This is a genomic window from Perlucidibaca aquatica (assembly GCF_001676655.1).
GTDB lineage: Bacteria > Pseudomonadota > Gammaproteobacteria > Pseudomonadales > Moraxellaceae > Perlucidibaca > Perlucidibaca aquatica.
The window spans coordinates 338,221-395,891 of sequence record NZ_LZDB01000001.1 but is presented as its reverse complement, the minus strand read 5'-3'; the positions used below and the strand labels follow the sequence as shown (position 1 = coordinate 395,891).

At 54.3% G+C, this 57,671-nt stretch carries 54 protein-coding genes (2 of these 54 only partly in view); 12 read left to right on the top strand and 42 right to left on the bottom strand.

Annotated features, from left to right (window positions below; translation table 11 throughout):
* Positions 1-2: a 2-nt sliver of a DNA helicase II gene (gene uvrD / locus A8710_RS01950; protein WP_068857741.1), read on the bottom strand. 2,200 nt of this gene lie to the left of the window's left edge; only 2 of the gene's 2,202 nt are visible here; only part of the start codon is in view: it crosses the left edge, with 2 bases visible at positions 1-2; its stop codon lies off the left edge, out of view.
* A 118-nt stretch (positions 3-120) separates the two neighbouring features.
* Here uvrD and A8710_RS01945 point away from each other — a divergent pair, with 118 nt between their 5' ends.
* Positions 121-2,703, top strand: a complete 2,583-nt coding sequence (locus tag A8710_RS01945) for a putative bifunctional diguanylate cyclase/phosphodiesterase (RefSeq protein WP_068857740.1) — start codon at positions 121-123, stop codon at positions 2,701-2,703.
* Here A8710_RS01945 and A8710_RS01940 read toward each other — a convergent pair.
* The 38 genes from A8710_RS01940 to rpmH form a co-directional block, all read right to left on the bottom strand.
* Positions 2,700-3,464 (bottom strand): pseudouridine synthase, encoded by a 765-nt coding sequence (locus tag A8710_RS01940; RefSeq protein ID WP_068857739.1) that lies wholly within the window; start codon positions 3,462-3,464, stop codon positions 2,700-2,702. The genes A8710_RS01945 and A8710_RS01940 overlap by 4 nt on opposite strands.
* Complete coding sequence (locus A8710_RS01935; protein ID WP_068857738.1) at positions 3,461-3,835, bottom strand: phosphopantetheine adenylyltransferase; 375 nt, start codon at positions 3,833-3,835, stop codon at positions 3,461-3,463. Before A8710_RS01935 ends, A8710_RS01940 begins: the two co-directional genes overlap by 4 nt.
* Before the next feature lie 68 nt (positions 3,836-3,903).
* Positions 3,904-4,914, bottom strand: coding sequence for a virulence RhuM family protein (rhuM, locus tag A8710_RS01930; protein WP_068858132.1), 1,011 nt, complete (start codon positions 4,912-4,914; stop codon positions 3,904-3,906).
* A 356-nt stretch (positions 4,915-5,270) separates the two neighbouring features.
* Complete coding sequence (locus A8710_RS01920) at positions 5,271-5,618, bottom strand: MmcQ/YjbR family DNA-binding protein (RefSeq protein WP_068857736.1); 348 nt, start codon at positions 5,616-5,618, stop codon at positions 5,271-5,273.
* Between the two features lie 115 nt (positions 5,619-5,733).
* Positions 5,734-6,264, bottom strand: a complete 531-nt coding sequence (locus A8710_RS01915) for a hypothetical protein (protein WP_082968594.1) — start codon at positions 6,262-6,264, stop codon at positions 5,734-5,736.
* 126 nt (positions 6,265-6,390) lie between these two features.
* Entirely contained in the window at positions 6,391-6,636 is a 246-nt protein-coding gene (locus A8710_RS01910) for a hypothetical protein (RefSeq protein ID WP_068857735.1), read from the bottom strand.
* Positions 6,637-6,741: 105 nt separating this feature from the next.
* Entirely contained in the window at positions 6,742-7,593 is an 852-nt protein-coding gene (locus A8710_RS12165; protein WP_157686239.1) for a hypothetical protein, read from the bottom strand.
* Positions 7,594-7,904: 311 nt separating this feature from the next.
* Complete coding sequence (locus A8710_RS11985) at positions 7,905-8,135, bottom strand: YbdD/YjiX family protein (RefSeq protein ID WP_068857734.1); 231 nt, start codon at positions 8,133-8,135, stop codon at positions 7,905-7,907.
* The gene (locus A8710_RS01900; RefSeq protein WP_068857733.1) at positions 8,132-10,192 is read right to left on the bottom strand and encodes a carbon starvation CstA family protein; all 2,061 of its coding nucleotides are present in this window, start codon (positions 10,190-10,192) and stop codon (positions 8,132-8,134) included. The genes A8710_RS11985 and A8710_RS01900 overlap by 4 nt, the downstream gene beginning before the upstream one ends.
* 4 nt (positions 10,193-10,196) lie before the next feature.
* Positions 10,197-12,023: a glutamine--fructose-6-phosphate transaminase (isomerizing) gene (gene glmS / locus A8710_RS01895; RefSeq protein WP_068857732.1), complete on the bottom strand. Its 1,827-nt coding sequence runs from the start codon at positions 12,021-12,023 to the stop codon at positions 10,197-10,199.
* Between the two features lie 30 nt (positions 12,024-12,053).
* Positions 12,054-13,424, bottom strand: coding sequence for a bifunctional UDP-N-acetylglucosamine diphosphorylase/glucosamine-1-phosphate N-acetyltransferase GlmU (gene glmU, locus A8710_RS01890; RefSeq protein WP_068857731.1), 1,371 nt, complete (start codon positions 13,422-13,424; stop codon positions 12,054-12,056).
* 92 nt (positions 13,425-13,516) lie between these two features.
* Positions 13,517-13,951 carry a CBS domain-containing protein gene (locus A8710_RS01885; protein WP_068857730.1) on the bottom strand — a complete coding sequence of 145 codons (435 nt, stop codon included), beginning with the start codon at positions 13,949-13,951 and terminating at the stop codon, positions 13,517-13,519.
* 105 nt (positions 13,952-14,056) lie between these two features.
* Positions 14,057-14,485: a F0F1 ATP synthase subunit epsilon gene (locus A8710_RS01880; RefSeq protein WP_068857729.1), complete on the bottom strand. Its 429-nt coding sequence runs from the start codon at positions 14,483-14,485 to the stop codon at positions 14,057-14,059.
* A gap of 31 nt (positions 14,486-14,516) precedes the next feature.
* Complete coding sequence (gene atpD / locus A8710_RS01875; protein WP_068857728.1) at positions 14,517-15,911, bottom strand: F0F1 ATP synthase subunit beta; 1,395 nt, start codon at positions 15,909-15,911, stop codon at positions 14,517-14,519.
* Between the two features lie 46 nt (positions 15,912-15,957).
* Entirely contained in the window at positions 15,958-16,827 is an 870-nt protein-coding gene (gene atpG / locus A8710_RS01870) for a F0F1 ATP synthase subunit gamma (protein WP_068857727.1), read from the bottom strand.
* A gap of 60 nt (positions 16,828-16,887) precedes the next feature.
* On the bottom strand, positions 16,888-18,432 hold the full coding sequence (gene atpA, locus A8710_RS01865) for a F0F1 ATP synthase subunit alpha (RefSeq protein ID WP_068857726.1): 1,545 nt from the start codon (positions 18,430-18,432) through the stop codon (positions 16,888-16,890).
* Between the two features lie 25 nt (positions 18,433-18,457).
* A complete protein-coding gene (locus A8710_RS01860) occupies positions 18,458-18,994 on the bottom strand; it encodes a F0F1 ATP synthase subunit delta (RefSeq protein WP_068857725.1) in 537 nt (178 codons plus the stop codon).
* Between the two features lie 18 nt (positions 18,995-19,012).
* A complete protein-coding gene (locus A8710_RS01855; protein WP_068857724.1) occupies positions 19,013-19,486 on the bottom strand; it encodes a F0F1 ATP synthase subunit B in 474 nt (157 codons plus the stop codon).
* Positions 19,487-19,559: 73 nt separating this feature from the next.
* Positions 19,560-19,808: a F0F1 ATP synthase subunit C gene (gene atpE, locus A8710_RS01850; RefSeq protein ID WP_068857723.1), complete on the bottom strand. Its 249-nt coding sequence runs from the start codon at positions 19,806-19,808 to the stop codon at positions 19,560-19,562.
* A 43-nt stretch (positions 19,809-19,851) separates the two neighbouring features.
* A complete protein-coding gene (atpB, locus tag A8710_RS01845) occupies positions 19,852-20,700 on the bottom strand; it encodes a F0F1 ATP synthase subunit A (protein ID WP_094078661.1) in 849 nt (282 codons plus the stop codon).
* A gap of 14 nt (positions 20,701-20,714) precedes the next feature.
* Positions 20,715-21,113 carry an ATP synthase subunit I gene (locus A8710_RS01840; RefSeq protein ID WP_068857721.1) on the bottom strand — a complete coding sequence of 133 codons (399 nt, stop codon included), beginning with the start codon at positions 21,111-21,113 and terminating at the stop codon, positions 20,715-20,717.
* A 155-nt stretch (positions 21,114-21,268) separates the two neighbouring features.
* Complete coding sequence (locus A8710_RS01835) at positions 21,269-21,970, bottom strand: START domain-containing protein (RefSeq protein ID WP_068857720.1); 702 nt, start codon at positions 21,968-21,970, stop codon at positions 21,269-21,271.
* Positions 21,945-22,832 (bottom strand): ParB/RepB/Spo0J family partition protein, encoded by an 888-nt coding sequence (locus tag A8710_RS01830; protein ID WP_068857719.1) that lies wholly within the window; start codon positions 22,830-22,832, stop codon positions 21,945-21,947. The genes A8710_RS01835 and A8710_RS01830 overlap by 26 nt, the downstream gene beginning before the upstream one ends.
* 36 nt (positions 22,833-22,868) lie before the next feature.
* Positions 22,869-23,636 carry a ParA family protein gene (locus tag A8710_RS01825; protein ID WP_068857718.1) on the bottom strand — a complete coding sequence of 256 codons (768 nt, stop codon included), beginning with the start codon at positions 23,634-23,636 and terminating at the stop codon, positions 22,869-22,871.
* A 36-nt stretch (positions 23,637-23,672) separates the two neighbouring features.
* Positions 23,673-24,326, bottom strand: a complete 654-nt coding sequence (gene rsmG / locus A8710_RS01820; protein ID WP_068857717.1) for a 16S rRNA (guanine(527)-N(7))-methyltransferase RsmG — start codon at positions 24,324-24,326, stop codon at positions 23,673-23,675.
* A gap of 9 nt (positions 24,327-24,335) precedes the next feature.
* A complete protein-coding gene (mnmG, locus tag A8710_RS01815; RefSeq protein WP_068857716.1) occupies positions 24,336-26,267 on the bottom strand; it encodes a tRNA uridine-5-carboxymethylaminomethyl(34) synthesis enzyme MnmG in 1,932 nt (643 codons plus the stop codon).
* 124 nt (positions 26,268-26,391) lie between these two features.
* Positions 26,392-27,051: a YceI family protein gene (locus tag A8710_RS01810; protein ID WP_068857715.1), complete on the bottom strand. Its 660-nt coding sequence runs from the start codon at positions 27,049-27,051 to the stop codon at positions 26,392-26,394.
* Entirely contained in the window at positions 27,011-27,547 is a 537-nt protein-coding gene (locus A8710_RS01805; RefSeq protein WP_068857714.1) for a YaeQ family protein, read from the bottom strand. Before A8710_RS01805 ends, A8710_RS01810 begins: the two co-directional genes overlap by 41 nt.
* Positions 27,548-27,558: 11 nt before the next feature.
* On the bottom strand, positions 27,559-28,944 hold the full coding sequence (gene dbpA / locus A8710_RS01800; RefSeq protein ID WP_068857713.1) for an ATP-dependent RNA helicase DbpA: 1,386 nt from the start codon (positions 28,942-28,944) through the stop codon (positions 27,559-27,561).
* A gap of 48 nt (positions 28,945-28,992) precedes the next feature.
* Positions 28,993-29,646, bottom strand: coding sequence for a hypothetical protein (locus tag A8710_RS01795; protein ID WP_068857712.1), 654 nt, complete (start codon positions 29,644-29,646; stop codon positions 28,993-28,995).
* 2 nt (positions 29,647-29,648) lie between these two features.
* The gene (locus A8710_RS01790) at positions 29,649-30,395 is read right to left on the bottom strand and encodes a thrombospondin type 3 repeat-containing protein (RefSeq protein WP_157686237.1); all 747 of its coding nucleotides are present in this window, start codon (positions 30,393-30,395) and stop codon (positions 29,649-29,651) included.
* A 51-nt stretch (positions 30,396-30,446) separates the two neighbouring features.
* Positions 30,447-32,156 carry a hypothetical protein gene (locus A8710_RS01785; RefSeq protein WP_068857710.1) on the bottom strand — a complete coding sequence of 570 codons (1,710 nt, stop codon included), beginning with the start codon at positions 32,154-32,156 and terminating at the stop codon, positions 30,447-30,449.
* A gap of 54 nt (positions 32,157-32,210) precedes the next feature.
* A complete protein-coding gene (locus A8710_RS01780) occupies positions 32,211-34,661 on the bottom strand; it encodes a hypothetical protein (protein WP_068857709.1) in 2,451 nt (816 codons plus the stop codon).
* Between the two features lie 138 nt (positions 34,662-34,799).
* Complete coding sequence (gene mnmE, locus A8710_RS01775) at positions 34,800-36,164, bottom strand: tRNA uridine-5-carboxymethylaminomethyl(34) synthesis GTPase MnmE (protein ID WP_068857708.1); 1,365 nt, start codon at positions 36,162-36,164, stop codon at positions 34,800-34,802.
* Between the two features lie 15 nt (positions 36,165-36,179).
* Positions 36,180-37,904, bottom strand: a complete 1,725-nt coding sequence (gene yidC, locus A8710_RS01770; protein ID WP_068857707.1) for a membrane protein insertase YidC — start codon at positions 37,902-37,904, stop codon at positions 36,180-36,182.
* Between the two features lie 2 nt (positions 37,905-37,906).
* Positions 37,907-38,146 carry a membrane protein insertion efficiency factor YidD gene (gene yidD, locus A8710_RS11980; protein ID WP_227512979.1) on the bottom strand — a complete coding sequence of 80 codons (240 nt, stop codon included), beginning with the start codon at positions 38,144-38,146 and terminating at the stop codon, positions 37,907-37,909.
* Positions 38,143-38,520, bottom strand: coding sequence for a ribonuclease P protein component (gene rnpA / locus A8710_RS11975; protein ID WP_082968591.1), 378 nt, complete (start codon positions 38,518-38,520; stop codon positions 38,143-38,145). The genes yidD and rnpA overlap by 4 nt, the downstream gene beginning before the upstream one ends.
* 19 nt (positions 38,521-38,539) lie before the next feature.
* The gene (rpmH, locus tag A8710_RS01765) at positions 38,540-38,674 is read right to left on the bottom strand and encodes a 50S ribosomal protein L34 (RefSeq protein WP_068857706.1); all 135 of its coding nucleotides are present in this window, start codon (positions 38,672-38,674) and stop codon (positions 38,540-38,542) included.
* Between the two features lie 465 nt (positions 38,675-39,139).
* Between rpmH and dnaA the strand changes: the two genes are divergently transcribed.
* The 11 genes from dnaA to A8710_RS01710 all read left to right on the top strand — a co-directional run bounded on the left by dnaA (position 39,140) and on the right by A8710_RS01710 (position 52,509).
* The gene (dnaA, locus tag A8710_RS01760) at positions 39,140-40,507 is read left to right on the top strand and encodes a chromosomal replication initiator protein DnaA (RefSeq protein ID WP_068857705.1); all 1,368 of its coding nucleotides are present in this window, start codon (positions 39,140-39,142) and stop codon (positions 40,505-40,507) included.
* 15 nt (positions 40,508-40,522) lie between these two features.
* Complete coding sequence (dnaN, locus tag A8710_RS01755; protein ID WP_068857704.1) at positions 40,523-41,635, top strand: DNA polymerase III subunit beta; 1,113 nt, start codon at positions 40,523-40,525, stop codon at positions 41,633-41,635.
* 16 nt (positions 41,636-41,651) lie between these two features.
* The gene (gene recF / locus A8710_RS01750) at positions 41,652-42,731 is read left to right on the top strand and encodes a DNA replication/repair protein RecF (RefSeq protein WP_068857703.1); all 1,080 of its coding nucleotides are present in this window, start codon (positions 41,652-41,654) and stop codon (positions 42,729-42,731) included.
* 18 nt (positions 42,732-42,749) lie between these two features.
* Entirely contained in the window at positions 42,750-45,176 is a 2,427-nt protein-coding gene (gene gyrB, locus A8710_RS01745; RefSeq protein ID WP_068857702.1) for a DNA topoisomerase (ATP-hydrolyzing) subunit B, read from the top strand.
* Positions 45,177-45,259: 83 nt separating this feature from the next.
* Positions 45,260-46,195: a tRNA dihydrouridine synthase gene (locus A8710_RS01740; RefSeq protein ID WP_264753518.1), complete on the top strand. Its 936-nt coding sequence runs from the start codon at positions 45,260-45,262 to the stop codon at positions 46,193-46,195.
* Between the two features lie 67 nt (positions 46,196-46,262).
* Positions 46,263-47,231: an arsenosugar biosynthesis radical SAM (seleno)protein ArsS gene (arsS, locus tag A8710_RS01735; protein WP_068857701.1), complete on the top strand. Its 969-nt coding sequence runs from the start codon at positions 46,263-46,265 to the stop codon at positions 47,229-47,231.
* Between the two features lie 28 nt (positions 47,232-47,259).
* On the top strand, positions 47,260-49,398 hold the full coding sequence (locus A8710_RS01730) for an FAD-dependent oxidoreductase (RefSeq protein ID WP_082968590.1): 2,139 nt from the start codon (positions 47,260-47,262) through the stop codon (positions 49,396-49,398).
* Position 49,399: 1 nt separating this feature from the next.
* Positions 49,400-50,092 (top strand): TIGR04283 family arsenosugar biosynthesis glycosyltransferase, encoded by a 693-nt coding sequence (locus tag A8710_RS01725; RefSeq protein WP_068857699.1) that lies wholly within the window; start codon positions 49,400-49,402, stop codon positions 50,090-50,092.
* Positions 50,089-50,718, top strand: a complete 630-nt coding sequence (locus A8710_RS01720; protein WP_068857698.1) for a TIGR04282 family arsenosugar biosynthesis glycosyltransferase — start codon at positions 50,089-50,091, stop codon at positions 50,716-50,718. The genes A8710_RS01725 and A8710_RS01720 overlap by 4 nt, the downstream gene beginning before the upstream one ends.
* Positions 50,715-51,440 carry a DUF3047 domain-containing protein gene (locus A8710_RS01715; RefSeq protein ID WP_068857697.1) on the top strand — a complete coding sequence of 242 codons (726 nt, stop codon included), beginning with the start codon at positions 50,715-50,717 and terminating at the stop codon, positions 51,438-51,440. Before A8710_RS01720 ends, A8710_RS01715 begins: the two co-directional genes overlap by 4 nt.
* Positions 51,441-51,465: 25 nt before the next feature.
* Positions 51,466-52,509, top strand: coding sequence for a methyltransferase domain-containing protein (locus tag A8710_RS01710; RefSeq protein WP_068857696.1), 1,044 nt, complete (start codon positions 51,466-51,468; stop codon positions 52,507-52,509).
* A gap of 17 nt (positions 52,510-52,526) precedes the next feature.
* Here A8710_RS01710 and A8710_RS01705 read toward each other — a convergent pair whose 3' ends face one another.
* The 3 genes from A8710_RS01705 to glyS all read right to left on the bottom strand — a co-directional run.
* A complete protein-coding gene (locus A8710_RS01705; protein ID WP_082968589.1) occupies positions 52,527-53,606 on the bottom strand; it encodes an AI-2E family transporter in 1,080 nt (359 codons plus the stop codon).
* 108 nt (positions 53,607-53,714) lie between these two features.
* Positions 53,715-55,532, bottom strand: a complete 1,818-nt coding sequence (locus A8710_RS01700; RefSeq protein WP_068857695.1) for an acyl-CoA dehydrogenase C-terminal domain-containing protein — start codon at positions 55,530-55,532, stop codon at positions 53,715-53,717.
* A 204-nt stretch (positions 55,533-55,736) separates the two neighbouring features.
* Positions 55,737-57,671 carry the 3' portion of a glycine--tRNA ligase subunit beta gene (glyS, locus tag A8710_RS01695; protein WP_068857694.1) on the bottom strand. The gene runs 117 nt beyond the window's last position, so the window shows 1,935 of its 2,052 coding nt (coding positions 118-2,052); its start codon lies beyond the right edge, outside the window; it ends in the stop codon at positions 55,737-55,739.

Genomic DNA, 57,671 nt, shown 5'->3' with positions numbered 1-57,671 from the left:
ATGCGCGCTATTGTAGACCACGGACACTCAGGCGTTTTCGCTTAGCCCGTCAAATGTTATGGTAAGCGCCTAGTTACAGACAGCGGGGAGGACACCCGCTGCTGTTTGAGGGAAAGCGGCATGACAGAACCGGCCAACACCGCGTCGTCGTCAACACAACACACCAACGCTAGCCTTGCCGCCGAACTCATGAGCGTGCAGGAACGCGAGCGCGTGGCCGCTCGTGAAGCCCAGCAACTGCGTGAGTTAAAAAACATTCAGCTGCGTCAGGTGCAACAGCAGCTACCGCGCTTTCTGGTCATTACCGCGCTGTCTGTGTTGGCTGCCACTTGGCTTTTTTGGGATTGGCCCTACGCCAGCAACACCAAGATCCTGATCTGGGCGTCTAGTTTTCTCATCTTTCTGATGTTCCGAGGCGGCTTGGTTTGGTGGTACGGCCGGCGCGTTTCTCAAAATCTCAACACCCTCGGCATCATTATTACGGCCACCGCCGTCTTCACCGCAGCCTTTTGGGTCTTCGCGATCATTGATTTCAATCCGCGTATTTTTCCCAGCAGCGACTTTCTTTCGGATGTAGCCAATCGTCAGGTGTTATTGGCGGCTCTCTTGGCCGCTCAGGGCATTGCTGCCCTCACCGCCTATGCGGGTTACTTGCGGGCGTTTATTGCCTTCACATTCATTACCTTTACGCCGTCTTTGCTGCATTTAATCATGCACCCCAGCTCCACCAATCTCACCGTGGCCACCATCGGTGCCATTTGGTGGGGCTTTCTCATTCTCAGCGCGCGTTACCTGAACCGCATGGTGCTGGGCAGCCTGCGCCTGCGTATCGACAATGAAAAACTGATTCAGCATCTGCGCGACACGCAGTACGACACCCTGACCTCAAACCAGCAGCTGGCCATCGAGGTGAAAACGCGAACCTTGGCCGAGCAGCAATTGCATCAGCTCAATAACCAACTGGAAGTCCGCGTACTGCAACGTACCGAAGCCTTAAAAGAAAGTCAGGAAGGCCTCACGCTGGCCATTGAAGCGTCCGGTATTGCGCTGTGGGACTGGTCTATTCCAGACGGCACGCTCAAACACACCAACCTTGAGCCCTTGCTGGGTTGTACCGACGGCGGCTGCGACGATCTGCTCACACAAGTTCAAGAGCGCGTGCATCCCGAAGACCTGCGACTGGTGAAGCGCAATATTGTTCGTCACTTGCGCCGCCGCTCGCCGCGCTACGAAGCCAAATACCGGCTCAAGCATCAGCGCGGGCATTGGGTCTGGGTGGAAGACAAAGGCCGTGTGGTGCTTTGGGATGCCCAAGGCAAACCGCTGCGTATGCTCGGCATTCGTCGCGACATCACCCGCGAACGTGAAGCCGAAGAGACGCAGAAAAAACTCGACTACTTGGCCAACCACGACCGCCTCACGCAGCTGGCCAATCGCCGCCAGCTGCGTAATCGCCTGCATGCGGCGATGACCCGCGCCCGCGAAAACGACCAACGCTTGGCGCTGATCTACCTGAACCTGGATCGCTTCCGGCAGGTCAATGAAAGCCTAGGCTTTGAAGTGGGCGACGCCATTTTGCGCGAAACCGGTCGGCGCTTGCTGGAAATGGGCACACGTTTAGATACCTTGGCGCGCTTAGGCGGCGACGAATTTGCGCTCATCTTCACCGAGCTTAAAAACAACGACGAACTCGACAAACTCTGCGAAGACATCATCGCGCAGCTGCGCCTGCCCTTCCGCGTGGCGGACCACGAGCTGCTCTTGGGCGCGTCGCTGGGCATCAGCCTGTTCCCTGAACATGGCCGCGAACTCGCCATTTTGGTCAATCACGCCGACCTCGCCATGCAGCAAGCCAAGCGCTTGGGCGGCAACCAGTGGCGCACCTATTCTCCCGATTTACGCAGCGCCACCATCGAGCAATTGAACCTCGAGAACAGCCTACGCAAAGCCATTTTCCGCGATGAATTTTTGGTTCACTACCAGCCCAAAGTGTCGCTCATGAGCAAGCGCATTGTGGGCATGGAAGCGCTGGTACGCTGGCAGCACCCCACCCTGGGCCTGCTCTATCCCGGCGACTTTATTCCACTGGCGGAAGACACCGGGCTGATTTCCGTGATTACCGAGCGTGTGTTGCAACAAGCGTGCGAGCAGGTCTTGGCCTGGTCACGCGCCGGTCTTGGCGAGCTCACGGTCGCCGTGAATATTCCGCCGCAACAGCTGCACAAAGGCGATTTAATGCTAACGCTCAATAACGCCCTGGCAGAAAGCGGGCTACCCGCTGAGCAACTGGAAATTGAGCTGACCGAAACCTCGCTGATGGACGATCCCGATATGGCTGCCAGCATCTTGGCGAAAGTCCGTGAGCGCGGCATTGCCATTGCGCTGGATGATTTTGGCACCGGCTATTCGTCCCTCAGCCAACTGCGAAAATTTCCCCTGAATACCCTGAAAGTCGATCAATCGTTTATTCGTGAAGTTGGGCAAAGCACCGAAGATGGCGCCATCGTGCGCGCCATCATTACCATGGCGCATGAGCTGGGCATGACCGTGGTCGCGGAAGGGGTGGAAACGCCCTGCCACCTCGATTTCTTAATCCGCGAACGCTGCGACTATGTGCAAGGCTATTACATCAGCCGACCCGTATCCGCCGAGGCCATGGAAGCGTTGCTGGTTACTCAACAGGAAAGGCAGCGCGCAATCTAAACACCCGCGCCCGGCTCGAAAATCTCTAGTACCTGCTGAAAGCTAGGCTCTAGCGGCGCGGTCAGTGTCATCGCCTGACCCGTGGCCGGATGCCGAAAGCTCAGTGCCGTGGCCGCCAACATGAGCCGACTGGCACCAAATCGCTGCGCAAAATAGTGGTTATGCCGCGTGCGGCCATAATTGGTATCGCCAATGATGGGATGGCTAATGTGCTGCAGGTGCCGGCGCAGCTGATGCTGACGGCCCGTCTCCGGTTTCAACTCCACGACGCTGTAACGACTGCTGGCATAGCCCTCAATCGCCACCGCAATCTCGGTGATGGCCATGCGCCGAAAATGCGTCACGGCCTCGCGCATTAGCTGCTCTCGGGTATCGCGCTTATCCATCGATTTGTCGCGCAAGGGCGCATCAATCACACCGCCCTCAGGCGTCCAGCCCCGCACCACGGCCACATAGGTCTTGGCCATGTCACCCGCCATTAGCGCCTGCCCTAAAGCGCTGGCCGTCTCGGGGTCACGAGCAAATAGCAGCAGACCTGAAGTGGGTCGATCCAAGCGATGCACCGGATAGACATGCTCGCCGTCATTGAGCTCGCGCGCATATTGCAAGGCAAACTCGGTTTCGTGACGGTCTATGGGGCTGCGATGCACGAGCAAGCCAGCGGGTTTGTGTACCGCCAGCAGGTGGTCATCGCGGTGAATGAGTTGCAGCGGGTTGGGGCTTAGCGATACCGGGTTGAAATGCTGAGTTTGATCACTCATAACAACAGCTTATGCCGAGCAACTGCGCCCATGACCAAACAGACCAAAGCCACAATATCTGCCGTGAACACCCGCGCCAGTTGCGCGTTATAACCCCCCACCGACCACGCCAGTAGCAAGTAGGAAGCCACACTGACAAAGCCCGCGATAAAGGCGGCTGTTTGCAAGCTGGGTAAAAATGCCGCCGCGATTAACAGAACGCCGAGCAGACCAAACAACACCGCACGATGGCGCATGAGAATGGCGAGGTTCGGCTCACTGAAGGAGATGCCATACAACGCCGCCAGCCGGTCGCTGCCGAGTACGCCGGACAACGGCAGCAGGTGAATCACACCCACCACAATCAACATGGCCGAAACGAAATAGGACATGGCTGCGCGCTCCTTAAAGCCTATTCATGGATTTGGCTAGATATTTGCGTGGAAGCGGATCAGCTCAATCATTGCTTTGTACGTCTCTTGAGTTTGGTTTCCAGCGCCTTGAGTTCAGCCTCGTCTTGCTGGTCGGCTTGAATGGCTTCCTGCGCTTTGCGGCCTTGGTCGAACTTGAAATATAGCTCACCCGTGCGCGCTTCCATCTGCTCATGGCTAACGGCTCCGGCATGGCTGAGCAGCGGGAAGCCGTTGGAGGTGATGATCTGATCCACATTCTGTTTCCAGAAAGCCATACGCGTCTCTTGCTTACTCTTGGCCCGCAACTCGGCGGTTTCCAGAAAGATGACCACCAGCCGGTTCAACGTATCGATCTCGTCCTCGGTCAGGTAGTTCTTAGCCACCAGAATATCCGCCTTGCGCACCTGATCGCCCTTCCAGACCCGCAGGCCAAAGTGTGGATCGGCGGGATTTGCTCGGGCAGTAACAAGCTCTGCGGCGGTCTTCTGCGTAACAGCAAAGATCAACAGGTTCTGCACCGTGGCGAAGAAAATCTGCGTGGCCTTGTCCGTCTTGTCGTAATCGCTGGAAAGGACAAAAAGATCGCGTACCTTCTGGTAGAAGCGCTTTTCCGAGGCTCGGATGCCTCGGATGCGATCCAACATCTCGTCGAAGTAATCCGGGCGACCATCCGGGTGCTTAAGCCGCTCGTCATCCATCACGAAGCCTTTGAGCAGGTACTCCTTCAAGATGGTTGAGGCCCAGCGACGAAACTGCACCCCGCGTGGCGAGCGCACGCGGTAGCCCACGGCTAGGATGGCGTCGAGGTTGTAGAGCGTGACAGGACGCTGCACCTCGCGGCTGCCCTCGACTTGAACTACCGAGGATTCCTCGGTAGTTGCCTCCCGGCTCAGCTCTCCGTCCTCGAATAGATTCTTCAGGTGCAGCCCGACATTATCCGTGCTCACATCAAAGAGCTCCGCCATCTCCCGCTGCGTAAGCCAGACGGTCTGCTCCTGCGCCCGCAGCTTGATCTGGCTGCGCCCGTCTTCGGTGGTGTAGAGGATAACTGCGGTCATGCGTCGCTCTTCCTTGATGTGTGCCATAGACAACCTTGCATCGTTAGACGGTGTTTTTGCAAGCGGCTTCCCGGCTTAAGCGCGCCATTTGCATTGAAGCCGATGTAGATAAAACAGGCCTTAAGCGGCACTGGGAGCAATGGGTGGGTAACCGGTTATGCAGCAATGCAAGCATCAGTGCGCTTATTGGTAAGTTCTACCGCCGGCTTTTAGCCAGCCAGCCTCATGCCAGCCATTTGGGTCACGATGGGTTTTATTGACCCACCACAATCAACATGGCCGAAACGAAATAGGACATGGCTGCGCGCTCCTTAAAGCCTATTCAGGACACGGGGATTATTAGCATGATTGATCCACTAATTACGACGCGTAGCTCTTTTGGGACGAGTGACCGCCTTTGCGTAAGACCAACTGATGAGCTCTTGAAGGTACTCGAATGGCACTGTGCTTACATCCACGATGGTGACCCAGTGAAATCTGCCCATGTACCGCGCCGGCTTGATGCCGGGCACGTCGGTCAATTCCAAAAAGCGTTCTGGCGTTGTGCGAATACTAAAGCGCCATTGCTCCGGCTCGCTGGTCTTGAAGTACGCGAACTTTTTACCGCCTGCGTAGTAAACCAGCACATTACTTGGCGGCCCGTACATTTTTGAGGTGGCTCCAGGGTAGTTGCTGCAAAGTTCTTTTATCGTGGCAACGTCCATTGGGGCTCTCTTGAGGGTTTAACTCCCCGAGTAAGGCACAAGCACCCTAAAAAAACAAAAAAACTCAGTAATCGCTGAATTCAGAAATAGCCGCTCGAAGACGGCTTTTTCTATGTTACTGAAGTGGGACTTTCGCCAATCGCTCGATCAGAGCCTCAATGTTTTTTCTGATAGCCCCCTCATTAGCAAGACGCAATCGCTTGATGGCCGCAAAAGCATCATTGAATGTGGCCGTGTAGGAGCTATTAATAGTTTCATTAAAAAGCTCCTTCTCCGATGCACTATCTTTCAACACATAGCGAACATTTGCTTTAACCGTCAAATCAAGTCCGAATATTGGTTGATCTAGCTTTAGCAAGGTTGGTTTTAAAATATAAGCTCCTGAACCAGCCGCCAGTAAGCCATTTGATTGCAGAGAAGCCGTTAATGCTTCCTCAAAGGATTTGGAGTCAACTTGCGATGTCCAAAGAGGATTCGTGGATTTTCCACCTTCGACTGGTGCAACCATAATTTTTGCCGGCATATGATTTTTTGCTGCACTAAACGTTTTTACGCTAGTCATACCCGCGACAGTTGCACCACTCGCGCAGCCTTGGAGGTATGACGCAATCAACGCAATCCCGATGAGTGATAACAGTTTTTTCATTTTTTACTCCGTGTATGTATAAAAAGTCTAGCGCTCAAGCTCAGCCGCGTATTTGCCGCTGCGAAGCGGCGGCAAATACGCGGCTGAGCGCCTGGTTGGGCCACATTGCAATTGCCGTCTGCGCGCTCACTGACTTGAAGCTATGAAGTTGCTAACAAGTTGGAGGATGGTTCCAGCGATGACTACATAAACACTCATCTTCAACCGGACGTTTCTAGTACTAGTTTGCCGTTTGATCGCTTTGAAATCGGTGGATGCATTTCCGCCGTCAATACCGGACATGTTTAACGGAGAGTTGTGGTAAACCGAATACACACCAACAATTGTCATGATAAGCCCTACGGAGTTGATAGCTGTTTTTAGATCACCCATGCATTACCGCTCCCTGACATTTTTTGTGGCCCAACGTTTGAGCTACGGGGCGGATTTGGCGAAGCCAAAGACGTCCCACTTGAGCGAGTTGTTAGGGGTAGGACGCTACGAAACATGAGGGTGCTTCGCGCGCACGAGTGAAGAGCATATTTTTTCGATGACATTGGCTCGCCAGCATAATCCGAGCGCAGCCCCCTCCTCAGTCTTTCCTATTCGACCGCTATAGCATCCAACAAACTCCATGGCAACATACCCCATCGCGATGTCATCTCGACTCCAGAAATCTGGTGATTCTGGGTTAATGTCGGTGTACGGATCTGATGTATCCCAAGTGCCAGAATATGCGGCAAATACCGGGGCGCCAGACATGCCCTCTCTGGTTTGGGTATCCAAAAAAAATGCAGGAAGCTTAGTTCCACCGATGAGCCCTCCAACATTAGATATTTCTCCACCAATGCTTACATCGTAAAACGGCTCAGACGCGATATATCCGGATTTCCAAAGAGGAAGACCAAATCCAATACTTATGGAACGAGGAAACCCAATAACAAAAGAAGTGCAGCCAGGCTTTACCGGAATTCTTGTATCGCTAATTAGATTGGCCGCATTATGCATAAACTCGGGGCAATGCGCCGGCCGCTCAAGAGGAAGAGCTATTACATCGCATGAGGAGCCAAGATCAGGGTGCTCGTACCATATTGGTTCATAGTCTTTGTATATATCCATACGTTGGGAAATAGTAGTGAATGCTCCTTGCGGAAGTACTATAGACATATCACCATATGATGAAAGATTAGCTTCAATGTAGGTTGGAAATCTACCTGATGCGGATAGCGGCTCTTTGGTAAGAAAATGTTTTCCAGAGAAATTATGCCAATTGGTGATTAGAAAAAGGCTGTCGGAGCGTTTATAGAAAAAAGCCGTGCCAGTGGAAATCAATCCAGCATCATCATACATGCGTATTTGAAACGGACACTGCGAGTATGTGCTTCTAATTCCATTCTCTGGCATTTAAAGATAATCCTATTTTTGCTGAGGCTAGGTAGTGCTCTTTCTGACGACCCCTAACTTGGTTTATACAGCACCCACAGCTGCCTAATAATTCCAGACTGCTGCATAACATCGGAGGGAAAGGAAAGACTTCAGCCGTTTCAAAGGCTTAAAAAACCTGACTCAGCACTCCCTGCCGACAACTACCGCAATCCACTACACCCGAGCATGCCACCACGCCCATCTCTCGGCAAGCCAACCCACCACCGCTCATCCCCTCAGCAAGGACACTTCCCCACCGTCTTCGCCCCCAGCCTCGCCTCCATGCGCGAGCGCACAAACTGCTCCCGCGTCATCGCTGCCAACTCCGGATGCTTCTCGGTCATGTGTCGCACATAGGCGTCGTAATCCGGCACGCCCACCAGCATCGCCCCGAAATGCCGGCCCTGCTGCCAGAGCGTCGCCAGCCGGCCTCGGCCAAGGACAACGCTCGCGCCAGCGTCGCTCACGCCCGCTCCCCGACCAGCACCACCGGTGTTTCTGTGCTTTCAATCCGGCCACTGCGCAGCGCCGTCCACATGGCGCGCACGCTGCAAAACAGCATGACCAGCACCACGCTCATAAACAGCACGCAGAGGGTGGCGTTGATGTAGTCGTTAACGATGACTTGTTGCATCTGCGCCAAGCTCTTGGCTGGAGCCAGCACGTCGCCGTTGCTTACGGCGGCGCTGAATTTCTCGGCGTGGGCGAGGAAGCCGATGCGGGGGTCTACATGGAAGAGTTTCTGCCAGCCGGCCGTGAGTGTGATGACCAAAATCCAGCTTGCCGGTAGCAGCGCAACCCAGGCATGGCGGGCGCGCTGAACTTTGAACAGCAACGTGCCGACCAACAGCAGCGCGATGGCGGCGAGCATTTGGTTGGCAATGCCGAACAACGGCCACAAGGTGTTAATGCCGCCCAGCGGGTCGATCACGCCCTGATACAGGAACCAGCCCCAGCCGCCCACGCAGAGCACGGTGGCGACCACGTTCGGCCACCAGCGCTCGGTGTCGCGGAACGGCGCGTAAACAGCGCCGAACAGGTCTTGAATCATGAAGCGGCCCACGCGCGTGCCGGCATCGATGGTGGTGAGGATGAACAGGGCCTCAAACAGAATGGCGAAGTGATACCAGAACGCCATCATGCCGCTGCCGCCCACCACCGAAGATAAGATGTAGGCCATGCCCACGGCCAGCGTGGGTGCGCCGCCGGCGCGTGACAAAATGCTGTCTTCGCCGATGTCTTTCGCGGTTTGCGCGAGCAGTTCGGGGGTGACCAAGAAGCCCCACTGGCTAATGACCGTCGCGGCGTCTTCCACGGTTTTGCCGATCAGGGCCGGTGGCGAGTTCATGGCGAAGTAGATGCCGGGCTCAATCACACAGGCGGCAATCATGGCCATGACGGCCACGAACGACTCCATGAGCATGGCGCCATAGCCGATGGGGCGAGCGTCGAGTTCGTTATCCAGCAGTTTCGGCGTGGTGCCCGACGACACTAGCGCGTGGAAACCAGACACAGCGCCGCAGGCGATGGTGATGAACAGGAACGGGAACAAGCTGCCCGCAAAGACCGGGCCGCTGCCGTCAATGAACGGGGTTAGCGCCGGCATTTTCAGCTCAGGCATCACAATGAGAATGCCTACCGCCAGCGCCAGGATGGTACCGATTTTCAGAAAGGTGGACAGGTAATCACGCGGGGCCAGCAGCAGCCACACCGGCAGAATGGACGCCAGCGCACCGTAACCAATCAAGCCCAGCGCCAGCTGCTCGCCAGTGAAGGTGAAGCGCGCCGCCCACAACGCGTCTTCGGCCACCCAGCCGCCCACAATAATGGACACAAACAGCAGCACCACACCGATCAACGACATTTCACCGATGCGGCCCGGGCGCAGGTAGCGCAGATACAGCCCCATAAACACGGCAATGGGGATGGTCGCGACCACAGTGAACGTGCCCCATGGCGAATGCGCCAGCGCCTTCACCACCACCAGTCCCAGCACCGCCAGCAGAATAATCATGATGGCGAGAATGCCAATGCCAGCCACGGTGCCAGCAAACGGCCCTAGCTCCGTGCGGATCATGTCGCCCAGTGAGCGACCATCACGGCGCGTAGAAGCGGTGAGCACCAACATGTCTTGCACGGCGCCCGCGAGCACCACACCGGCGAGTAGCCACAGCGTACCCGGCAGATAGCCCATCTGTGCTGCCAGCACGGGGCCGATCAGCGGGCCTGCACCGGCAATGGCCGCGAAGTGATGACCGAACAAGACCACACGATGCGTGGGCAGATAGTCGAGGCCGTCGTTATGACGATGTGCGGGGGTTAACCGTCGCCCATCCAAACTCACGACGGCGGTGGCGAGGTAGCGGCTGTAGAAACGATAGGCGATGACATAAACCGACACCGCCGCCACCACGATCCAGGCAGCGTTGATGCTTTCGCCGCGATGCAGTGCCAGCGTCGCCAGCGAAAACACCGCGACGCCGCACACGGCCAGCCAAACTAAAACCGAGCGCAGCGTCGTCATGGCCTTATTCCACCGTTACTGATTTTGCTAAGTTGCGCGGCTGGTCCACGTCCGTGCCCTTGATGACGGCCACGTGATAAGACAACAACTGCAAGGGAATGGTGTAGAGAATCGGCGCAACTTCATCGGCCACGCTGGGCATAGAGAACACCTTGATGCCCGGTTCGGCGCGCACATCGGCGGCATGATCGGCGAAGACATAGAGCACGCCGGCACGCGCGCGCACTTCCTGCAGGTTCGACTTGAGCTTGTCGATAAGGTCGTTCTTCGGGGCAACCGCCACCACCGGCATGTCTTGATCGACCAGCGCCAACGGGCCGTGCTTGAGCTCACCGGCGGGGTAGGCTTCAGCGTGGATATAGGAAATTTCCTTGAGCTTGAGCGCGCCCTCCATCGCCACCGGGTATTGCGCGCCACGGCCGAGGAACAGGGTGTGATGCTTGTCGCCAAACTCGGCGGCAATACGCTCGATGGCTTGATCCATCGCCAGCACTTCATCGCACAGCGTCGGCAGGCCAGCGAGTTGCGCCACGATATCGCGCTCACGTTCTGCCGTGAGGTTGCCCTGACGTCGGCCCGTGGCCAGCACCAACAGCATCAATGCAACCAGCTGCGTGGTAAAGGCCTTGGTCGATGCCACGCCAATTTCCGGGCCAGCATGGGTGATAAACGCCAGATCCGATTCGCGCACCAATGTTGACGTTGGCACGTTGCAAATACACAGCGAGCCCAGCGCGCGCGACTTCACTTCACGCAGCGCGGCCAGCGTGTCGGCGGTCTCACCGGATTGCGAGATAGTGACCAGCAGCGTATCGGCTGGCAGCACCGTGGTGCGGTAGCGGAATTCGCTGGCCACTTCCACATGGCAGGACACCCCGGCGATGGCCTCGAACCAATACTTGGCCACGTAACCGGCGTGATAGCTGGTGCCGCAGGCAAGGATTTGCACATGCTTGGCTTTGCTCAGAAGCTCGGCCGCTTGCGGGCCAAACGCATCAATCGCGACCTGCCCGTTGCTCACGCGACCCGCCAGCGTGCGCTGAATTGCTGCCGGCTGCTCGTAAATTTCCTTCAGCATGTAGTGCTTGTACGTGCCCTTGCTGCTGGCGTGCACGGTGGCATCTAATTCGACTGACGGGCGCGCAATGACAGCACCGCTGGCATCCCAGATGGTGACCTGATCGCGCTTCAGCTCAATGAAGTCGCCTTCTTCGAGATAGATAAAACGGTTGGTTACCGGCAGGAGCGCAAGCTGGTCGGAGCTGATGAAGTTCTCGCCAATACCGAGACCAACCACCAGCGGTGAACCCTGACGTACAGCCAGCAAACGCTGTGGCTCGGTTGCCCGCACGATGCCCAGCGCAAATGCGCCATGCAGTTGCGCCACGGCACGGCGCACCGCCGCCATGAAGTCGCCGCCTTTCTTGAGTTCAGACTGAATCAGGTGCGGTACCACTTCGGTGTCGGTCTGCGAGGTAAAGACATAACCTTCGGCCTGGAGTTGCTCGCGCAGGGCTTCGTAGTTCTCAATGATGCCGTTGTGCACCACAGCGATATCACCGGACTGATGTGGATGCGCGTTGTCTTGCGTGGGTGCGCCGTGGGTTGCCCAGCGCGTGTGGGCAATCCCGATCTGTCCGCTCACACCGCTGGCGTGGGTAGCATCCGCGAGTGCCTGCACCTTGCCCGGCTGACGCTCTCGCTCAATGGCCCCGCCATGCACCACCGCCAGACCCGCAGAGTCGTAGCCACGATATTCGAGACGGCGCAGACCTTCGATCAACACATCCGTGATATTACGCTCGCCAATGGCGCCAACAATCCCGCACATAACCTTCTCCGTAAATTCTAAATTGCTGGCTTAAACTTTGGGTGCCTTGCGCGGACGCTGCCAACCTTCAATCGTTTTTTGCACAGCGCGTGCCACCGCCAACTGAGCGTCGGGCACGTTTTTGCTAATCGTTGAACCGGCGCCGGTCGTTGCCCCCGCACCAATGGTGACGGGCGCCACCAAGGAGTTATTCGTGCCAATAAAGGCATCGTCGCCAATCGTGGTCTTGTGCTTGTTTGCACCGTCGTAATTGCAGGTGATGGTGCCGGCGCCGATATTCACGCCACGGCCAATCTCACTATCGCCCAAATAGGCGAGATGGTTGGCCTTGGAGCCCACACCCATGATGGTGGCCTTGGTCTCCACGAAGTTGCCAATATGCACCTCGTCGGCCAGCTTTGAACCGGGGCGCAGACGCGCAAACGGGCCAATATGCGCGTTCGCACCGACCACGGCACTGTCGATCAGCGAGTACGGCTTAATCTCCGTACCGGCACCGATCTCGCAATCTTTGAGGATGCAGCCGGCACCGACGCTCACATTGTCGCCCAGCACCACGCGGCCTTCCAAAATCACACCAGCATCCAGCGACACATCCATGCCGTGACTGACCTGGCCGCGAATATCCAAGCGTGCCGGGTCTAGCACCGTCACGCCGGCACGCATGAGCTGCTCGGCCTGATGCCGTTGCCACACGCGTTCTAATGCCGACAGCTGCAGCTTGTCGTTCACGCCTTCAACTTCCCAGATGGTATCGGGATGCACCGCCGTGACCGGCACACCGTTGGCGGTGGCCATGCCGATTAAATCGGTGAGGTAATACTCGCCCTGCGCATTGTTATTTTTTAGCTGAGGTAACCATGCATGCAGCAAGGCATTCGGCACACACAAAATACCGGTGTTGGCTTCGCTGATTAGCTTCTCATCTGCAGTCGCATCTTTCTGCTCAACAATGCGCACCACGCGACCCTGCTCGCGAACAATGCGGCCGTAACCCGTCGGGTCCGGCAGATGCACGGTGAGCAGGCCAAGGCTCTGGTCATTGGGTACGACTTCAATGAGTCGCTGTAGGGTCGCGACTGAAATGAGTGGCACATCGCCATAGAGAATTAATGTACGACCCTGAGCGGCCAGCACTGGCAGCGCCACTTGTACGGCATGGCCGGTGCCCTTCTGCTCGGCCTGCAAAACCCAATCCAATGCTTGCTCAGCAAACGCCTGCTGCACCACATCGCCGCCATGCCCATAGACCACAATAGGACGCTCAGCGCCTAATTTACGCGCCGCCACAATGACATGATGAAGTAGCGGCTGACCGGCCAGGGGTTGCATGACTTTCGGCAGCGCGGAGCGCATACGCGTGCCCTTACCCGCTGCCAGAATGATGACCTGAAGACTCATGAAGGGTAGCTTCCTGCGAAAAACTGGTCGCCAGTTTACACCAAGCTAGTCAGGCATTCAGGCCAGTTTGTCGGGGTGTCTGTTACGGCGCGCTATTCGCCGCGAATGTATTGCTCAAGCTGATCAATCATGACTTTTTGTTCTGAAATAACATCTTTCACTAAGTCACCAATGGAAATAAGACCCAGCAATTTTCCGTTGTCCATGACGGGTAAATGGCGCAAGCGTTTTTCCGTCATGAGTTTCATACATTCAGAACTGGTTTGGCTGGGATGCACGAACATCACCGCTGAAGTCATGATGTCGGCCACGGGTGTTGCCTGTGAGGATCGCTCCAACAAAACCACTTTGCGCGCATAGTCACGCTCCGTGATGATGCCGACCACATCCGCTCCTTCCGTTACGAGTAACGCGCCAATTCCCTTTTCTGCCATGAGGGCGACGGCCTCAAGAACGGTTTGATCTGGGCCGATGGTATAGACGCTTGCACTACCCTTGTTTTGCAACAATTCCGCAACGGTTTTCATGTGACTTCCTTAGGCCATGAGCAGGTAGGCTTTTTGTAACATGAAAAAAGCAAAAGGGCAGCCTAAGCTGCCCTTTTTTACATCACATCCGCTTACGCCGAGTGATTAGCCGCGACCTGCGCGATTCTTCATGGCCTGCAAGGTACGCAGCTGAGCTGCGGACTCTGCCAAGGATGCCAAGGCTACCGAGGTATCCATTTCACCCTTCTGGTTGGTCAGCGCGTCGGCTGCCGCACGGCGAGCCTCAAGAGCTGCAGCTTCATCTACATCTGCCGCGCGTACCGCAGTATCCGCCAGAATCGTAACGATTGTTGGCTGCACTTCCAGCACACCACCGGAGACGTAGTAAATCAGCTCTTCGCCATCGTCCAGCAACACACGTACCGGGCCTGGCGACAACAGCGTCAGTAAAGGAGCATGGCCTGGGGTGACACCGATGTCACCGAGCTGACCATGCGCCACCACCATCTTGGCGTTGCCGGCGTAGATCGATTCTTTGGCACTGACAATGTCGCAGTGAATCGTATTCGCCATGTTCTACTCCTGAGCCTGAAGGTGAAGAAGCTTAGAGCTTCTTCGCCTTTTCGATGGCTTCGTCGATACCGCCAACCATGTAGAACGCCTGTTCTGGCAGCGAGTCGAACTCACCAGCCAAAATGCCTTTGAAGCCACGAATGGTTTCTTTCAGCGACACGTACTTACCTGGCGAACCGGTGAACACTTCGGCCACATGGAACGGCTGCGACAAGAAACGTTGGATCTTACGCGCACGGTACACAACCAGCTTGTCTTCTTCCGACAGCTCGTCCATACCCAGAATCGCAATGATGTCCTTCAGTTCCTTGTAACGCTGCAACACGTTCTGCACGCCACGGGCAACGGCATAATGCTCTTCACCAACAACCAGTGGATCGAGCTGACGCGATGTGGAATCGAGTGGATCAACGGCCGGGTAGATACCCAGCGAGGCGATATCACGCGACAGAACAACGGTGGCGTCCAAGTGAGCGAACGTGGTCGCTGGCGATGGGTCAGTCAAGTCATCGGCAGGAACGTAAACGGCTTGGATCGAGGTGATCGAACCGTTCTTAGTCGATGTAATACGCTCTTGCAGAACGCCCATTTCCTCGGCCAGCGTTGGCTGGTAGCCCACAGCTGACGGCATACGGCCGAGCAGCGCGGATACTTCGGTACCGGCCAAGGTGTAACGGTAGATGTTGTCTACGAAGAGCAGAACGTCACGGCCTTTGCCGGATTCGTCCTTCTCATCACGGAAGTATTCCGCCATGGTCAGACCGGTCAACGCAACGCGCAGACGGTTGCCGGGCGGCTCGTTCATCTGGCCGTAAACCATCGCAACCTTGTCGAGAACGCCCGAATCCTTCATTTCGTGATAGAAGTCGTTGCCTTCACGCGTACGCTCACCCACACCGGCGAACACGGACAAACCGCTGTGCGCCTTAGCGATGTTGTTGATGAGTTCCATCATGTTCACGGTCTTGCCGACGCCAGCACCACCGAAGAGACCGACCTTACCGCCCTTAGCGAATGGGCAGAGCAGATCGATAACCTTAATGCCTACTTCCAGCAGCTCAGTACCGCCCGACTGTTCGTCGTAGCTAGGTGCCTTGCGGTGGATCGACATGGTGACTTCGGTTTCAACCGGACCGGCTTCATCTTCTGGCTGACCCAGAACGTTCATGATGCGACCCAGAGTGCCCTTACCTACTGGCACGCTGATAGGACCGCCGGAGTTGCCAACCGTCAGACCGCGCTTGAGGCCTTCGGTGGAACCCATGGCAATCGTACGCACGATGCCGTCGCCCAGCTGCTGCTGAACTTCGAGGGTGGTCGATGTCGCGTCAACTTTCAGCGCGTCATAGACTCTGGGCACGCTATCGCGCGGGAATTCGACGTCGATAACGGCGCCGATGATCTGGACAATACGACCGCTGCTCATGGGTTCATCCTCTCAAACTGCAATACTGTTTTAGTTATGCGCGACCTTAAACGGCCGCAGCACCACCGACGATTTCCGAGATTTCCTGGGTGATCGCAGCCTGACGCAGCTTGTTATACACGAGCTGGAGGTTACGGATCAGTTCACCGGCGTTATCGGTTGCCGCCTTCATGGCGACCATACGAGCAGCCATTTCACAGGCTACGTTTTCGATCACACCTTGGTAAACCTGTGACTCAATGAAACGAAGCAATAGCGCATCCAGGATGGGCTTGGCTTCGGGCTCATAGAGGTAGTCCCAGTTATAGCTACGCTCATCCAGGCCGTCATCACCGGACGTGGCCAACGGCAGCAATTGCTGCAGTGTCGGCTTCTGCGTCATGGTGTTAACAAACTCGTTGGACACTAAGTAAAGGCGATCAATTTTGCCTTCATCAAAGTGTTCGAGCATGACCTTAATGGCGCCAATCAATGCTTCCAGCGATGGCTTGTCACCCATATGGGTTTTTGCTGCCACCACTTTGCCGCCGAAGTTCTTGAAGAACGTGGTGGCTTTAGTCCCGAGCAAACAGAACTCGACCTCAACGCCCTGAGCTTGAAACTCGCGAACGGAAAGTGCGACCTGTTTGAACAGGTTGGTGTTCAGGCCGCCGCAAAGACCACGATCGGACGACACCACAATGTAACCAACGCGCTTCACTGGACGCTCGATCAGATAGGCGTGTTTGTACTCGGGCGTTGCGTGAGCAACGTGAGCCACCACCTGACGGATCTTCTGGGCGTAGGGCTTACCTGCGACCATGCGTTCCTGGGCTTTGCGCATCTTAGAGGCGGCCACGAGCTGCATCGCTTTCGTGATCTTCTGCGTGCTCTTGATGCTCGCAACCTTGACACGGATTTCTTTTAAGCTGGCCATAGCCTCACCAAATCTTTGCCTGAGTCACCGGCCCAGCGCGAACGCTAGGCCGGATCGTACTTACCAGCTCTGCGTGGCTTTGAACTTCTCGATGCCAGCGCGCAGCTCGGCTTCGATCTTGCCATCGTAGTTAGCTGTGGCGTTGATGTTATCCATCAGTGCCTTGTACTCGCTGTTCATGAAGGCGTGCAAAGCGGCTTCGAAATCGAGCACTTTGTTCACGGCAACATCGCCCAGATAGCCTTCGTTAACCGCGAAAATCGACAGCGCCATGTCGCCGATGTTGAGCGGTGCGAATTGCTTCTGCTTCATCAGCTCAGTTACACGCTGACCGAGTTCCAGCTGCTTACGGGTCGCTTCATCGAGGTCAGAAGCGAACTGAGCAAACGCGGCCAGTTCACGGTACTGAGCCAACGAGGTACGAATACCACCGGAGAGCTTCTTGATGATCTTGGTCTGAGCTGCACCACCCACACGCGATACCGAAATACCGGCGTTAACCGCAGGACGGATACCGGAGTTGAACAGCGACGTTTCCAAGAAGATCTGGCCGTCGGTGATCGAAATCACGTTGGTTGGAACGAAGGCGGATACGTCACCGGCTTGCGTTTCAATGATTGGCAGCGCGGTGAGCGAGCCAGTCTTACCTGTTACGGCACCCTTGGTGAACTTCTCAACGTACTCAGCGGATACGCGCGATGCACGCTCCAGCAGACGGGAGTGGAGATAGAACACGTCGCCTGGATAGGCTTCACGACCTGGCGGACGGCGCAGCAACAACGAAATCTGACGGTAGGCCACAGCCTGCTTGGACAGATCGTCGTAAATGATCAGGGCGTCTTCGCCGCGATCACGGAAGTATTCACCCATGGTGCAACCGGAGTACGGTGCCAAGAACTGCATGGATGGTGCGTCAGCGGCAGCAGCGGCAACGACCGTGGTGTAAGCCATGGCGCCAAACTCTTCGAGCTTGCGAACCACGTTAGCAATAGTCGATTGCTTCTGGCCTACAGCAACGTAGACGCACTTAATGCCGGAGTGCTTCTGCGCGATGATGGCGTCGATGGCCAGCGCGGTTTTACCGGTCTGACGGTCGCCAATGATCAGCTCACGCTGGCCACGGCCGATGGGGATCATGGCGTCTACAGACTTGTAGCCAGTCTGTACGGGCTGGTCTACGGACTGACGCCAAATAACGCCAGGAGCAACCTTTTCAACTGCGTCGGTTTCTTTAGCGTTGATCGGGCCTTTGCCGTCGATGGGGTTGCCCAGGGCGTCAACGACGCGGCCGAGCAGTTCTGGACCCACTGGCACTTCCAAAATACGGCCGGTGCAGCGGGCTTTGCCGCCTTCCTGCAGAGTCTGGTATGGGCCAAGTACCACGGCACCGACGGAGTCGCGCTCGAGGTTGAGGGCCATGCCGAAGACACCGCCGTCGAACTCGATCATTTCGCCGTACATGACGTCGGCCAGACCGTGGATACGCACGATACCGTCGGACACGCCGACGATGGTGCCTTCGTTACGCGCTTCAGCGGAGGCGTTCAGATCCGTGATGCGGCTCTTGATCAGTTCGCTGATCTCGGAGGGATTCAGATGCTGCATGATGCTCTCTTCCTCGAAGGAATAATCAGGTATTCAGGGCAGCGTTAAGCTTGCCCAGCTGGCCTCGTACAGAGGCATCGATAACCATGTCACCGGCACGAATGATGGTGCCACCAATGAGGCTGGCATCGGTCGTGCTTGTCACATTCACTTGGCGCGATAGCTTTTGTGCCAGTACCTGGCCCAATTGCTGAGTCTGCTCGGCACTTAAGGCGAATGCAGACGTCACCGTGACATCTACAGCGCCTTCGGCCTCAGCCCGCAGACCTTCGAAAAGGCTGCTAATGGCCGGCAGTGCGGCCAAGCGCTTGTGGCTGGCAACATTGCTGATGAAATTGCGGCCGGCGGCATCGAGACGATCACCACAAACCTTGAACATGGCTTCCGCCTGTTCAGCCGCGCTCAACATCGGGCGCGAAATGTACTGATTGAAGTCTGCATTGGCGACCACGGCGGCAGCGAGTGCCAACATGGACGACCAACCGGCTAGCTCGCCCGCGCCACGAGCATACTCGAAAGCGGCTTTGGCGTAGGGTCGCGCTACTGTTGTGAGTTCAGCCATGATGGTCTGTTGAGCCTCTTATTTGAGCTGGCTAGCCAGTTGATCCAACATGCCGGCATGCTTTGCAGCATCCACTTCGGCTTGCAGAATCTTCTCGGCACCGGCAACAGCTAAGGCCGCAACTTGCTTACGCAATACATCACGAGCACTGGCCATTTCAGTTTCGATATCCGCACGAGCCTGAGTGAGGATGCGTTCAGCTTCAGCCGCAGCCTGAGCCTTCACTTCATCACCGACTTGCGAGGCACGACGGTTAGCCTGCTCGATAAGCGCAGCAGCCTGCTGCTTGGCAGCTTGCAGTTCCTGAGCAACTTGCGCGTGCGCAACTTCCAGATCCTGCTTTGCCTTGTCAGCGGCATTCAGACCATCAGCAATTTTTTGCTGACGCTCAGCCATGGCGGCCATGATGGGTGGCCACACAAACTTCATGCAGAACCAAACGAAGATCGCAAAAGAGATCGCTTGGCCCACGATTGTGAAGTTGATGTTCACGCTATCACCTCTATTCCAGATTCATTCAGCAGACCGGAAACCGGCCTGCAACATACCGATCGCGAGCGATCGATTACTGCTGAATGAACGGGTTGGCGAACAGCAGGAACAGACCGATACCAACACCGATCATGGTTACGGCGTCGAGCAGACCGGCGACGATGAACATCTTCACCTGCAGCTGTGGAGCCAATTCTGGTTGACGGGCAGTACCTTCGAGGAACTTACCGCCGAGCAGGCCGAAGCCGATTGCAGTGCCGAGAGCACCCAGGCCGATCAACAGTGCAACAGCGATCAGGTTAAGGCCAATAACTTGTTCCATTTGAGTTTCCTCTTCAGGGTTGGTTTCAGTGTGTGTAAAGGGTTTAGTGGTCGTGCGACTCAGACGCCATGCTCATGTAGACAATTGTCAGCATCATGAACACGAAGGCCTGCAGCGTAATAATCAGGATGTGGAAGATCGCCCAAGGCACGGACAATGTCCACTGCAGATACCACGGCAGCAAAGCAATCAGGATGAATAGCAACTCACCGGCATACATGTTGCCGAAGAGTCGCAGCGCCAAGGAAATTGGCTTAGCAATCAGTGCCACGCCTTCCAACAGGAAGTTGAACCAGACCAGCCAAATGGTGTTGAACGGCTGGAAGGTCAATTCCTTGGCGAAGCCACCCACACCTTTCATGCGGATGCTGTAGAAAACGATCAAGATGAAGACGGAGATACCCATGCCCAGCGTCGCGTTCACGTCGGTGGTGGGTACAACCTTGAAGAAAACGGCATGTGGATCAGCGCCGAAAACGCTAACACCAATCATTTTGGCAATTTCTGGCAAGAAATCGACCGGCACCAAGTCCATCAAGTTCATCAGGAAGATCCAGACGAAAATGGTCAGGGCCAACGGCGCAATCAGCTTGGATTTACCGTGATAGGTGTCTTTAACGTTGGTGTGTACGAAATCAACCACGACTTCGACGAGATTCTGCAAGCCACCTGGTACGCCCGAAGTGGCTCGTACAGCAGCCAGACGGAACAGGAAGCAAAATACTAGGCCGAGGAAAATCGACCAGCCCATGGTATCAACATGAATCGCGTTGAAGCCCATTTCGGCCGCTTCTTGAGCAGTGTGTGCAAAACCCCAACCATTCTCCGGGTGATTCCCGTAGGTTAAGTTGGTCAAGTGGTGCTTGATGTACTCGGTGGAATTTCCAGCCATTAGTCTCTTACCCATCAGGGCTGAGTTGCACGCATCGTGAGTGGCACGATCCAAGCAACCAGCTGCTCCAAAACAAAACTGGCGAATAGCCAGCGGGCATCGACTTCATTGAAGCCAATAAACACCGCGGCAAAGAGCAAGGCGGTTAGTACAAACTTACCTGCCTCACCCCGATAAAAATTTTTCACGATCTGCTGTGCAGATGTTGCACCGGCATGACGAAAGGCGCGAAACACAAAATACGCCTGACCCACTACCGCAATACCCGCACCTGCTAGCGCAGATAAGGCCGCATGTTTACCGGCGAGCAAATAAGCGATTAGAAAAATCGCGGCCCAAAGCCGGCATTGCCAACGTAACTGCAGCTTAGCTGGTTTGAAATCGACCAGCGGTTGCGGCTTGCTGACACTCATGCTGCGCTCACTTGGTTAGCTGTCGGCGGCTGGTCAATCGACAAACCCTTGAAAGCGCGCGGATTATAGATGGCAGTGCGCTTAAAGGGCAACCAATTCACACGGACTTTTCATGACTCGTGCGCCGCGTGGAAAGCGTCGCCTCACCTTAAACACTACATTTGGTGGATATCTTTCAGCGTAGGCGCTTTATCTTGATATTTTTCCCGTAACGACATTCTTCGCAGCTGACGCAAAGTCTGCAAAGCGTCATCGGCTAAATTGAAGTTATAGACCACGGCAGGAATTAGGCCGCCCGGCTCTGCGCTACCCCAGAGCTCGATTTTGACGTTGCCGTTGGACTGCGGCGTTAAACGCCAGCTGCTTTGCACTGAGTGCATACGAATTTTGCCAGACGTTTCGCGAACATAGCCCGGAACGGCTTGCGAGCGGATCGTCACAATGCCGTTGCTCTCTTGACGCTCGGACTTTACTACCACTTCGCGGGGCTTAAAAGGATAGGGCAGTTTGTATTGAATATAGATCCACGCCACATTGCCTTGACGCTTGATCAACCGAGCCTCGCTCACGCGTGAGGCCCACTGCGGCATGACCGTCACATCGCCCAAAACGGCCTCAATACGTTGCGTCGTTCCGTTAATCGTGGTGACTGCGTAAACATCGCGATATTGACCGCTGGGCCGGTCGTGCAAGTACACGCGAATCTGACGCGCTGGTTCCTGTCGCTGCAGACGCCAGCCATCGCCAACGTTGTCGCTGCTAAAGGCTGCCGGTGAAATCCACAGCAAGGACGCAGCGAGCAGCCAAACCGCTCGCACAGCGCCCCAGCGCTTACTGAATGTGCGCAAGAATGCCATCGAGCTCGTCAAGCGAGTTATAGCTAATGACCAAGCGGCCTTTGCCTTTCGCGTTGCAGTCAATTTTCACCACAGCACCCAACTGCGAGGACAAACGATCCTGTAGCTGTCGCACATGGGGATCAGGCTTGCGCTCACCCGCCGCAGGCTTTTCAGCCAGCAGCTGTCGAACCAAGGACTCTGCCTGGCGAACCGTCATACCCTTATCAATAATTTGCCGTGCCGCCAGCAACTGCTGCGCCGAGGTCAGAGCCAGCAAAGCGCGGGCATGGCCCATATCTAAATCGCCGTGCGCGAGGGAGCGCTTAACTTCTTCGTTCAAGCCGAGCAGACGCAACAAATTACTCACCGCTGCACGCGACTTGCCCACGGCGTCAGCGACTTCTTGATGCGTGAGCTTGAACTCCTCAGCAAAGCGCTGCATGGCTAAGGCTTCTTCCAGCGGATTCAGGTCTTCACGCTGAATGTTTTCGATCAGCGCCAGCGCAATTGCCGCTTCATCGCTGAAGTCACGGATCAGCGCGGGGACTTTATCCAGCTGCGCGAGTTGTGCGGCACGCCAACGGCGCTCACCGGCAATAATTTCGTAACGCTGCTCGCCAATTTCGCGCACCACAATCGGCTGCAAAATACCCTGTGCCTTAATCGAGTCGGCGAGCTCTTGCAGGGCTTCAGGGTCCATATCCCGACGGGGCTGATAACGACCACGCGATAAAAATTCGACGGGCAATAGTTTCAGCTCACCTTCTGGCGGCAAGCCAGCGGCAACTGCAGTGACCTCTTCTTGAACCTTACGCACGGTGCCCAGCAAGGCATCGAGCCCTCGATTCCCGCCTAACCCGCGCTTCTTAATGGTCGACATAGCGTTATTGTTCTCGTCTATCGATGGCTGGGCGAATTACGCGCGCTTTTGTCGGCGCAATAGCTCGGAGGCTAAAGCTAAATAGGCCATAGCACCGCGTGAACTTTTATCGTACTGCAATACCGGCACGCCATGCGCTGGCGCCTCGGCCAAACGGACATTGCGCGGAATAATCGTGTTCAATACGCGATCACCAAAATGGCTGATTAACTCTTTCGACACATCATTGGCCAAGGTATTACGCGGATCAAACATGGTGCGCAAAATACCGGCGATATGCAGATTCGGGTTAGCTGTTTCAGCAACGCGGTTGATGGTCTCTGTCAGTGCCGCCAAGCCTTCAAGGGCGTAATACTCACACTGCATGGGAATGATGACGCCATCGGCGGCCACAAGCCCGTTCAGCGTCAGCATGCTGAGAGACGGTGCACAGTCGATGATGATGCTGTCGTAGCGGCCCACAAGCGGTGCCAACGCTTCTTTTAAGCGCTGCTCCTTTCGCGGTACATCTAACAGCTCCACCTCAGCCGCGGTCAGGTCGCCATTGGCCGGCAGCAAATCATAGCCGCCGGGCGATGCCTGAATGACTTCAGCGGCGGTGACTTCGCCTAACAACACATCATAAACACTGCGCGTCAGATCGTGCTTGCTAATGCCTGAGCCTGTCGTGGTGTTGCCCTGGGGATCGAGATCCACCAACAGCACCCGGCGACGTGTCGCGGCTAACGAAGCGGCCAAATTGACACTGGTGGTGGTTTTACCGACACCGCCTTTCTGGTTCGCGACTGCAAAAATCTTATCCATGTATTTCCCCGCCGATCACCTATGGATGTCGGACTTTTAAGACACGGGCCGCAACACAATCAGGTGTCGAGCATCAGCGACAAAGGGTACTCGCAAAGCGGGGGTGTTTTCGAGTGCTGCGTTCACCGGTAGCTCAGCTATTTCATCGTGAGGAACATGGCCTTTCATGGCTAACCAGCGCCCATTGGGGGCCAATAGATGCGCGGTACCATTCACCATGTCGGCCAAACTGGCGAAAGCGCGACTGCAAACTTGAGCATATTGGCCCTGATGTTCCTCACAGCGTGCATTCACGACCGTCACGCGCTGCATGTCCATATCAGCAGCCATTTGCTTCAGAAATCGCGTTTTCTTGCCATTCGAATCCAGCAATGTGATGTCTTGCTCTGGACGCACCAGCGCCAAAATAAAGCCTGGCAATCCGGCACCCGTGCCAATATCAATCAGACTCTCACTGCTGATCAGGGGCAGCACGCTGAGGCTATCGAGCAGATGTTTATCGACCATGACCAGGGGATCACGAATTGCGGTCAGGTTAAACGCTTGATTCCACTTCACCAGCCCCACGAGGTAGGTCATCAAACGGGCAATCGCGGCCTCATCCAACGCCAAGCCCATCGCGGTGATGCCTTCACGCAGACGCGCTTCCGCTGCTTTTGGCCAATCTGCCGCTAACCGTTGCTGCGCCATAGTTCGCCCTTAGACCGTTTGGGGCGTGCGCACACGCCCGTGCTTTTTCAGCGTAATTAACAACAGTGACACAGCGGCGTGAGTGATCCCCGGAATTCGGCCAGCTTGCGCCAGCGTTTCCGGCCTGGCGGCCTTTAACTTAGCGCGCACTTCGTTCGATAGGCCTTGCACGGCGTCGTAGTCAAAATCGAGCGGCAAGGACAAGCCTTCTTGGGCGCGCAAACGAGCCACTTCATCACTCTGGCGATCCACATAACCGGCGTATTTCACCGCAATTTCAATTTGCTCACCAATGGCTTCACGCATCTCCACGGCAGCTAACGCCATGGCACCGGGCTCGGCTAAGCCGCCCGTGTCTGGCACTAATTCAGCCAACTGCGCGTAGGTCACTTGCGGGCGTTTTAGCAGATCATGGAGATTGCTTTCGCGATTCAATTCCTGACCGGTCAATGCCGTAAAGGCCTGCGCTCCGGTACTGCCCGGATGCAACCAAGCGCTTTTCAAACGCTGACTTTCGCGCTCAATGGCTTCCTGTTTCGCGCAATAGGCAGCCCAGCGCACATCATCCACCAAGCCCAAGGCACGGCCCTGCTCGGTCAAGCGTTGGTCAGCGTTGTCTTCACGCAGCATCAGGCGATATTCGGCTCGCGAGGTGAACATGCGATACGGCTCTTTAGTCCCTAGCGTGATGAGGTCATCTACCAACACACCGAGATAGGCCTGATCACGCGTCGGGTACCAGCCCGCCTTGTCCTGCGCACGCAGTCCCGCGTTAACGCCCGCGAGCAAGCCCTGCGCGCCAGCCTCTTCATAACCCGTGGTGCCGTTAATCTGGCCCGCGAAAAACAGGTTATGAATCACGCGAGTTTCTAAGGTGTGCTTGAGGTCACGCGGATCAAAATAATCGTATTCGATGGCATAGCCGGGACGCGTGATGTGAGCATTTTCCATGCCGCGGATCGAACGCACCAAGGCCATCTGAATATCAAACGGCAAGCTCGTGGAAATGCCGTTCGGGTACAACTCGTGCGTGCTCAGGCCTTCCGGCTCGATGAACACCTGATGCGAATCCTTGCCGGCGAAGCGATGGATCTTGTCCTCGATCGACGGGCAGTAACGCGGACCCACGCCCTCGATGACGCCGGTGTACATCGGCGAGCGGTCGAGGCCACCACGGATGATGTCGTGCGTCTGTAGATTGGTGTGGGTGATCCAGCAGTTCACCTGCTCCGGGTGCATGGCGCGCGAGCCGAGGAATGACATGACCGGACGCGGCGTGTCGCCGGGCTGGGCCTGCATCACCGAAAAATCCACGGACTTGGCGTCGATGCGTGGTGGCGTGCCAGTCTTCAGGCGGCCGACACGCAGCGGCAGCTCGCGCAGACGATTGGCCAGCGCGATCGAGGGCGGATCACCGGCACGGCCGCCGCGATGATTTTCCAGCCCGATATGAATGGTGCCGCCAAGGAAAGTGCCTGTGGTCAGCACCACGGTCTTCGTGCTGAAGCGAATACCAGTCTGCGTGATCACGCCTTTTACGGTTTCGCCCTCGACCACAAGGTCGTCGGCCGCTTGCTGGAAGATGTCGAGATTCGGCTGGTTCTCCAGCACGGAGCGAATCGCTGCCTTGTACAGCGCACGATCTGCCTGCGCCCGCGTGGCACGCACGGCTGGCCCCTTGCGGCCGTTTAGTACGCGAAACTGAATGCCGGCGCGGTCGGTGGCCAGCGCCATGGCACCGCCAAGGGCATCGATTTCCTTGACCAGATGCGACTTGCCGATACCACCGATGGCCGGGTTGCAGCTCATCTGGCCCAGCGTTTCCACGTTGTGGGTGAGCAGCAAGGTTTGGCAGCCCATGCGTGCCGCCGCCAATGCCGCTTCCGTGCCGGCGTGGCCGCCACCGATAACGATGACATCGTAAGTCTTGGGATAATGCATGGCGGTATCCACTCAACATGAGCCGGCGCAAGGCCAGGCGGTGACCCGAAGGCCAAGAAAAAGGGACGCGATTATAGGGCGACGCCCCAGACCTCGCCAGTACAAATTTTAAGCGCCTTGGTGCTTAGGGCGCTGCAAACTGGGCTTTTGCTTCTCGCGCTTTTACCTGCAAAATAATCTGCATTTCATCGCCAACAATGCCCAGCATTTTGTTCATACCAAACTCGCTGCGACGAAAACGACTTGTCGCTATTAAGGCGCCGGAACTTAGCGGATTGCCCTGGCCGTCGTGCGCCACCTTTGCGCTCAGCACGACCGGCCGCGTGATGCCATTGACGGTCAGCTCGCCGATCAAACTAAATTCTCGCGTGTCCTTCTTCAAATGCATCATTTCGGTACTGCGAAAGTGCATGTACGGAAACTTATCCGGCTGAAAGTAATCGCCTGTTCCGAGTAAGGTGCGGTCAATCACCGGCATAAACGTCTTCAACGTCGCCACCGGAATGCGCACATCCACTTTCGCCGCCTCTGGTTGATCCAGGTCGCAGAGAATGGTGCCGGTGGCTTGGCTAAACTGGCCTCGCGGACTCAGCATGCCCATGTAGGTCCAATGAAATCCGATACGCGTTGAGTCTGAGTCGATGACATAGGTCACCCAACGCTCCGCTTGCGCAGAGCCAATGCCTAAGCCCAGTAGTACTGCCAGCAGCCAAGGAACTACAACGACGGCTCGTGGGCTCAGGCTAGCGCCACTGACTGGGGCGTACTTCAATTTGACGGCCATCCACACTAATCCACGTCGTGCCATCTTGAATGGTGACTTGCCAATCCAAACCGCGAGACGCTGAGCTTGCTAAATCCATTGTGACCGCCTCCGGCAGATGCAACACCGTGAGGTTTTCAAACCGCTGAACGCTGGTGCGTAGTTTTTCCCACCAGATTGGCGGCGCACGATCACCATAGGTCACCACCGTGCAACGCTCGGCACGATTGCAGCCTTTACGAATGCGCGTTTCGTCGGGCATGCCCAGAATAATCCAGTGCTTTACTTCGCCGGTCAGGTCTTTCTGCCAAAGATCAGGCTCGTCTTCACTGCTCAGGCCACGCGTAAACTGCATGTCATCACTGGCAAACAGGGCAAACGTGAGCAGCCGCACCATCAGCCGCTCCTCGGTTTCCGAAGGGTGGCAGGCCATGGTCAGTACGTGATCGGCATAGTAGTCACGATCCATGTCCGCCACATTCAGCTGGACTTTATAGACCGTTGATTTAAGCGCCATGATGCCCGCCTTTACGCCAGCACACGGGCTTTGAAATTGCGGCCCTTCAGGCCCGCCTCAGCAAGACGACGCAACGCCGCTGGCGCCACTTCGCGATCCACGGCCACATAGGTGTGGAGGTCGAAAATATCAATCTTGCCCACGTTTGCGCCGGGCACACCGCCCTCGCCGGTTAATGCACCCAAGACATCACCTGGGCGCAATTTGTCTTTGCGGCCGCCGTTGATTTGCAAGGTAACGCGGCGCGGCGCCGGGATTTTCGACAACACATTAATCGTCGGCAAATCCTGCCAAACCGGCGTGATGTCTTGGTATTCGGCGATGGCTAAGGTGCGATGCGACTCCGCAGGCGCACACAAGCTCAATGCCAATCCGGTTTGACCCGCGCGACCCGTACGGCCGATGCGATGCACATGCGTTTCGGGGTCAAAAGCCATTTCCACGTTAATCACTGCGGCCAAATCCTTCACATCAAGACCGCGGGCGGCCACGTCCGTGGCCACCAACAGCGGACGACTCCGGTTCGCAAACTGCACCAACACTAAATCACGATCGCGCTGATCCAAATCGCCATGCAGCGCCGAAACGGGGAAGCCCTGCTCGCGCAGTGCCGACAGTACCTCTTCACAGCGCTGCTTGGTGTTACAAAAGAGCACGGCGGACTCCGGCTGATAGCGTCGTAGCAACGCCATGACAGCAGCTACACGCGCCTTTGGATCGACCTCAAAAAACACTTGTTCAATGAGCGAAACAGCCGCTTCGGAAACAACGGTGACTTCCACCGGATTACTTTGGAAGCGGCCACTCAAAGCGCGCACTTCTTCGCTATAGGTCGCCGAGAACAACAGGGTCTGCCGTTTGACAGGCACAAACTCTAAGACTTCAACCATGCTGGCATGGAAGCCCATATCGAGCATGCGGTCGGCCTCATCCAGCACCAGTGTTTTCAGCCCGGTTAAAGACAAAGAGCCTTGCTTAAGGTGCTTAAGGACACGGCCAGGTGTGCCCACAATGACTTGTGCGCCGAACTCTAAGGAATTCAGCTGCGGGCCCATGGCCATGCCACCGCAGAGGGTCAGCATTTTAATATTGCCCAAGCCACGCGCATATTGACGCAGGGCTTTGGTGACCTGATCGGCGAGTTCGCGTGTGGGGCAAAGCACCAGTGCTTGCGGCGTAAAATCACGCACCACCATTCGGTTTAACAGCGAAATACCAAAGGCGGCGGTCTTGCCGCTACCGGTCATGGCCTGCGCGATGACATCGCGGCCAGCCAGCAATGAAGGCAGGGTTTCAGCCTGTACAGGGGTCATGTGCTCATAGCCCAGTTCGCTCAGCGTGGTGAGCAACTCAGGCAAAATGGCGAGCTTGTTAAACAGCGGTAATTTCGATGACACGGCACATAGACCCCTAAAAACGAGGGGCTATGTTAACACTGACGCCTCTTATCCGCGGCCTTCGTTTATATCGTCTGGAAACCAGCGAAGATTCGGGAAGAAAATAATGCGGATAATGCCGATCAGCATCCACAAGTAAGCTCCGCCATAAACGGCGCCACAAAACATGGTGACGTAGTCGAAGTTCGGTGAAATGTACTTAATGCCCCACCATGAAATGATATCGGTGAGCGCAGCGGCCAAGCCCGCAGGAAATACCCACTGATACGTTTGTACGCGGTGGAAGTGCATGGAAAACGGAATGCCGATAATGAAAAACGCCGTGGTAAAACCAAACAAATGCGCATGGGTAAAGGCAATCAACTTGCCTTGCGTCATGTTTTCAAAATACGCGTCTGTACTTCCGTGTACGCCAAGCTGGTAATGCACTTCTGCCAGACCAAAAAAGAAGGCAATGCCAAAAAGCACGGTGGACAGGCCAATGCCCCGCTGAGCCGCTACGGGTAAGTCTCTTAGATTGAAGTGCAACGGGGTATCGCGAAAGGGAATAAACCAACGCAATAAGAAGCAAATCAACAGAAAGAAAAACACTAAGCCAATCGGCCCGCCCAATGTCAGCCACGCGGATGGCTCAGCCGCAACTTGCACAATGGCGGGATCTACCACCGGGGCATCGCTGAAAAAATCAAATTTCTCGGACACGACTATGCTCCTTTGAGCCGCACATAGAGCAGTGCACTCGCCTGCTTCACGGCCATGGAAATGGCTCCGTCTAAGGTGCTGGCATTTGACACGGGTAGCGTTTGTACGGTCTTGCCGACAAAGCTGCTAAAAATTTTGCTGGATTTAGCGCTCGGCATGGCATCGGCATGAAGTACCGATACGGAGGAAATTGCCAGCATTCGGTCTGTGGTCATCAGCAAGAAAAAGGTCTTGCCCTGATAGCTTGCCGGGAAAATGAGCGCCGTGCCTGCTGGGCGTTGGTTTTCCAAGGGAATGTAGATGGTGTTTTCGTCACTAGCCTTGAGTGTTGCGCCCAAAGCTTTTGCGGCTGCGATATCGGCACTGGTTAACAGGGCATCTTTGGGCAGCCAAGTCAGGACTTTGGGAAATTTTGCTCGGACTTCGCGAGGAATCAAGCTGGCCATATCCAGCCAGTTGCCGGGCTTGGATGGCGTCGACAGCTTATCGGACGGATTGGATTTAGCCGCAGACTCGGCGCTATTCGTGAAGCCATCCCCATCGCTATCTTGGCTCGCAATTTTGCTAAACGCTGCGAGGTTTTTGCCGGCCGCTTTAAACGACTTACCGTAAGTATTAAGTGTCGACCCGCCGCCATCACTGTGACAGGCATTACAGGATGGCATATAGCCATATTCGCTCTTGTAGGCGCGAGCCAAGGTCGGCATGGCCTGCGCTAAAGCCGGCAAAGTCGCTGCGACAAGGGCCACAACGGCTATCTTTTTTCTACGACCAACTGCCGTCATACCGTTTCCTCTGCCTTAAAATCCGAACAAATTGGGTACTACATCACGCATGCGTGCTAACAACGTGGCATCTTTCGCCAAAGCCTCTTCTAAAGACTGATGTTGTGCAGAATCTGCCGGCGGCATCAGCTTGCTGGCTTTCTCCGTTCCAGCGTAGCGGCTCCAGTCTAGGGCCTCACGAATCTCTACCTTGCTTTGGATGCTTGCCAGCACCTCATCTTCCGTTGCCCCTGCCATAAAGTTCAAGCGTTGCGCCGGATTGCCCCGATGACAGGCAAAACAGTATTCCTCATAGGGCTTTAACGCTGGGTGCTTCTTAATGGCTAAGGGCGGAACGCCACTGGCCACGGGCGGCGACATTTCTGAGGTATCCAAACAGCAATACGTGCTGGGCTGGTTTAACAACGCCCGCATCATATTAACGCGCACAAAGGGCTTGGCATCGAACTGCGCGCCAGGCAGTGCATCCACTTTGCGCTCGAGCGTCGCCACATTAAAGCCGGTGACCGCACCCAAGCTGGCTAAATCCGCCTCACTGAAATAGCTCGCTAGGCCATAAACGCCCGCCAAGTCGTGACTTTTTAGGGATTGCTTGGGCGGTCTTAACGTCAGCGGATCTAGTCTCACCGGCAGCTTGGGCAGCTCATCAAATGCGGATAAATCCTCATTGTCTTTGGCCCCTTCACCAAACTTAATCTGACGAGTCCACAGGCTGCGCCACCATCCTTTTAGACCCTGTTGCTCCGCCATCGGATCGCGGTTGAATAGATCGGATTCGGGCACCGAGATGCCCTGAGCAGGGAAGGTCTGCGCTTGTAACTTCAGCAATTGTTTTGCGTCGGGTGTGTTTTCGTCGAAGCTGCCCGGACTATCAGCATATCGCAACGCCAACTTCAGCATTAAGCGGCGGCATTCATTGCCTTTCACACCACAGCCGTCTAACCACAATTTTTGCGTGACGTTAAAAAAATTGCCTAAATCCGTTAGTTGGTCGAAACGCTCGGGTGAAGACAAGGGCTGCTTAATAGTTAGTCCCATGTAGTTAACCGCACCCGAACGAGCCGCCTGTATCGCGGCGGCTGTTTCCGCCTGGCCATTAGTTTCATTCCACGGACGCTGCGGAAAAATGGGTCCGCCGCCTTGATGGCAGGTGGTGCAGATCGCTCGCCGTGCATAGACGATGCGTGGCACGCAACCCTTGCAGTAGTTCTGCACGAGTTGGAATTCAAATCGCCCTGCGGCCTCGTTAAAACTCAACACCTCAATTTCATTGGCCTGCTCGACGAAACCCAAAAACAGCTGACCACGCGGTGTTGCCCCTAGGCTATTGGGCTTGTTCGCTCCCTGAAAATCCGCCGCGATTAACAGCCGTGGGTGCTGCTCATTGGCCTGCGCCTTCAGTAAGGATCTTCCGTGGGGAATCATGACGGAAATGGGAATTTCTGCCATGGGGTCTTGGTCTTTAACCAGTTTTACCAGCTTTTCAAACGGATAGGGCAGGCCATCATTTTGCGCGATGAGGTGGTCGAACAACGAGCGAGTTCCTGCTGGGGGCAAGTCTGAAGACGGCACTAACTCATCATACAAGCCTGACTTTATCGGCTGCTTTGACGCGGCCAATTGGCTAATGTCGGCATCGCTGTGTTGCGGCTTAAACCACAACACCAAGGCTAGAGCGATGCCCGAGATCGCCAAGCCGAAGCCGAGTTTTTTTGTTATGCGCATCCCGCCCTCCACGACAAAGGCCGCCCGCAGGCGGCCTTTGATCGTTCAACTACATCACATCATCTTCAGAAATTCACGTAGGGCGTATTTGTCTTCTTTCGACAGGCTCACGCCAAACTGATGACCTTTGTTCTCCACCGGATCATCACAGCCCATAAACAGCGCGTTATGCGGATTTTGTGAGGCGAAGTTCGCAACGGGCGTCCCTTTCTTCACCGGAATCTTAGGATAGCCCTGCATGTCTTCCCGTGGCGTGACATGCATATCTTCCGTTGTTTTCAGTGTCTTCTGCGGACGATGGACAGCGTCTTTCGGGTTATCCGAAGTCATTAACTCGTCATAGGCCATTTCAAACTGCTTAATACGTCCTGCCAGGGTGTAGTCGGGCGAGCCATCTGGTAAGTAAGTAACCTCACCCACGGCGTTGTTGTGCAGGAACGGGGCGGTAGCCCAAACCGACAGCAAGGAAATATTCCGCAGATAGCCAGGGCCACCTTCTATTTTGCGCTCGCCCAGTTTGGTGCCGCCAATAAACGGAATCATGCGATTCAAGACATTGGGTATTGAGCCAGGCGAAGGCGATTTCTTGTACGTTTCCGAGGAGAACTCTTCCCAGATATGGCCCTGATTGTGGTTATTGTGCAGCGCACGGCACATATTCGTGCCGACAATGTTGAACGGTACGCGCTCGTCATTGCCTAACCAGTCTTGACCAAAAATACCCTTTTCGGCGAATTGCTTAGGACGAAGCTGGCCCTTTGCATCCTTCGCCATAAAGCGCGCGATGAATTTTGGATCGTTGCGCTCAGCGTCGCTGTACTCAAACGTCCAATAGTCTTCTTTACCGAAGATATGGCCTTCGTAGAACTTGCCCAGCGCATTCTTGTCGTTACGAATATTTTCCGGCGCCATCACCGTACTATGGCAAGCGGCACATTCACGAGCAAATACCTGACGACCTTTTGGTACGACCTTAGTGTCTACAAACTGACTACCCGTGCCTGTCGAATCCTTTGCCGCCATCACGTAGGTTGGGCCGCCAGTGATGAGGAAGGCGGTTAGGTCATCCATCTTGGCATCGGCATAGTTCCAAGGATCACACTCTGCGGCGCACTGCATAATTCGCATCGGGCTTTGCTTTGTGCCACGGCCAATGAGACGACCAGGGTACGGGAAGTTCGGCGTCCAGCACTCTTCCGTACACATACCGATGTTCACATAGACTCGAATTAGCGCCAGATGCTCGCCCACGCTGTCTTCACCACCTTTCAAGACATGACGCGTATTTGCTGTGCTGATTTTTCCTGTTACTGGATCCTTCATCTCATGCGAGAACATCCGCTTGTTATGGAAGTCCATGATGTTGTTTTGCGTGCCTGGGTTGTGCATCCAGTCCGAGGCTACGAGCGACGTATCAATCGTGCCTAAGCGTCCACCTTTCAAGATTTGACGCGCGGGACTATTCGTTGGGGCGCCATGAAAAAAGGCGTCCGGCTGCACGATATGTTGGTTACCAATCGTGGCACTCAAGTTAGCCCACGTAGGTTGATTCGGGTTTGTTGGCGTGTTCGTCGGATCAAAGCCTACGTGGCACTGTACGCAAGGGTGGCCGATAACAAAGCGCTTATTTTGCTTAATTTCATTAGCATCATAGGGCGCCGTTTTAGGGTCGTAGACAACCTTGCCTGACGAATCTTTGATGGGGTCAGCATAGTATTTCCGGTAACCGAGAACGCCAGAGGAATGCGGATCTTGGCACTTGTCGTACCAGTTTGTAGAAGCATCGCCCTGAACACAGTCCGGGTCATTGATCAAACCCCATTTGCTAAAGCGATACGGCCGTGTGCGCGTATCCAGCCATGGGTAGTTCATATTTTCCTTACCCACCACACGCGATTGCAGCAGGTAATTTTCATCTTGATTGCCGAAGGTGCCCTTGTACCAAACATCACGGCCCCGACGTACCTGCTCACGTAAAGCTGTCGCTTTTGCGGGATCTTTCGCTTCTACGTCTTTAAAAAGCTGCAATACATAACGGCAGCCTTCAGCGTCGTAACCGGTTGGTTGCGCTTCGGTGCAGGGCGGTGGAACGTATTGCGGAATAGGTTCTGACGTCCACGTGACGGGGTCACCGCGTTTGTGGGTGTCTGGGGATGTTCCTTCTTTCCATACTTTGCGTGAGGCTAAGGTGTCGTAGAAATGATCCTTGAACCATTGTTCGCGCTGCTTCCAGTATGGAGTGCCGGAATATACGCCCGTGCTCAGTTTTCGCTCGGATAAGTCTTCGAGAGAAACGCTACGGAACGTTGAAAAATAGGGCTCGTTACTCACGGGCACGTTACCCGAAGGCATATCGTAGGCCGTTAGCGCCGGAGGCTTAGGAAGCGGAATGGTTTCTGGAACCGCAGGCACCTCAAACGGTTTAGGTGGCAATGTAGCTACCTGAAAAACCCCCAAGACTGCGACCACAACGAGTGCGCCAATACCTAGCTGCTTTTTGTTCATTATTGCTCCTGCTTGAGCCTTTTTTTAAGTCTAGTCCGGTTGGGTCAGGCTCACAACTTGTACTATAGTACCAATTATGGATATGGTCAATTTCTAGTCGAATTTCGCTACTAAAAATCCGATGAGTGGAAAATTGAGTTACTTACCGATGCAAAACGAGGAAAAGATTTTGCCCAACAGATCATCCGAGCTAAACGCGCCAGTGATCTCCGATAAACACTGTTGCGCGATACGTAAATCCTCGGCAGCAAGCTCCCCTGCTCTGTGCAATCTGAGCATCGTTTCGGCGTTGTCTAAGGCTTGCTGAGCGCGTTTCAGGGCATCCACATGTCGCCGTCTGGCTGAAAATTGACCCGTGCCTTCTGCTTCATAGCCCATGAGTTGTTTCAAGTGTTGCTTAAGTTCGATTAAGCCATCACCTTCTCGTGCAGAAACTACTATGAGTGGATGGTTTTGGCCGTGTAGTTCATACGTCCTTTTACCCGGAAGCCAAGCGCTGGCATCACACTTATTAGCAATTAGAGTGAGTCGTTCAGGGCAGTGAGGGAAAAATTGCTTGAGCTGGGCGATGGGATCACTGTCCTCACGGCTACAGTCCCAAACAAATAAAACCTGATCAGCTTTTTCAATCTCTACTAACGCACGGCGTATACCTTCACGTTCAACAACATCGGGACTTTCACGTAAGCCTGCGGTATCGATAACGTGTAATGGCATGCCATCAATTTGAATTTGCTCACGTAACACATCGCGTGTTGTGCCGGCAATGTCCGTTACAATGGCAATTTCTTCGCCTGCTAAAGCATTTAATAAACTGGATTTACCCGCATTAGGTAAGCCAGCAATAACCACACGCATCCCTTCCTGCTGTATTACGCCTTGTTCGGCCGTTTTAAGCACTACTTCAAGTTGAGCCATCAACGCCACAAGTTGCTTTAGCAAAACCCCATCTGCCAGAAAGTCGATTTCTTCTTCCGGAAAATCAATTGCAGCTTCAATGTGCAAACGCAACAAAATGAGGCTTTCCAGTAGTTCATCAATACGCGCTGAAAACACCCCTTGTAAGGACATCAGCGCTGAACGAGCCGCTTGTTCACTGGCCGCTGAAATAAGATCGGCAACTGCCTCAATCTGCGCCAAATCCATTTTGTCGTTTAAGAACGCTTGCTCAGAAAACTCACCCGGTCTAGCCAGTCGTGCTCCCGCTGAAACGGCGGATTGCAGAATCCATTCCAACACAATGGGGCCACCATGTGCCTGAAACTCAACAACGTTTTCACCGGTAAAGGAATGTGGTGCGGCGAAGTAAAGCAAAATGCCTTGATCTACGCGCTCGCCTTCAAGATTGTTGAAAGTGGTGAAAATGGCGTTACGGGGGGAAATAGGCCAGTTCAGACTATGTGTCAGTTTAGCTGCAATTTCAGGCGCTTTCGGCCCGGAAATACGAACGATGCCAACGCCGCCTTTTCCGGGCGGCGTTGCAATGGCGGCTATCGTATCCATAGTCCGCCAGTCTGTTTACTTAGACTTAGCTGCAGCTTTTTCAATTTGACGCGTAATTGCCCATTGCTGCGCAATCGACAAAAGGTTGTTTGAAAGCCAGTACAGCACCAAGCCCGCTGGGAACCAGAGGAAGAACACCGTGAAAATGACCGGCATAAACTTCATCATTTTTGCCTGCGTAGGATCTTGAGGCGCAGGATTTAGCGATTGCTGAATGAACATCGTGACGCCCATCAGCAATGGCAAGATGTAGTACGGATCGAGCAGTGAAAGATCCTTAATCCACAAAATCCAACCGGCATGACGAAGCTCTACAGACTCCATCAAGGTCCAGTACAAGGCAATGAAAACGGGCATTTGTACCAAGATGGGTAAGCAGCCACCCAACGGATTAATTTTTTCCTTTTTGTACAGCTCCATCATCGCTTGAGACAGTTTGGCTCTGTCACTGCCAAATTGTTCTTTCATGCGTTGCATTTCCGGCATCACGCGTCGCATGTTGGCCATTGAGCGATAACTCGTGGCAGACAGGTGAAAGAACGCAGCTTTAACAATAATCGTGAGGACAACAATGGACCAACCCCAGTTGCCTAGGAAACCATGAATCGATTTCAGCAACCAGAATAGAAATTGAGCAACAGGCCACAACCAGCCGTAGTCAACGGTGAGTTCTAAGCCTGGGGAAATATCCTTCAACTTATCTTGGATTTTAGGACCGGCATAAAACGTGGCCTCTGTAACGCCTGTAGCGCCTGGATTAACCATAATCGCCGGCGAGGTAAATCCAATAAAATTCTCACTGCCATTGGATGAAACACGGCTAGACACCACATTTTGCGTTTTCGCGTTAGGAACCCAAGCGGCCACAAAATAATGCTGAACTAAGGCGACCCAACCCCCGGTAACGGTAGTGTTCAGTGGTTCTTTGGCAAAGTTTTTTAGGGCGACTTTGTTGTAAGTTTTCTCTGGGGTCCACCAAGCACCACCTAGGAAGGTCACCATGCCGAAGGAGTGAGTATCAGCACTGGGATCCGTACTGTTGTCACGCTTCAGCTGGCCAAACATAAGGCCTGTCCAAGGTTGTGTACCTTCGTTTTTCACCACATAACGAACATTGACTTGGTATTCGCCACGTTTAAATTCGAAAATCTTCTGAACAGTAACGCCTGCTTCATTGGTCGTGGTTAACGCAACTTCCAGAGCCTCTTGACCGTCTGGAAGTGAAAACTCGGTTTGCGTTGTTTTATACACGGGTCGACCACCGGCCTGGTCATCTAAACCGCCCGGTTGACCTGCCACGCTAATCAAACCGCTTTGCGCAATATACGTTCTTTCAGGGCTTTGATCTAAAAGTACCAACGCATCTGTGCTGTCTACCTTTTTGGTGTACTTAGGTAAGGCTACCTGAGTGATGTCGCCACCCTTCAAATCAATCCGTAAGTTCAACACATCAGTTTTTACGTTAATTGCGGATGTATTGGCAGACGTTTGCTCCGCTGTATCAACCGCCACGACTGGTTCGACAACCGGAACTGTGGCAACTGGCACGTCCGTGGTTGCAGGCGTTGTAGCCGTTGGAATTTCATTCGTTACCGTTGGAGCCGGCGCATTGAGACTGCTGCTCATTGAGCTTGAAGCAGTGCTTGACGTAGGAACGGCGTAATCGCGCTGCCAGCTTAAAAAAAGAAAATAACTGACGATCGCTAAGGCGACCAAGATCAGTGTGCGACGGATTTCCATTTTTACGGTTCCTGCCGAAGTGATGAAGGATTTTCAGGTACGGGATCATACCCACCTGAGCACCCTGGGTGACACCTTCCAAGGCGATGTAGCGTTAAATAAATTGCTTTCCACCAGGGCCATTGCTGAAACGCTTGAAGTGAATAGCTTGAACATGAGGGTTCGAAACGGCATCGAGGTGGAAGTAAAGGACTGATGAAATAGCGATAAAACTTAATTAACGCGATAAAAGGCCACTTCACGTTGCCACCTTTAACTGTTTTTCGGCTTTTCTTTTTAGTTGACGAAAGCCATCGTCGAGCAATGTGCGTAGGGCTGCATTGTCGAGAGTTTGGAGGTTTTGTCTGGCAAGGTAGACGATGTCAAGCGCAGGAAAGTCGGCTTGATGATGTCTGAAGTGATCTCGACACACGCGCTTAATTCGATTTCTATCGAGGGCACGTTTTACTTTTTTGCGCGCTATGACGAATCCGATGCGTGATCGTTGAGTCGTAGATGGTATTGCGAGCAATAAAAGTTGATTGAGATTTGATTTGAAAACAGCGTTGTCCATTACCGCTTTGAAGTCTGCTGGTGTTAGCAGTCTAGCAGTCGGTGGAAAACGCTGTTCGGTCACGATCTCAGACTGGAATGCCTCAGACAGTCAGACGCTTGCGACCTTTAGCACGACGACGTGCGAGAACGGCGCGACCGTTTTTGGTGGCCATGCGTGCACGGAAACCGTGAGTACGCTTTTGTTTGATAGTGCTTGGTTGGAAAGTACGCTTCATGATCTGTGATCCGATCTGTTCAAGCCCGACTGGGCGGAAAGGTGCGCGATATTAGGCGTTTCGGTACCCCTTGTCAAACATCTTAGCGAGTTAAGTTGTTGATCGTTGTGAAACTTATGAACAGATCGTGTTGATCAACCTTCTTATATAAAGATATTTAGATTTTAAGAGCTTTGGTTATGGTTATAGGTTGCCACTGTTTTTGTTGATAAGTCATTTATTACTAATAAAAACAATTACTTAAAAGAATCAAAAGTTGTCTTTTTATGCCCTTGTATGGCGTCTTTAACCCTGTGTGGAAATGTGGATGAATTCATTGTGTGGACTTTTTAACATCTTTGACTGTGCCCGCTGTCTTGGTTATCACCAATCTTATCTACAGCAAGGTTTAGCTTGTGGATAATTATTCTCGTGCTACCCTACGATGCTTATAAGCGCTCACTTTAACTTGTGGATAATTTTTAGATGTCAGTCAGTGTTTGGGGTCAAGTGCTTTCTGTTTTAGAAGGTGAGTTTCAGTCCAATCTTTTTCAAATGTGGATCCGTCCCCTACAAGTGGATGAGTCTCCGGATAGCCTTGTTCTGCTTGCTCCTAACCCCTTTTTTGTTAAGCACATTCAAGATAAGTTTTTGGCGCGTATCCAGGCGCTCGTGCTGGATATCAGTTCGGGCCGCATTGAGACGGTAGCGATTCGCGTAGGTAGTCGTGGTGATCGCGCTGCTCCTTCCGTTGTGACGCGCCCGCCGACAAATTCAGGGGCTTCAGGCTCCGCTGTAGTTAAGCCTGTGGTTGAGCCTCTGCCGCGCCCTGCGAGTAGCTTGAATCCCTTGTTTACCTTCGACAACTTTGTTGCCGGTAAGGGGGCTCAGCTTGCTCATGCTGGCTGTTTGCAGGCCGCAGACAACCCTGGAGCACCACATTCCAATCCTTTATTTATCTATGGCCCTACAGGCCTAGGTAAAACGCATTTAATGCATGCCGTTGGCAACGAGATTTTGCGTCGTAATCCTTCTGCTCGTGTCATGTACTTAACATCGGAGCGGTTTGTTGGGGACTTCATCACAGCTTTGCAACGCAATATGATGAATGACTTCAAGCGTCTGTATCGCTCGCTAGATGCGCTTTTGATTGACGACATCCAATTTTTTGCTAAGAAGGAAAGTACTCAGGACGAGTTTTTTCATACCTTCAATTCATTGCTTCAGGAATCGCGTCAGATCATCATGACTTCTGACAGAATTCCTAAAGAAATCAATAATATGGATGATCGCCTCAAATCCAGATTTTCTTGGGGCTTGTCTATACAAGTGGATCCGCCGGATAAAGAAACCCGTGTAGCGATCCTGCTGAAAAAGTCAGGCTCCATTGGTATGGGCCTGCCCGTTGAGTCAGCCCATTTTATTGCTGAGCATGTTCAGGGTAATGTGCGAGAGCTTGAGGGCGCCTTGAATAAGGTCATCGCCACAGCTCGTTTTCGCGGACTTCCCGTCACTTTAGATTTAGTTAAAGAAGCGCTGCGTGACCTGCTGCTTGTGCGCGCTAGGCAGTTTAATATCGACAATATCCAGCGTGTGGTTGCTGAATACTATCGAATCAACTTGCGTGAGCTGACGGGGAAAAAGCGCAATCGCGGTTTTGCTAGACCGCGTCAAATGGCGATGGCGCTTTCGCGTGAGCTCACGCAGAACAGTTATCCTGAAATTGGGTTGGCTTTTGATGGTCGGGATCACAGCACCGTGATTCATGCATGTGAAAAAGTACGCGAGTTGAGAGCAGATGAGCCCCAATTCGACGAAGATTACAACAATTTGCTACGCCTGCTGCAGGCTTGATTTAGGAAAATGACGATGAAATTGTCGATGACACGTGATCAGTTACTTAAACCCCTGCAACAAGTTTCAGGCGTCGTTGAAAAACGACAAACGCTGCAAGTGCTTTCCAATGTCTTGATGGTGGTTGAGTCTGGTCAGTTGGCTATGACAGGTACCGATCTTGAAGTGGAGTTGGTTGCTCGCCATGAGCTTACTTCGGACGCAAGTGATGGCCGTATTACCGTGCCTTGTCGCAAACTGTTAGATATTTGCCGTGCCCTGCCCTCCACAGCGACTGTAGAGCTCTCCTTGGATGGTGCGCGCCTGTTGCTCAGATCTGGAAAGAGTCGCTACACCCTTTCCACCTTGCCAGCCAATGACTTTCCGAATTTGGACGACACTCTGTCCGGCTCGTTAACCATGACACTGTCGCAAAAGTCGCTCAAGCGCCTGATCGATAAGACGTCTTTTGCCATGGCCCAGCAAGATGTGCGTTATTACCTGAACGGCATGTTGTTTGAAGTTACAGAAGGACGTTTGCGTGTGGTCGCTACCGATGGCCATCGTTTGGCCCTCTGCGACGCACCAATTTCTGGACAAGTATCTGAAAAGACACAAGTTATTGTGCCTAGAAAAGGTATTCAAGAGCTTGCGCGCTTGCTTTCCGATGATGATTCGGAAGTCACACTGACTTTGGGCAGCAACCATCTTCGTGTCACCGTTGGTGCGGTCACGTTTACCTCGAAATTAATCGATGGTCGCTTCCCTGACTATGAGCGTGTACTGCCTAAGGGTGGAGACCGTATTTTGGTGGCGGGTCGTGAAGAGCTTAAGTCTTCACTCCAGCGTGCTGCTATTTTGTGTAATGAGAAATTCCGTGGTGTTCGATTACAGATTGCTGGCGATCAGTTAAAAATTCTGGCTACTAATCCGGATCAGGAAGAAGCCGAAGAAGAAATCCAAGTCGAGTACAACGGTAAGGACTTAGAGATTGGCTTCAATGTGGGCTACGTTCTTGATGTATTGAATGCTTTGAATGGGGCTTACACCAAAGCAATTTTGGGCGACACCAATAGCTCGGCACTGATTCAAGACAACGATGATGAACAGGCTGATGCGCTCTATGTTGTTATGCCCATGCGGTTGTAATCGTGACGTTTAAACCGTGAGCTTGGCCAAGCTGGATGTTGTTCAGTTAAGAAATCTTGAACATGTTTCTATTGAGCCAGGCTCACGGTTTAATTTGATTTATGGTGAAAACGGGTCTGGAAAATCGTCTCTATTGGAGGCGATTTTTGTTTTAGGCTTGGGACGATCTTTTCGAACCCAGCGAGCTCGTCGTATTGTTCAAGATGGTCATGACGTTGCCACGGTGTTTGCTGAGCTTGCCAATGGGTCTCGGCTAGGCGTCCTAAAGCGTTCTGCTGGCATTACGGAGGCGAGAGTTAATGGCCATAACGCTAGCGCCCTCTCTGAGTTAGCCCAGCATCTTCCCCTTCAGCTGTTTGACCCAGAGTCATTGTTGTTGATTTCTGGGCCGTCCTTGGCGCGTAGGCAGCTTTTAGACTGGGGCGTGTTTCACGTGGAACCAGAATTTTTAGCTGTTTGGTCTCGTGCAAAGCGCGCCCTGGCACAACGGAATTCTCTGCTTAAATCTGCTAAAATTTCGATTCCTGAATTAAAAGTTTGGGAGCTTGAGCTTGCGGCTGCTGCGAATGAATTGAGCTGCCAAAGACGAGCGCTTGCAACTCAGCTGCTGCCCGAGCTAGAGCGCGTGTTGTCCCAATACCTCCCTGCCAGCGACTTAACCGTTTCGTACTATGCTGGCTGGGAAGAAACGTTGGATTACTCTGACCTGCTTGAGGCATCTCGGAGTAAAGACCGCGAAAGAGGATTCACGGTATACGGGCCTCATCGTGCGGACTTAAAGATTAGATCGCATGGAACGGCGGCTGATGAACGACTTTCTAGGGGGCAACTAAAGCTTTGTGCCTGCCTCGTGAAGTTGGTTTTAAGCCAGTGGCTGCAGAGTAATTGCGCTGTTCAACCAGTTTTTTTATTTGATGATCTTTCATCCGAACTGGATACTGCAGCCAGGTTACATATCGCTGAATTTGTAGGGGCCATGTCGGTGCAGTCCTTTTTTACGAGCATCGACAAGAAACAACTAGAAATGACGCTTCCCTTGGGGGAGACCAAAATGTTTCATGTGGAACATGGCGCCGTAAGTCCGGTCCAAAATTGATGTGCCAGGAGCAATAAAATGACAGAAGAATCCACTTACGACTCGTCCAGTATTAAAGTTTTACGCGGGCTAGACGCTGTTCGTAAACGCCCTGGTATGTACATTGGCGATACAGATGACGGCACCGGTCTGCACCATATGGTGTTTGAAGTCGTAGACAACGCGATTGATGAGGCCTTGGCAGGTCACTGTACTGAAGTCAATGTCATCATTCACGCCGATGAATCGATTACGGTCACCGACAATGGTCGCGGAATTCCAGTCGATATTCACGAAGAAGAAGGTGTTTCTGCAGCCGAAGTCATTATGACTGTGCTCCATGCCGGCGGAAAATTCGATGAGAATAGCTATAAGGTTTCTGGCGGCCTTCATGGCGTAGGTGTTTCAGTTGTAAACGCCCTCTCCAAAGAATTACGTTTGACCGTTAGGCGTAATGGCTTGGTATACGAGCAGACCTACCGACACGGTGTGCCGGAGTTCCCGCTGCGCGAAGTTGGCAAAACGCAGGGTCGCGGCACTGAAGTCCGTTTTTTCCCTAGCGAAGAAACCTTTACCAACATCAAATACAGCTACGACATTTTGGCTAAACGCCTTCGTGAACTGTCCTTTTTGAACTCTGGCGTTCGTATTGTGCTTAAGGATGAGCGCGATGAGAAAGAAGAAGTTTTCGAGTATGAAGGCGGCCTGGCGGCGTTTGTTGGCTACTTGAATACGAATAAGTCACCCATCAATAGCGTCTTCCATTTTATGGTTCCGCAGTCCGAAGGGCCTAACGGGATTGGTGTTGAGGTAGCGCTTCAGTGGAATGATAGCTATCAGGAATCGGTCTACTGCTTTACCAACAATATTCCACAGCGCGATGGTGGCACCCATCTCCAGGGCTTCAGGACAGCACTAACGCGTACGCTGAATAACTATGTTGAAAAAGAAGGGCTGCTCAAGAAAGAAAAGGTCGTTACGGTGGGCGAAGACATGCGCGAAGGCTTAACCGCCATTGTGTCAGTTAAAGTGCCTGATCCTAAATTCTCCAGCCAGACCAAAGATAAGCTGGTTTCTTCCGAAGTAAGCAACGCCGTTGCTTCTGTGATGAATGAGAAGTTCGAAGAGTTTCTGTTAGAAAATCCTGCGGCGGGTAAAACCATTGTCGGGAAGATTCTTGATGCCGCACGCGCACGTGAAGCGGCCAGAAAGGCTCGTGAAATGACGCGCCGTAAGGGTGCGTTAGATATTGCTGGGCTGCCAGGGAAGTTGGCCGACTGCCAAGAGAAAGATCCCGCGCTGTCCGAACTGTACTTGGTGGAGGGAGACTCTGCTGGTGGCTCTGCAAAGCAGGGTCGAAATCGCAAGATGCAGGCCATCCTGCCTTTGAAGGGCAAGATCCTGAACGTTGAGAAGGCTCGCTTCGATAAGATGTTGTCATCTCAAGAAGTTGGGACGCTGATTACTGCCTTGGGCTGCGGCATTGGTCGCGATGAATATAATCCGGACAAGCTGCGTTATCACAAAGTCATCATCATGACCGACGCGGACGTTGACGGCTCCCATATTCGTACCTTGCTACTGACCTTCTTCTTCCGTCAGATGCCTGAAATCATTGAGCGCGGCTATATCTATATTGCGCAGCCACCGCTCTACAAGGTCAAAAAAGGCAAGCAAGAGCAGTATCTGAAAGATGACGATGCGATGGAGGTTTATCTGACCTCTGTTGCGCTGGATGGCGCGGAATTGCGTGTGAATCCAGAAGCGCCTGCTGTGGCTGGGCTGGCTCTTGAAGCACTCATTAATCAGTACCGCGAATTTTGCGTACTGCAAGACAGACTTAAGCGTCGCTACCCTAGCCTGCTTTTGGAACAGCTGCTTAAGCTGCCAACCCTATTGCCGGCAGAGCTATCTTCCGCTGAAGCGGTAACCGTGTGGGGTCAGCGCTTACAGGCGTCCCTCAACATGGCAGCGGACCCTAGCCAGCGCTTCTTGGTGCAAACCGTTGATGATCCAGAACATCAGCGGTTCTTCCCGCAGGTTGAGCTCATGGCGCATGGCGTGCCGTATAGCTACCCGCTGCGCTATGACTTCTTTAGCTCATCGGAATACCGTCAGGTCGATGCGCTTGCACGCGCATTAGAAGGTCTGATTGAGCCCGGGGCTGTGATTAAGCGTGGAGAGCGTCAAATGAAGGTTGATACCTTCAAGCAAGCGTTCGAGTGGCTAATGCAGGAGTCCAAGCGTGGTCTTGGCATTCAGCGTTACAAAGGTCTCGGTGAAATGAACCCGGATCAACTGTGGGAAACCACAATGGATCCGGAATCCCGCCGCATGTTGCGCGTCACCATTGACGACGCCATTGGTGCCGATCAAATGTTCACGACCCTAATGGGCGACGCTGTTGAGCCGCGTCGTGAGTTCATTGAGAAAAATGCGCTCTTAGTTTCTAACTTAGACGTCTAACGGCAAAAATGTGATTGTTCCACGTGGAACTTTGAATGGGAGGGGGTCCGAAAGGCCCCCTTTCTGCATTTATGACTAGAATCGTGCTCGCGCCCATGGAGGGTCTGACAGACTTCACCATGCGACATGTCCTCACACAGCTCAGCCCCTATGACTGGTGTGTTACAGAGTTCCTGCGCGTCACTGACAGGGTCTTACCTAATGCCGTTTTTTATAAACACTGCCCTGAGTTGATGAGTGATGGGCTAACTGCCAATGGGACGCCCGTGCATTTCCAGCTGCTGGGAAGCAACGCTGAAATGCTGGCAGAGAACGCGAAACGGGCAGTTGAGTTGGGCGCGCCCGCCATTGATCTAAATTTTGGATGCCCGGCGAAAACCGTTAACCGCCATGGTGGGGGCGCAAGCTTGTTGGTGGATAGCCGCGTGTTGCATGACATTGTCCGTAGCGTGCGTAAGGCTGTGCCTGAGCACATCCCGGTCACGGCAAAAATGCGCCTAGGTATAGACTCCACCGATGAGCTTATGGATAACGCCAGCGCCATCTATGAAGCGGGTGCGAACTGGTTGACCATCCATGCTCGCACTAAAGCCCAGGGATATCGCCCACCTGTTAATTGGGAAGCCATCGGCCAAGTTAAATCGAGCTACCCAGAGTGGGAAATCATCGCAAATGGCGATATCTCCTCCTTGCCTGCTTTGCAGACCTGTAGGGAGGCCACTGGATGCGATACGTTTATGGTCGGACGCAGTGCGGTGTCTGAGCCCGATCTGGTTGCGCGGCTAAAGCAGCCACACCTCAAGGCCATGCCTTGGGATGAAATCAATAACTGGCAGTTGCACTTTCTGCGGAAATTAGTCGGTACCGAAAACGGCTTGGTTGGACGCTATAAGCAATGGTTGGCCATGACAGCGACGCACTATCCAGAAGCAGCAGCGCAATTCCAGCGCATCAAGCGACTAAAGAAAATTGCCGAGATAGAAGCGCTTTCGTCGTTTGTTGAGATAGAAAGCGAATAATTGTTCTCCCCTGTAACAAAGCGCAAGATGTGAAGTCTAAGAACTACACGCTCACAGGATTCGCCTCATGCTGCCTACCCTAGCCTTGCTCGAAGCAACGGACTTTCCCGCTATTCGCCGCCAGTCTTTAACGACGCTGCAAATGAACCTTGGGTATCTCTGCAATCAATCCTGTGTACATTGCCACGTTAACGCAGGTCCGACGCGCAAAGAGCTCATGAGTGATGAGCTCATTGATCTCGCCATTGAGGTCATGGAAAAAAGAAACATCCAAATACTGGATCTCACAGGTGGTGCACCGGAAATGAATCCTGCCTTCCGCCGACTGGTTATTGCTGCACGGGCGCTGGGCGTAAAAGTGATCGACCGCTGCAACCTGACTATATTGTTTGAGCCGGGCTATGAGGGCTTGGCTGAGTTTCTGGCTGAGCAAGGTGTTGATGTGGTGGCCTCACTGCCGTGCTATTCGGCAGAGAATGTCGACAAGCAACGCGGTAAAGGTGTTTTTGAATTAAGTATCGAGGCGCTTCAACGTCTGAATGCGTTGGGCTACGGCCAGGCAAATAGTCCCTTACAGCTTAGTCTCGTCTATAACCCGCAGGGCCCTGTGCTTCCGCCCAGCCAGAAAAAGCTTGAACAAGACTATAAGCGGGAGCTCTTCGAGCAGTTTGGTATTGTCTTTAACGAGCTGTTCACGATAACCAATATGCCCATTCAGCGCTTTGGCAGCATGCTGATTTCTAAGGGGCAGTTTGATGACTATCTCACCTTGTTGAAACACAACTTCGCCGCCGCAAACCTTAAAACGGTGATGTGTAAAACCATGGTCAGCGTGGACTACCTGGGCTACTTGTATGACTGTGATTTCAACCAGCAATTAGGAAAAGCTATTCCCGTAGAGGGCGCTCAAGGCAGGCCTCACCTAAAAGACCTACTCACACAGGATTTTGTTCAGCAGCCGATTTGGGTGGCAGAGCATTGCTACGGCTGTACGGCAGGCCAAGGCAGCAGTTGTGGCGGCGCTTTAGAAGGGTAAGATCAATTTTTACCAACAAGGACGCCACATGACACGCTCTAAAATGTTCACCGCAGCACTCATTGCTACTGCCTTTGGCCTGTTTTTCGGCCTAGGGCTACATCATGAGCTGACATTGGCAAACCTACAGGCGTCACGTGCCGAGCTATTGACGGGGTATGAGAGCAATCCGGTGGCGTCGTTGGCCATGTTCTTCGCTGCCTATGTGGCTGTGACCGCGTTGTCGTTGCCCGGTGCGGCAATCATGACCTTGGCGGCAGGCGCCTTATTTGGCATCACCGTGGGTACGGTGCTGGTGTCATTTGCCTCGTCATTAGGCGCGACACTCGCCTTTTTAGCGTCACGTCATCTATTGGCGGACTGGGTGGGTAAACACTTTGGAGCGAAGCTTGCAGCCATACATGAAGGCGTAGAAAAGCGCGGCGCTCGCTACTTGTTCACCTTACGGCTAGTCCCGTTATTTCCCTTCATGTTGATTAACCTGGTCATGGGCCTGACGCGCATGCCCCCGCTGCGGTTTTACTGGGTTAGTCAGCTCGGCATGTTGCCGGGAACGTTGATCTATGTGAATGCAGGCACCCAATTAGCCACTATTACCAGTGTCCAGGGCATTCTCAGCCCTGAGGTGGTTGCTTCCATCGCTTTACTGGCATTGTTTCCCTTTTTAGGAGCTTGGTGCGTGTCCCTGTGGGAGCGCTATCAGCTCTATAAGCCGTGGAGCAAACCCCAACGATTTGATCGCAATTTGATTGCCATTGGCGCCGGTGCCGGTGGCTTGGTATCTACCTATATTGGCGCAGCCACCAAAGCCAAGGTGACGTTAATCGAGGCCCATGAAATGGGCGGCGACTGTTTGAACTATGGCTGTGTGCCCTCAAAGGCGTTGATACGAACAGCGTCACTGATGCGCGACGCACGCCATGCCAGCACACTGGGACTGAGCTCAGTCACGGCAGAGGTGGATTTTAGCGGTGTGATGGAGCGTGTTCAGCGTGTGATCGCTCAAGTCGCGCCACATGACTCTGTAGAGCGCTACACCGGCTTAGGTGTAGAGGTGCTAAAAGGGCATGCTGAAATCACATCGCCTTGGAGCGTTAAGGTAAACGGTCAAACGCTGACCACGAAAAGTATTGTCATTGCGACGGGAGCGTCGCCCACGATTCCAGACTTGCCCGGCCTTGATCAAGTGACCTATGTTACTTCAGACACCCTGTGGTCACTGCGCGGTAGCCCTCGGGAAGTCGCCGTATTAGGCGGCGGGCCGATAGCCTGTGAGCTCGCGCAAGCCATGGCGGAGCTAGGGCTTAAAGTGACCCTGGTGGGCCGTAATAAGCGCCTCCTTCCCCGTGAAGATGCCAGCGTTGGCGACGTGGTCTTAAGCACACTGCAATCTTCGGGTGTACGCGTGTTATTGAATGCTCAAGCGATGTCGGCCGAGCGAGAAGGTGCGCAGCAGCGACTCTGGGTTCAGCACGGTGGTGAGACAGAGACGATTCATTTTGACTTCCTTCTTCTCGCCATTGGGCGTACCGCAAGAACCAAGGGTTTTGGCTTAGAGACCTTGGATATCCCGCTGACAGCGCAGGGCACCGTCGCCACAAACGAGTACTTGCAGACCCGCTATCCCAATATTTATGCCTGTGGCGATGTGGTCGGTCCCTACCAATTCACGCATGTTGCGGCGCATCAGGCGTGGTATGCCGCCGTAAATGGCTTGTTCGGCCTGTTCAAGCGCTTTAAAGCGGATTACCGCGTGATTCCAGCCGTGACCTTTACTCACCCAGAGGTTGCACGGGTGGGGCTAAACCAACAGGAGGCTCGAGCTCAGGGTATTGCTTTTGAGTCGACCCGCTTCGAGTTAGAAGAGCTGGACCGCGCCATCACCGCCGATGAGCGTGAAGGCTTTGTGGAAGTGCTGACTGTGCCGGGTAAGGACACCATTCTAGGCGCTACGATTGTTGCTGCCCATGCAGGGGAAATGTTGGCTGAGTTCACTTTAGCGATGAAGCACGGGCTAGGCCTGAAAAAGATTTTAGGCACGATACATCCTTATCCGACATGGTCTGAAGCGGCTAAGTACGTGGCCGGTGAGTGGCAAAAAGCCCATGCCCCGCAGGCGGCATTGCGTTGGGCAGAACGCTATCACCGCTGGCAACGGGGTGAGTGAGATGAAAAGCGCTGGCGTGCCTTGGCTGAGTATTATTGTGCCGACACTAAACGAAGCATCGCAGTTGGCGCACACGTTGAGCCCTGTGCAGCCTTGGCGCAGACAAGGCGTTGAAGTCATTGTGGTGGACGGTGGCAGCCACGACGAAACGGTGGCTCTAGCGAGTGACTTGGCAGATAGCGTGCTGACCTCCGCTAAGGGGCGAGCCCGACAAATGAACCAGGGCGCAGTGCATGCGCGTGGCCCAACGTTTTTGTTTCTTCATGCCGATACTCGGCTCGACGACAGCGCGCTCAGTGCATTAAAGCAGTTGCTTACAGACAAGCCTGAGGCCTGGGGGCATTTTGATGTGCGTATTGAGGGTCGATCAGCCCTATTTCCAATCATCGCGTGGTTTATCAACAGGCGCTCACGTTGGAGCCAAGTATCGACCGGAGATCAGGCCCAGTTTTTTTCTCGCGACCTGTTCTACCGCGTCGGGAAGTTTCCGTTGCAGCCCTTGATGGAAGACGTGGAAATTTGCCTGCGCGCCAAAAAGCTCGCTAAACCCGTGTGTATGCAGCAAAGCGTCACCACATCGGGGCGGCGCTGGGAGCGCTTTGGCGTCTGGCGAACCATCTGGTTGATGTGGAGCCTGCGCTATCGCTACTGGCGCGGCGTTCCAGCCAGCGTGTTGGCAAAGGCTTATCGATGAAAATTGCACTAGCCATCGTGGCGAAAGCACCCTTGCCCGGACTCGCCAAAACGCGTCTAGCACGTACGGTGGGCGACGAGGCCGCTGCTGCGGTGGCAGAACAACTCCTGCGTCATACGCTGCAGACGGCAGTGAGCACAGGCCTAACGGTAACGCTTTATGGCACGCCCACGCAGCATCCCTTGCTGCGTGAGTTAACTGAGCAGGCCGGAGTGCATCTTCGCGATCAGGTTGAGGGGGATTTAGGCGACCGACTCGCTGTACTGGTAAAGCAGGAGCTCTGTCAGCATGACGGCGTGCTAGTGATCGGCAGTGATTGCCCAGCGCTCACTTCAGAACGGTTGCAACTCGCGGCGCAACAGTTGCGCCATCACGATGCCGTGATTTACCCGGCACTGGATGGTGGCTACACCCTGATGGGTCTAAAGCACTGCCAGCCAGGTTTTTTCCACGAGATGCCGTGGAGTACAGCGGAGGTGTTGCCCGTCACTTTAGGCCGAATGCAGCGCTTAGGCTGGAAGGTCTGGCAAGGCCCCGCCCTAGCCGATATTGATAGCTACGAAGACCTTATCTATCTCCCTCAAGACTGGCCGCGCCCTAGAGCGCTTGTGGAGCAAACAGGATGATGACGAGCCTCACTAGGCTGATACTGGCAGCGGCATTGATCTGCCCGCCCCTCGCCCACGCGAGCTTTAAGGCCGGCGCGGATGGATTGCCCGAAGGCTGGAAGCTCTTTCGTATCAACGAAAAAGTAGCGGCCACGCAGTTCAAGCTATTGGCCGAGCCAGAATCCGCCGTATTGCATGCGGTGGCCAATAACAGCATGGCCGGTGTCATTCGTAAGCAGCGCGTTGATCTCGACAAGACCCCCCTGCTCTGTTGGCGATGGAAGGTGAAAGTCAGCGTGGCGAAAGCGGACCTAAGCACCAAGGCGGGCGATGACTATGCCGCGCGTCTATATGTTTTCTACGATGTGCCGGCGAGTCAGCTGGCCTTTTCCGATCGCGTGAAAATCAAATTAGCCAAGTCACTTTACGGCGCTGAAATTCCCACGGCGGCGTTGAACTACGTGTGGGACAACAAATACGCCATCGGCACGATGCGTGCTAACGCCTACACCGACCGCACCCGCCTCATTGTTTTGCAGTCCGGCAACAGCAAGGCCGGGCAATGGCAAACCGAAGTCCGCAATGTAAAACAGGACTACGTAGCCGCATTTGGCAGCCCTGCGCCGGATGTAGTGGGGCTGGCCATTGCGACGGACACCGATAACACGAAAAGCACCGCCGAGGCTTGGTATCAAGAGCCGCGTTTTGTGGCGAGCGCAGATCAGTGCAGTTCGAATTAAGGTTTAAGAGAAAGGAAAATTAGCGATGCATGAACTGGTTCAAGACTATTACGGCAAGCAGCTACAAAGCACGGCCGACTTAAAGACCTCAGCGTGTTGCGACGCCTCGTCCATGCCTGCGTGGCTGAAGCCACTGCTGTCTAACGTGCATGATGAAGTGATGATGCGCTATTACGGCTGCGGACTGGTTTGCCCACCCAAGCTGCAAGGTTGCCAAATCCTCGATTTGGGCTCCGGCTCCGGGCGGGATGTGTATGTTCTGGCGCAAATGGCTGGCCCCAGCGGACATGTGCTTGGAGTAGACATGACCCGCGAACAACTCGACGTCGCGACCAGCACCTTGGATTGGCATGCCGAGCGCTTTGGCTACGCGAATGTGAGCTTTAAAGAGGGATTTATTGAGCGTCTAGATGCGCTGGGCCTAGAGGATGAGCGCTTTGACGTGATTGTTTCCAACTGCGTGATCAACTTGTCGCCAGACAAAGACGCGGTGTTACGCGAGGCCTATCGCCTGTTGAAAACCGGGGGTGAGCTCTACTTCTCAGACATCTATGCAGATCGCCGTGTGCCTGCTGAGATGGTCGCGGATCCGCTGCTTTACGGGGAATGCTTGAGCGGTGCGCTGTATTGGAACGACTTCTTGAGCCTGGCCAAAAAGCATGGATTTGCCGACCCCCGCTTAGTAGAAGATCTGCCCATTGAAATTACCGATCCAGCGCTGAAGGCCAAGTGCGGTAACGTCAAATTTTACTCGGCGACCTACCGCTTATTTAAGCTGCCTGAATTAGAGCCGGATTGTGAAGAGTACGGTCAGGCGGTGATTTATCACGGCACAGTACCGGAATGTCCGGATGTGTTTGTGCTTGATAAGCACCACAGCATTGAAACGGGGAAAGTCTTCTCTGTTTGTGGCAACACGTGGCGCATGCTGCACGACACTCGTTTCCGTGAGCATTTCACGTTTATCGGCGACTTCAGTCGGCACTATGGGATTTTCGAAGGTTGCGGTAAGTCATTACCGTATGACAGCAGCACCGCTGCATCCAACGCAGGCGGCGCTTGCTGTTAAGCCATGTCTGAGCCTCGTCAGTCGGTTTTCGTATCGACTGGCGGGGACAGCACGGGTTGCGCCAACCATTCCTGCCAAATCGCCACCACAACAGCCAAAATCACCGGGCCCAGAAACAGCCCGATCATGCCGAAACTGGCCAGGCCGCCAAGCACACCAAACATCACCAGCAAGAATGAGATATGCGTGGCGTTAGAGATCACTAACGGACGCACAATATTGTCGATCCAGCTCACCACAAACACGCCCCAAAGTACCAAGCCCAAGGCCTCAAAGGTTTGACCGTTGGCGAATAGCCACAGCGCCACGCCGCCCCACGCAAACGGGGTGCCGAACGGTACAAGGGCAATCACGAAAGTGACGAGGGTCAGAAACACAGGGTTGGGTGCGCCAGCCACGGCATAGCCAATACCGGCCAAAGTGCACTGACCTAAAGCGGTTAAGACAATGCCAAACACCACGGCGCGCGTCATATTGCCGGCGGCCAGTAAGTAACGCTCCCCTTGCTTCTGCGTCATGTGCGCTAAGGCTTGGCGTAATTGCCCCAATACCGCTGGGCCATCGCGGAAAAAGAAGAACAGCGCAAATAAGGTGAAGGTGAACTTTGCTAAGTTTCGGCCAATACCACCAGCGACCAGTCCAAACTGGGCAAAGCCCATGTTGAGCACACTCTGCAAGCTGCCGCGCATGGCCGCGGGATCTTCGTGCGCGACACTCCATAAACGCGTTAACTCGTTTGCTAACGCGGGGAAATGCAGTTGTAGAAAAGGCGGAATGGGCAGCGTATCGCGAGCGATAAACTCCGCCGCAAGGCCATAGAGCGTGCGCAGCTCGCTTTGCAACACCACTAGCAACCAAGCCAGAGGGCCGATCAATGTGGCGGCCAGAATAAACGTCATCACCGCTGCCGTTAAATTAACGCGTCCACCGAAAAGGCTTAATAGGCGCGTTCGAAGAGGCCAAGTCACAAAGGCCAGGATGGCGGCCCAGGCAACGGGAATGAGAAACGGACTGAGAATGGCGTAGGTGAGGTAGGTTAAGGCACTCAGGCCCAACAACAGCGGCAAACGCGCCCACAAGGAAGACTCGCGCAACATAATCAGCTCCTAATTAAGCTTGGATGCTAGCACTGCGATGCGGGCAAGGGTGAAAACAAAAAGCCCCCGTTGCAGGCAACGAGGGCTTTCGGTTCACATCACTCAGGCTTAGCCGAAGTTGAAGTGCTCAGCATCCATCTGCATGACCGACTTGGTCGGCTTCAGCATGCTGTCGGCATGGCCCTTGGCACGTGGCAGCAGGCGTTCGAAGTAGAACTCAGCGGTTTGTACCTTGGCACGGTAGAACGCGGGCTCTTCATTGCCGCCCTTCTCGAGCTTCTCGAAAGCCACTGCGGCCATTTTCGCCCAGAAGTAAGCGAGCATGGCGTAGCCCGAGTACATCAGGAAGTCATTAGCGGCGGTGCCAACGAGGTCACGGTCTTTGCGTGCTTGCAGCATGATGCGCACGGTCAGGTAGTTCCATTGCGTGGCGATCTTGGTCAGCTCCCAAACATAGGGACGCATTTCCTTGTTGCCTACGTGGTCACGGCAGAACTTGGCGATGTCCGCGGTGAAGTCGCGCACAGCCTTGCCCTTAGACGACAACAGCACTTTACGACCGAGCAGGTCGAGCGCTTGGATGCCTGTGGTGCCTTCATACAGCGTGGCAATACGGGCATCACGGGCAACCTGTTCCATGCCGTGTTCTTGGATGTAGCCGTGGCCACCGAAGACTTGCATGCCGAGGTTGGCTGCTTCTAGGCCGAGTTCGGTCAACACACCCTTGAGAATAGGAGTGTAGAAGCCGAGCTTGTCATCCCAGAAGTCGTAGGTTTCTTTGTCGCCGTTGGTGATGCCTACGGCCATGTTGTCGGCGAGCTGTGCGGCGAAATAAATCATGGCACGACCGCCTTCAGCGATAGCTTTCTGAGTCAACAACATGCGACGAACGTCGCCGTGGTGAATCAAAGCGTCTGCGGGCTGGTTAGGCTCTTTCTTGCCGGACAGGGCGCGCATGGAACGACGCTCTTTGGCATAAGGCAATGCGCCTTGGAAAGACTGCTCAGCATGTGCAACACCTTGTACTGCAGTACCGATACGAGCGGTGTTCATGAACGTGAACATGCACTCCAGGCCCTTGTTGGCTGGGCCAATCAGGTAGGCCGAAGCGCCGTCGAAGTTCAATACACAGGTGGCGTTAGCGTGAATGCCCATCTTGTGCTCAATCGAGCCGGCCTTCACCGGGTTGCGCTCACCGAGGCTGCCGTCAGCATTTACGTTGAACTTTGGCACGATGAACAAGGAGATACCGCGAGTACCCGCAGGCGCATCCGGTAAGCGAGCCAGAACGATGTGAACGATGTTTTCCGACAGATCATGCTCACCGGCAGAGATGAAAATCTTTGTGCCGTAGAGCTTATAGCTGCCATCAGCCTGAGCTTCGGCCTTAGTTTTTACCTGACCCAAGTCAGTACCGCACTGTGGCTCGGTTAAGCACATGGTGCCTAACCAACGGCCTTCCACCAGTGGTGGCATGTAAACAGCTTTCTGTTCTTCTGTGCCGTGCAGCATGATGGTGTTCATGCAGCCCAGCGACAGGCCAGGGTACATGGTGAACGACCAGTTGGCCGTACCCATCATTTCTGCCTTGAGCAGCGCCAAGGACATGGGCAGGCCTTGGCCGCCGAATTCGGTTGGGTAGTTCAGACCCTGCCAGCCGCCAGCAACATACTGGTCGTAGGCTTCTTTGAAGCCCTTTGGCGTGGTGACAACACCGTCTTCAAAGTGGCAGCCTTCTTGGTCGCCGGACTGGTTGATGGGCGCGAGCACTTCTTCACAGTACTTGGCACACTCATCCAGAATGGCATCGATCAGATCTGGCGTAGCATCTTCGCCACCGGGCAGGTTGGCGTAATGCGTTGGGTAGTCGAACACTTCGTTCATCAAGAAGCGTACGTCGCGTAAGGGGGCCTTATAAGCTGGCATGGTCTATCACCTGAGAGGTTTGTCGATAACGGTGTGATTAAACTGAATTGTAAGCAAATGTGCATTGGCACAAAGCGATGAAAGACGCGGCAATTCGGTAAATTGGACAAAAATGGCGTTTTGTACAACTAAAACGCCAATTATCAGATGACTGGTTGCCCTAGCCTCCATCATCGCGACAGAGGTTAGGGCAACCCGCGTTCACTAAGACAGTTGCGAAATATCGGCGACGCGCAGGAACAGCGCACGCAACCAAGACAGCAGGCGTAAACGGTTGGCACGTACAGCGGGATCGTCCGCCATCACCATGACTTCTGTGAAGAAGCGATCCACCGGCTCACGCAAGCTCGCCAATGCGGTAAGTGCAGCAGCGTAATCACCGGCGGCATACAGTGGCGCTACCTGAGCAGACAGGGCTTTTACGGCAACAGCCAGATCTCGCTCAGCGCCATTCTGCAAAAGCGCATCCTGAATCTCGCCTGCAGAGGCAGCTTCTTTGGCTAAAATATTGGAGACGCGCTTATTCGCAGCGGCTAGCGCCGTAGCGGCGGGTAAGGTGCGGAAGGCCGCAACAGCTTTCACGCGACGGTCAAAATCTCGCGCCACGGTGGGGCGACAGGCTTGTACGGCCTGAATCACATCCACCGAGATGCCCTGCTCTTCATACATGGCGCGATAACGGGCAAGCAAGAAGTCGAAAACATCTGCGGCTGTCGTGCTCACGCTGAGCGCTCTGCCGTGTCCGTCGCTGGCAAGCTGAACCAGCTTTTCTAGATCAATGGCAAGCTCGCCCTCAATCAAAATACGCAGCACGCCTAAGGCGGCACGACGCAGCGCGAACGGGTCTTTCGAGCCGGTAGGCGGTTGGCCGATGCCAAAAATGCCGGTCAGCGTATCGAGTTTGTCTGCTAGGGCAACGGCTTGACCGGTTTTAACCGTGGGCAACACATCACCGGAAAAGCGCGGCAGGTATTGCTCGTTCAGGGCCAATGCGACTTCGCTAGGCAGGCCTTCATGGCGTGCGTAGTGATATCCGGCAATACCCTGAAGCTCAGGAAACTCACTCACCATCTCAGAGGCCAAGTCAGACTTACAGAGCAGGCCAGCGAGTCGGGCCTGCTCCACATCTCCGCCGATTTGCGCAGCAATTTGTGCGGCCAGTGCCGAGACACGCTCCGCCTTGGCGTAAACCGTGCCGAGCTGGGCTTGGAAGACGACATTTTTCAGGCGCTCATTGCGCTCGGCGAGGGTGATCTTTTTGTCTTGATTGAAAAAGAACTCTGCATCGGTGAGGCGTGGTCGTACCACCTTCTCATTGCCCGCCACAATTTTCTCCGGCGAGGGCGAGTCGATGTTGGCCACCGTAATAAAGCGCGCTAAGAGCTGGCCCTGCTGATTGATCAAGCAGAAATACTTTTGATTGTCCTGCATGGTGGAGATCAGAGCTTCTTGCGGTACGGCTAAGAAGCGTTGCTCAAACGAGCACACCAACGGAACCGGCCATTCAACCAGCGCAGTGACTTCATCCAACAGGCTGGCGGGCATGAGGGCAATGCCGCCCTCCGCAGCTGCTAAAGCATTAACGCGCTGCTCGATTAAGCTGCGGCGCTCAGCGAAATCCGCCACAACATGGGCGCCGCGCATTGCGTCACGATAGTCCTGCGCGTGTTTCAGCGCAACGGCCTGGGGGTGATGAAAGCGATGGCCGAAGCTGGTGCGTCCACTGTGGATATCGAGCAATTTAGCGGGTACTACGTCGGTGCCGTAGAGCATGACCAGCCAATGCATGGGTCTAACGAATTCCACACGGCTCGCGCCCCAGCGCATGCGTTTGGCCACCGGCAAGGTTTTCAAGGCATGGTCGAAAATGCTGGGCAGTAAGTCGATGGCGGCTTCGCCTTTGACTTCGCGAACGTAACGGAGTTTTTCACCGCTACGATCCACTTGGCTAATGTCGATGCCATTTTTCTTGGCAAAGCCTAGGGCGGCCTGCGTCGGCTGGCCATCGGCCGAAAACGCAGCTTTCACCGGGGGGCCATCAACAGCAATCGTGCGATCCGGTTGCTGCGCGATCAACTGAGTGATGTAGATGGCGAGTCGGCGCGGCGCGGCAAAAAACGTGACGCCAGCGTGGGCAAG

What these genes read in the sequence shown, in the direction of transcription:
- A8710_RS01715 (WP_068857697.1), top strand. Translation starts at nt 50,715, where the DNA reads ATGATGACGAGCCTCACTAGGCTGATACTGGCAGCGGCATTGATCTGC.
- A8710_RS01730 (WP_082968590.1), top strand. Translation starts at nt 47,260, where the DNA reads ATGACACGCTCTAAAATGTTCACCGCAGCACTCATTGCTACTGCCTTT.
- rhuM (WP_068858132.1), bottom strand. Translation starts at nt 4,914, where the DNA reads ATGACCGCAGTTATCCTCTACACCACCGAAGACGGGCGCAGCCAGATC.
- atpA (WP_068857726.1), bottom strand. Translation starts at nt 18,432, where the DNA reads ATGCAGCATCTGAATCCCTCCGAGATCAGCGAACTGATCAAGAGCCGC.
- atpB (WP_094078661.1), bottom strand. Translation starts at nt 20,700, where the DNA reads ATGGCTGGAAATTCCACCGAGTACATCAAGCACCACTTGACCAACTTA.
- A8710_RS01805 (WP_068857714.1), bottom strand. Translation starts at nt 27,547, where the DNA reads ATGGCGCTTAAATCAACGGTCTATAAAGTCCAGCTGAATGTGGCGGAC.
- mnmE (WP_068857708.1), bottom strand. Translation starts at nt 36,164, where the DNA reads ATGGATACGATAGCCGCCATTGCAACGCCGCCCGGAAAAGGCGGCGTT.
- atpD (WP_068857728.1), bottom strand. Translation starts at nt 15,911, where the DNA reads ATGAGCAGCGGTCGTATTGTCCAGATCATCGGCGCCGTTATCGACGTC.
- A8710_RS01710 (WP_068857696.1), top strand. Translation starts at nt 51,466, where the DNA reads ATGCATGAACTGGTTCAAGACTATTACGGCAAGCAGCTACAAAGCACG.
- A8710_RS01900 (WP_068857733.1), bottom strand. Translation starts at nt 10,192, where the DNA reads ATGACGACGCTGCGCTCGGTTTTAGTTTGGCTGGCCGTGTGCGGCGTC.
- A8710_RS01910 (WP_068857735.1), bottom strand. Translation starts at nt 6,636, where the DNA reads ATGGGTGATCTAAAAACAGCTATCAACTCCGTAGGGCTTATCATGACA.
- rpmH (WP_068857706.1), bottom strand. Translation starts at nt 38,674, where the DNA reads ATGAAGCGTACTTTCCAACCAAGCACTATCAAACAAAAGCGTACTCAC.
- A8710_RS01700 (WP_068857695.1), bottom strand. Translation starts at nt 55,532, where the DNA reads ATGCCAGCTTATAAGGCCCCCTTACGCGACGTACGCTTCTTGATGAAC.
- glmU (WP_068857731.1), bottom strand. Translation starts at nt 13,424, where the DNA reads ATGAGTCTTCAGGTCATCATTCTGGCAGCGGGTAAGGGCACGCGTATG.
- atpG (WP_068857727.1), bottom strand. Translation starts at nt 16,827, where the DNA reads ATGGCCAGCTTAAAAGAAATCCGTGTCAAGGTTGCGAGCATCAAGAGC.
- A8710_RS01780 (WP_068857709.1), bottom strand. Translation starts at nt 34,661, where the DNA reads ATGAACAAAAAGCAGCTAGGTATTGGCGCACTCGTTGTGGTCGCAGTC.
- A8710_RS01830 (WP_068857719.1), bottom strand. Translation starts at nt 22,832, where the DNA reads ATGTCGACCATTAAGAAGCGCGGGTTAGGCGGGAATCGAGGGCTCGAT.
- A8710_RS01810 (WP_068857715.1), bottom strand. Translation starts at nt 27,051, where the DNA reads ATGGCCGTCAAATTGAAGTACGCCCCAGTCAGTGGCGCTAGCCTGAGC.
- rsmG (WP_068857717.1), bottom strand. Translation starts at nt 24,326, where the DNA reads ATGGCGCAGCAACGGTTAGCGGCAGATTGGCCAAAAGCAGCGGAAGCG.
- mnmG (WP_068857716.1), bottom strand. Translation starts at nt 26,267, where the DNA reads ATGCATTATCCCAAGACTTACGATGTCATCGTTATCGGTGGCGGCCAC.
- atpE (WP_068857723.1), bottom strand. Translation starts at nt 19,808, where the DNA reads ATGGAACAAGTTATTGGCCTTAACCTGATCGCTGTTGCACTGTTGATC.
- A8710_RS01785 (WP_068857710.1), bottom strand. Translation starts at nt 32,156, where the DNA reads ATGCGCATAACAAAAAAACTCGGCTTCGGCTTGGCGATCTCGGGCATC.
- A8710_RS01705 (WP_082968589.1), bottom strand. Translation starts at nt 53,606, where the DNA reads ATGTTGCGCGAGTCTTCCTTGTGGGCGCGTTTGCCGCTGTTGTTGGGC.
- A8710_RS01945 (WP_068857740.1), top strand. Translation starts at nt 121, where the DNA reads ATGACAGAACCGGCCAACACCGCGTCGTCGTCAACACAACACACCAAC.
- A8710_RS01725 (WP_068857699.1), top strand. Translation starts at nt 49,400, where the DNA reads ATGAAAAGCGCTGGCGTGCCTTGGCTGAGTATTATTGTGCCGACACTA.
- A8710_RS01880 (WP_068857729.1), bottom strand. Translation starts at nt 14,485, where the DNA reads ATGGCGAATACGATTCACTGCGACATTGTCAGTGCCAAAGAATCGATC.
- glmS (WP_068857732.1), bottom strand. Translation starts at nt 12,023, where the DNA reads ATGTGCGGGATTGTTGGCGCCATTGGCGAGCGTAATATCACGGATGTG.
- A8710_RS01915 (WP_082968594.1), bottom strand. Translation starts at nt 6,264, where the DNA reads ATGAAAAAACTGTTATCACTCATCGGGATTGCGTTGATTGCGTCATAC.
- A8710_RS01920 (WP_068857736.1), bottom strand. Translation starts at nt 5,618, where the DNA reads ATGGACGTTGCCACGATAAAAGAACTTTGCAGCAACTACCCTGGAGCC.
- dnaN (WP_068857704.1), top strand. Translation starts at nt 40,523, where the DNA reads ATGAAATTGTCGATGACACGTGATCAGTTACTTAAACCCCTGCAACAA.
- A8710_RS01720 (WP_068857698.1), top strand. Translation starts at nt 50,089, where the DNA reads ATGAAAATTGCACTAGCCATCGTGGCGAAAGCACCCTTGCCCGGACTC.
- A8710_RS01860 (WP_068857725.1), bottom strand. Translation starts at nt 18,994, where the DNA reads ATGGCTGAACTCACAACAGTAGCGCGACCCTACGCCAAAGCCGCTTTC.
- dnaA (WP_068857705.1), top strand. Translation starts at nt 39,140, where the DNA reads ATGTCAGTCAGTGTTTGGGGTCAAGTGCTTTCTGTTTTAGAAGGTGAG.
- A8710_RS12165 (WP_157686239.1), bottom strand. Translation starts at nt 7,593, where the DNA reads ATGTATGATGATGCTGGATTGATTTCCACTGGCACGGCTTTTTTCTAT.
- A8710_RS01835 (WP_068857720.1), bottom strand. Translation starts at nt 21,970, where the DNA reads ATGGCATTCTTGCGCACATTCAGTAAGCGCTGGGGCGCTGTGCGAGCG.
- A8710_RS01840 (WP_068857721.1), bottom strand. Translation starts at nt 21,113, where the DNA reads ATGAGTGTCAGCAAGCCGCAACCGCTGGTCGATTTCAAACCAGCTAAG.
- arsS (WP_068857701.1), top strand. Translation starts at nt 46,263, where the DNA reads ATGCTGCCTACCCTAGCCTTGCTCGAAGCAACGGACTTTCCCGCTATT.
- A8710_RS01940 (WP_068857739.1), bottom strand. Translation starts at nt 3,464, where the DNA reads ATGAGTGATCAAACTCAGCATTTCAACCCGGTATCGCTAAGCCCCAAC.
- yidC (WP_068857707.1), bottom strand. Translation starts at nt 37,904, where the DNA reads ATGGAAATCCGTCGCACACTGATCTTGGTCGCCTTAGCGATCGTCAGT.
- gyrB (WP_068857702.1), top strand. Translation starts at nt 42,750, where the DNA reads ATGACAGAAGAATCCACTTACGACTCGTCCAGTATTAAAGTTTTACGC.
- A8710_RS01935 (WP_068857738.1), bottom strand. Translation starts at nt 3,835, where the DNA reads ATGTCCTATTTCGTTTCGGCCATGTTGATTGTGGTGGGTGTGATTCAC.
- A8710_RS01885 (WP_068857730.1), bottom strand. Translation starts at nt 13,951, where the DNA reads ATGAAAACCGTTGCGGAATTGTTGCAAAACAAGGGTAGTGCAAGCGTC.
- A8710_RS01825 (WP_068857718.1), bottom strand. Translation starts at nt 23,636, where the DNA reads ATGGATAAGATTTTTGCAGTCGCGAACCAGAAAGGCGGTGTCGGTAAA.